Below are 57671 nucleotides of genomic sequence, written 5' to 3' on the forward strand. Positions count from 1 at the left end.
GATGCCGTCAGCCTCATCAACACCATCAACTCTATCGTTTCCGTGGATCTGGACGCAATGGCGCCAGAGCCGACCATCGGTGACAAGGGCACGCATGGCGGCTATTGCGGCCCGGCGGTCAAACCGATCGCGCTGAACATGGTTGCGGAAATTGCCCGCTGCCCGCAGACCCATGGTTTGCCGATCTCTGCCATTGGTGGTGTCACCACCTGGCGTGACGCGGCCGAGTTCATGACCATGGGTGCTGGCAACGTGCAGGTTTGCACTGCGGCGATGACCTATGGCTTCAATGTGGTCAAGGAGATGATCTCTGGCCTGAACCAGTGGATGGATGACAAAGGCTACAAGACGCTGGACGATTTCGTTGGCAAGGCCGTGCCGAATGTCACTGACTGGCAGTATCTGAACCTGAACTACGTTGCCAAAGCCAAGATCAGCCAGGACGACTGCATCAAATGTGGCCGGTGTTTTGCAGCCTGCGAGGACACCTCGCACCAGGCCATCGCCATGAGCGAAGATCGTGTCTTCACCGTCAAGGACGATGAATGCGTGGCCTGTAATCTCTGCGTCAATGTCTGCCCGGTCGAAGGCTGCATCACGATGGAGCAGGTGCCAGCGGGTCAGATCGATGAACGCACGGGCAAGGTTGTGTCCGACGAATACGCCAACTGGACAACCCACCCCAACAACCCATCCGCTACAGCCGCGGAGTGATCCCTCGCGCCCCTTCGGGGGCGCGTCTTTTCACACTGTGCAGACCTGTTTGGAAAAACCCATGCGACGCGCCTTTGCCGAGGCGCGTCGTTTGCATTTGAACGCGGTGTTTTGGGGGATCGAAGGGTGCTGATTTCAGATCTTGGGCGCTGGTGTCAGCATGCGGCGAAACATCTGCTCCAGATGCGCAGGGGCGGCATCAAAGGGGTCTTCATCCCCCATCAGCGTGCGCACCTGAACATCAAAATCCGCATAGTGCTGGGTGAGAGACCAGACCGAAAACAGCAGGTGTTTCGGGTGGGTTCTGTTTAGCTTTCCATCTGCCATCCACCCCTCGATCAAATCTGCCTTTTCCTCAAGCAAGGGTTTGAGATCCTTGGATAAGGTTTCCAACATTCGAGGTGCGCCCTGCACGATTTCATTGGCAAAGAGACGGCTTTCACGGGGGAAATCGCGGCTCATCTGCAGCTTGCGCTGAACATAGGCGAGAAACTCTTCCAGCGGATCGCCCTGCGGATCAATGGCGCGCAGCGGATCCAGCCAGGTGTCAAGAAGGCCTGACAGAAGCTCCGTGAAAATCGCCTCCTTCGACGGGAAGTAATAAAGCAGGTTGGGTTTGCTCAAACCGGCTGCGCGGGCGATTTGGTCGACGGTAGCACCGCGAAATCCGCTGGTGGAAAACACCTCAAGCGCGGCCTCCAAAATGGTGGCGCGATTCTTTTTCTGGATGCGGGTCGGGTTGCGGTCTTTGGGCATCGGTCTCTTGCGGCAGTGTCAGGGGCCATCGCGAGCACGGCACGCCTGAATTTCGGTCAACCTTTGAACAGGTTGGGGGTTTTCTTGTTCAGTTAGACGCAATTTCTTGACTGAATGTCCACCCGTGATAGCGTGAGTTTGACCAGTTGGTCAAATCATGACCAGCGTTTCAAAGCCACCGATAAGGCGCAAAGCCAAGATGACCCGACAAAAAGCCGGGCAACAGGGAAGGAAGCTGAGATGACGTCGCTTGGACAGAATCTGAAAATCAATGGCGACAGGCTGTGGGACAGTCTCATGGACATGGCAAAGATCGGCCCCGGTGTCGCTGGTGGGAACAACCGCCAGACCCTCACCGATGAGGATGCCGAAGGCCGTGCCCTGTTCCAAAGCTGGTGCGAAGCCGCAGGCTGTACCATGGGTGTTGATACCATGGGCAACATGTTTGCCACCCGGCCGGGCGAAGACCCCGACGCGTTGCCGGTCTATATGGGTTCGCATCTCGACACCCAACCAACCGGCGGTAAATACGACGGCGTCCTGGGTGTCCTTGGCGGGCTGGAAGTGGTGCGCACACTCAATGATCTTGGCATCAAGACAAAACACCCAATTGTTGTGACCAACTGGACCAACGAAGAAGGCACGCGATTTGCGCCTGCCATGCTGGCCTCTGGTGTTTTTGCAGGCAAGCACAGTCAGGATTGGGCCTATGCCCGCGAGGATGCAGAGGGCAAGTTCTTTGGCGATGAGCTGAAGCGCATCGGCTGGGTCGGTGATGAAGAGGTTGGCGCGCGCAAGATGCACGCGATGTTCGAGCTGCACATCGAACAGGGCCCGATCCTGGAGGCTGAGGGCAAGGACATTGGCGTTGTGACCCACGGGCAGGGCCTGTGGTGGTTGCAGTGCACCGTGACCGGCAAGGATGCGCACACCGGCTCCACCCCGATGAACATGCGGGTCAACGCAGGCCTTGGCATGGCGCGGATGACCGAAGCGGCCCATCAGATCGCAATGGCACATCAGCCCCATGCGGTGGGGGCGGTCGGCCATTGTGACGTTTATCCGAACTCTCGCAATGTGATCCCCGGCAAGGTGGTGTTTACGGTCGATTTCCGTTCGCCGGATCTGGAAAAACTGACTTCCATGCGAAGCCAGTATGAGGCGAAAGCCAAGGAAATTGCAGACGAATTGGGCCTTGGGCTTGAGATCGAGCCGGTTGGCCATTTCGATCCCGTCACCTTTGACAAAGGGTGCGTCTCGGCGGTGCGCTCGGCAGCAGAGCGGTTGGGTTACAGCCATATGGACATCGTCTCTGGGGCGGGGCACGACGCCTGCTGGATCAATGATCTGGCGCCCACGGCCATGATCATGTGCCCCTGCGTTGATGGTCTCAGCCACAACGAGGCCGAAGATATTTCCAAGGAATGGGCTGCCGCAGGCACCGATGTCATGCTGCATGCGGTTCTGGAGACAGCGGAAATCGTGGAATAGGGGCATCGCCTCGGTCGCCTTTGGCGGCTCCCCCGGCAAACACGGACCAAAAGAGTTCCGGGCCGGGGGATACTCATAAAAATGCGGCAATGACCGCGCTCTCACAGGGAGAAGAGACATGACGAAAGTCATCAAGAACGGCACGATTGTGACCGCTGATCTGACTTATAAGGCAGATGTACTGATCGAAAACGGTGTCATCACGCAGATCGGTCAGGGGCTGCGGGGCGACGAAGAGCTGGATGCGACCGGGTGCTATGTGATGCCGGGCGGGATCGACCCGCACACCCATCTTGAGATGCCTTTCATGGGGACCTACAGCTCGGATGATTTTGAATCCGGCACCCGCGCGGGTCTGGCTGGCGGGACCACGATGGTTGTCGACTTTGCGCTGCCCAACCCGGGCGAGAGCCTTCTGGACGCGCTCAAGCGTTGGGACAACAAATCCACCCGTGCCAACTGCGACTACTCTTTCCATATGGCCGTGACCTGGTGGGGAGAGCAGGTCTTTGACGACATGAAAACCGTCATCGAGACGCGCGGCATCAACACCTTCAAGCATTTCATGGCCTACAAGGGCGCTTTGATGGTCAACGATGACGAACTTTATGCGTCGTTCCAACGTCTTGCAGAGCTGGGTGGCATTGCGATGGTCCACGCCGAAAACGGCGATGTCGTGGCAGAGCTGTCGGCCAAGCTGCTTGCAGAGGGCAATACCGGCCCCGAAGCACATGCCTATTCGCGCCCACCGCAGGTAGAGGGCGAGGCGACAAACCGCGCGATCATGATTGCCGATATGGCTGGCGTCCCGCTTTATGTCGTGCACACCTCATGCGAAGAAAGTCACGAGGCCATACGCCGGGCACGTATGCAGGGCAAACGCGTCTGGGGGGAGCCGCTGATCCAGCATCTCACCCTGGATGAAAGCGAGTATTTCAACCAGGACTGGGATCACGCCGCCCGCCGGGTGATGTCACCGCCGTTCCGCAACAAGCAGCACCAGAACAGCCTCTGGAACGGCCTGCAGTCCGGCTCTCTGTCTGTTGTGGCGACAGATCACTGCGCCTTTACGACTGATCAAAAGCGCTATGGCGTGGGTGATTTCACCAAAATCCCCAACGGGACCGGCGGTCTCGAGGATCGGATGCCGATGCTGTGGACACATGGTGTGAACACCGGTCGCCTGACGCCCAACGAATTTGTGGCGGTCACCTCCACCAATATCGCCAAGATCCTGAACTGTTATCCCAAGAAAGGCGCCGTCTTGGTTGGCGCTGATGCGGACCTGGTGGTTTGGGATCCGGAAAAAACAAAGGTCATCTCTGCCGAGAGCCAGCAGTCCTCTATCGACTACAACGTCTTTGAGGGACACGAGGTCAAAGGTCTGCCGCGCTTTACCCTGACGCGGGGCCATGTTGCGGTGCATGACGGTGAAATCCGCACCCAGGAAGGTCACGGTAAATTTGTTGAGCGCGAGGCCAACACCACCGTGAACAAGGCGCTGAGCACCTGGAAAGAGCTGACCGCGCCGCGTCCCGTAGAGCGGACCGGCATTCCGGCAACAGGTGTGTGAGACTTCGAACGGGCTACCAGGGATGGTGGCCCGTTTTTTCATCACACTTGTGCGAATTTAAGGCGAAGACATGAATATGGAAACGACACCCCAGGCTCTTGAGACCCAGGCCGGCGATTCCGGGATCTCTGCTCAGGCATCCGTCATCGAGGCCAAGAACCTCGACCTGACCTTTCAAACCAACGACGGGCCGGTTCACGCCCTCAAGGATGTGAGCCTCAACATCAATCGTGGCGATTTTGTTTCGTTCATCGGCCCATCCGGTTGTGGCAAGACGACATTCTTGCGCTGTATCGCCGCGCTTGAGCAGCCGACCGGTGGGACATTGACCGTGAACGGCATGACCCCGGATGAGGCCCGCAGGCAGCGTGCCTATGGCTATGTATTTCAGGCTGCCGGGCTTTATCCGTGGCGCACGATTGCCAAGAACATCAAGCTGCCTCTGGAAATCATGGGCTATTCGAAGGCGGAGCAGGACAAGCGGGTTGAGCAGGTTCTGGATCTGGTCGAATTGTCTGGCTTTGGGGGTAAATTTCCCTGGCAGCTGTCCGGCGGCATGCAGCAGCGGGCCTCGATTGCGCGCGCACTGGCCTTTGATGCCGACATTCTCCTGATGGATGAACCGTTTGGCGCGCTTGATGAAATTGTGCGCGATCACCTGAATGAACAGCTGTTGAAGCTGTGGGCGCGCACAAACAAGACGATCGGCTTTGTGACCCATTCCATTCCGGAGGCGGTGTATCTGTCGACCAAGATTGTCGTGATGTCCCCGCGGCCGGGGCGGATCCATGACGTGATTGACAGCACATTGCCCAAAGAGCGCCCGCTCGACATCCGTGACAGTCCGGAGTTCATCGAAATCGCCCATCGCGTGCGCGACGGCCTGCGGGCGGGGCATGGCTATGACTAGGGCAAGACACAAATTCTGTCATCCCACCAAGGGGAGGCCGCTGTCATGAAGAGCCTGACTGCAATCCTGACAGTTGTCGCCGCCATCATTGGGCTTTGGTATGCGGCCTGTGTTCCCATGAACATCAAGGGCGTTCTGGATGCGGCCGAACGGGCAGGGGCCGAGGTAACCCCCGCCACCGCACGAGAGCGGCGCGACATGGGAGAGTTCGGACTGGTCGCTGGCAACAGTTTTGCCATTGCAGACACGTGGGTCCAGGATCGGCCCCGCCTGCCAGCGCCTCATCAGGTGGCCGTTGAGCTATGGAACACCACGGTCGAGAAGAAAATCACGTCAAAACGCAGCCTGATCTACCACGGCCAGGTAACCCTTTCGGCAACCCTTCTTGGGTTTGCTATCGGTACTGGTCTTGGCATTCTGCTGGCAGTGGGGATTGTGCATTCCAAGGTGATGGACATGTCGGTGATGCCCTGGGCGATCGTCAGTCAGACCATCCCGATCATTGCACTGGCTCCCATGATTATCGTCGTGCTCTATTCCATCGGAGTGCAGGGCCTTTTGCCAAAGGCAATCATCTCGGCCTATCTCAGCTTCTTTCCCGTTGTTGTAGGTATGGTGAAGGGGCTGCGCAGCCCGGATCACATGCAGCTTGATCTGCTCAAGACCTATAACGCCTCGACGGCTCAGGGGTTTTGGAAACTGCGTTTGCCGTCCTCCATGCCATATCTGTTTGCCTCCCTCAAAATTGGCATTGCCGCCTCTCTGGTGGGGGCCATCGTTGGTGAGCTGCCAACCGGTGCGGTTGCAGGCCTTGGCGCGCGTCTTCTGGCGGGCAGCTACTATGGGCAGACGGTCCAGATCTGGTCCGCGCTCTTTGCGGCGGCACTGCTGGCGGCGGCGCTGGTCGCATTGCTGGGGGTGATTGAACGTGTCCTTCTCGGGCGCATGGGGGTGCGGTCATGATGTTGGTTTTGCTTGCCGTCATCGTGTGGTGCGCGGGCTGGTGGGTGAATTCCCGCCTTGCCAATAGCCCACAATCGCAAACCCGCCTCGTGCAGCTGTTGGTGCCCGGAATTTTCGGCCTCACCATCCTGCTGGTTTGGGAGCTGCTGGTGCGCGGTCTGGATGTGTCGCTGGTGATCTTGCCCGCACCATCCGTGATCGCCGCGCGGTTTGCCGAAAGCCTGCCGATCCTTTGGGCGGATTTCATGCAGACCATCGTCAAGGGGGCATTGTCCGGCTATGTGATCGGCTGCGGTGCTGCCTTGCTCACCGCCGTTGCCGTGGATCGAAGCGACTTTCTGCGTCGGGGGCTGTTGCCGGTCGGGAACTTTGTTGCAGCGCTCCCGATTGTCGGCACCGCACCGATCCTCGTGATGTGGTTCGGTTTCGATTGGCAGTCCAAAGCGGCGGTTGTTGTGGTGATGGTGTTCTTTCCTGTGCTGGTAAACACCGTCGCAGGCTTGCGTGAAACCGACCAGATGCAGCGCGACCTGATGCAGACCTATGCCGCAAGCTACTGGCAGAGCTTTTTCAAGCTGCGCCTGCCTGCGGCCCTGCCGTTCATTTTCAACGGTCTGAAGATCGCCACGACGCTTGCACTTGTTGGGGCGATCGTTGCGGAGTTCTTCGGCTCACCCACCGTGGGAATGGGGTTCCGGATCTCGACCTCCGTGGGGCAGTTGGCACTGGATATGGTCTGGGCAGAGATCCTCGTCGCCGCCCTTGCCGGCTCTGCCTTTTACGGGGGGATGGTGCTGATCGAAAAGACACTGACCTTCTGGCACCCGTCGCAAAGAGGATAAAAACACCGCCCGCCCGATTGGTTTCGGGCGGGTTAACTTGTTGGTCTATGTGGCTGAATAAGATGGAAAAACCATAAGGACACATCGCCCAATTCATAAGCAAGCGCCACGGCCGCATGACAGAAAAGACAGAAAGATCTTTGTTTGCAGGCGGCCTTGGCGCAGAGTTTTCAACATAAGGACAACAGGGAGTCTGACAATGAAGAATGTGCTCACAGCCGCCGCCATGGCACTGACAACAGCAGGTGCCGCGCAGGCCGCGGATGAGGTGAAGCTGCAACTGAAATGGGTCACGCAAGCGCAGTTTGCGGGCTACTACGTCGCGCTGGATCAGGGCTTTTACGAGGCCGAAGATCTGGATGTGACGATCCTGCCCGGTGGCCCCGATATCGCCCCCACCCAGGTGATTGCAGGCGGTGGCGCCGATGTCACGGTAGAGTGGATGCCCGCCGCGCTGGCCGCGCGTGAAAAAGGTCTGCCGCTGGTCAATATCGCGCAGCCCTATAAATCCTCGGGCATGATGCTGACTTGCTGGAAAGACACCGGCATTTCTGCGCCTGAGGATCTCGCCAACCGCACGTTGGGGGTCTGGTTCTTTGGCAATGAATTCCCCTTCATGAGCTGGATGAGCCAGCTGGGCATTTCCACCGAAGGCAAAGGCGAGAGCGGTGTGGAGGTCCTCAAGCAGGGCTTTAACGTCGATCCGCTGTTGCAGCGTCAGGCAGACTGCATCTCGACCATGACCTACAATGAATACTGGCAGGTCATCGATGCAGGCGTCAGCCCGGACGAGCTTATCACCTTCAAATATGAAGACCAAGGTGTCGCAACGCTTGAGGATGGTCTCTATGTTCTGGAGGACAATCTGAAGGATCCGGAGTTCGTCAACAAGATGGAGCGCTTTGTGCACGCCTCTATGAAGGGCTGGAAATGGGCCGAGGAAAACCCGGACGCCGCGGCTGAAATCGTGCTGGACAATGATGCCTCTGGTGCACAAACCGAAGAGCATCAAAAACGCATGATGTCCGAAGTGGCCAAGCTGACCGCAGGCAGCAATGGCGCGCTGAGCGAGGCGGACTATCAGCGCACTGTCAAAACGCTTCTGGATGGCGGGTCGAGCCCGGTCATCACCAAGGAACCGGTTGGCGCCTGGACCCACATCATCACCGATGCTGCCCTGAAGTAACCATTTGGTTTCATAACAATCGCCAGAGCGTTCTTGCTCTGGCTGGCCCCGTCCGCAGCAGTGCAGGCGGGGTTTTTCGTTGCAGCGCGAGGGGCGCAAAACAGAAAGGCAAACTGGTTAACCTTCAGTTAAAAGTTGATGCACTTTGGTTTTCACCCCTTTAAATTGAAAATCCTGTGCTAACTTCTCTTCATAAGACGATGGGGTGTCTCGATTTTGTTTCGGTTCTCGACCAGAGGGAGGGAGCATGGCTGTGTGGGAAGACACTCAACTGTTGCTGCGTGGGCAGGACCTGCGTCAGATGCTGGCACTGGGGCATCGGGTTGACCGGGTGTCCCATCCGGGCGGGGCATACCGCCGCTTCGACCCAGACAGCCAGACGTGCTGGCCGCTTGCCGATCTTGCTGCGGCAGCGCAGGTCAGACGCCAAGCCAGCCGCAGCAAGGCAGAGCAGGTCTTGATCCTCTATGATGCGTCAGAACGTGCGGGCATCATTGAGCTGCGCAAACGGCTCTTGTTGGAACACGCCCATGTTACGGCGGTCGCGGTGGATGTTCTGGGCGATCTCGGGCATGCGGATCTGGTGCAGGCCATTGCGTCTGGGTTCGATTGGGTTTTGATTGGCGCGCAGAAGGAGCGGGAGAACAAGCAGGCCCAGTTGTCAGAGCTCGCCCTTGCACGCTGTTTCGGGATCGAGGACAGGGCGGAGCTGTTCCGCTCGACGACCCATCTTGAACATATTCTTTTGCGGGTGGTCGGCACGCGCGCGCCCCTGTTTCGCAATGTCGGTGCGACCGTTGCGCCGGGAAGCGGGACAAGGCGACATGACGGGTTGCGACAGTTTGCAGGCAAGATGGGGCTGGAGGCCGACCAGATCCCACTGCCAGACAACGCCCCTTACGGCACGCTCAAACTGGATGCGACCCGCTGTGAGCATTGCAAGGCCTGTACCTGGATCTGCCCGACCCAAGCGCTGAAACTGGAAGATGCGGATGTCGGTCTGGTGCTGGCAGAGCCGGACTGCGTGCAATGCGGTCTTTGCGTATCCATCTGCGAAAGCGATGCATTGTCCCTGTCACCACGCTTGCGATTGGTGGGGGCGGATACTCCGCAACAACTGGAGGAGGGAGGCCTCGCAGCGGCGACCGCGTTCACAGCGGGGCTTGGCTGGCTGGCGGGTGACGATCGCGGACAAGAAGACGACGATGACGGGGACAGTGATGGGGGCGCAGACGCCGAGGCCAGCCCACAATGGATTAGGGATGGTCCGCATAGCCGATCAGGTCACGCTGGGTTTGTCGGTGTGGGCCGCATTGTGCAGCATATCCTGCAGGAGGCGGTTATCCGGCTGGGGCTGCCATCTGCGGCAATTGCAGGTCGGGCGGTCCGGCGGTCAGCCAGATTTTGCGCTCTGTTCACGCTTTAGGGGCCTGACACTGGCGTCGCAGTGGGCACCTGTCACTTTTCCAGAAAGCCGCCGTATTGGCCACGTTTGAAGATGAGGCCCATGCCGGGGCGGGCTGTGACCGCTTCGACGTGGCCCACAAGAATGCTGTGGTCGCCGCCATCGTGACAGGCGTGGTGACGGCAATCAAATCGGGCAACGGTGCCGGGAAGGACAGGAATGTCGTGATCGGTGCGTTGGTCCGCAACGATGGAAAAATCCTCTCCGTTGCGGGCAAAATGCATGGCCAGATCCAGCTGTTCCTCTGCCATCACATGAATAGAGAAATGCCCAGCCTGAACAAAGGGATCATGCCGTTTGGACTGGCGGGCAGGACACCACAAAAGAAGCGGGGGATCCATCGAGACAGAGGTGAAACTGTTTGCCGTAATCGCCAGAGGGCCGCGGTCAGTCACGGTGGTGACAACGGTGACACCGGTGCCGAAACATCCCAGCGCGTCGCGATAGGCGCGCAGGCTATCGGGGCCGGGAATAAAGGTTGTTTCGGACATGTCGCGTCCCTTTGATCTGTCACGTTCTGCGCGGCTGGGTGCCATAAAACCAGTCGCACTGTCTACCGCTTTGAAATGTGGGCCAAAGGGCAGCGAATGCCACCCCTGAATGACATCAGGCCCGCATTTTTCTGCGGGCCTGATCGGAGACAGGACGCTTTTGATCCGGGCAGTGCCGTGTTTGGCTCTGCGCTGCGCGCCTAGTCTGTTGCGGCCTGTACGACCTGCTGCATGGCGCTCGCAATCGCGTCGATCTCGCCCATCGCGTCGATTCGCTTCAGAACGGATTTTCCGTCGTAGTAATCGATCAGCGGTGCGGTTTGCGCATGATAGGCCGCAAGACGGCTGCCGACGGTTTCGGCATTGTCGTCGGCGCGGCGCGACATTTCGGTGCTGCCGCAGTTGTCACAGGTGCCTGCAACACTGGGCTGTTTGAAATCGTCGTGATACCCCTCGCCGCATTTGGCGCAGGTGTAGCGCCCGGCGACGCGCGCGACCATCGCAGCGTCATCCACCTCCAGGCTGATTGCCGCATTGATGCGTTGGCCGGTCTCGGCCAGCAGCGCATCCAGCGCCTCGGCCTGAACCGTTGTACGGGGAAAGCCGTCCAGGATAACGCCCTTGGCACAGTCCGGCTCTGCCAGGCGGTCGCGCAGGATGTTGATGACGATCTCGTCGCTGACCAGCCCGCCGGCCGCCATCACCGCCTTGGCGGCCTTGCCTGCCTCGGTCCCTGCCGCCACCGCTGCGCGCAGCAGGTCGCCAGTGGACAGTTGAACAAAGCCAAAATGGCTCTCGAGTTTGCGGGCCTGCGTGCCCTTGCCGGCCCCCGGAGGGCCCAGCAGGATCAATACGGCAGGGCGGGTGAGAACTGTGGTGTCCATTTCGGTGCTCATCCCTTGTTGGCCCGGTTTTCGATCAGGTCATCCACAACCGACGGATCCGCCAGGGTGGAGGTGTCGCCAAGAGAGCCGAAATCGTTCTCGGCGATCTTGCGCAGGATGCGGCGCATGATCTTGCCGGACCGGGTTTTCGGCAGGCCCGGCGCCCATTGGATCACGTCAGGAGAGGCAATCGGGCCGATCTCGGTGCGCACCCACGTGCGCAGCTCCTTCATCAACTCGTCCGAGGGCTCGCGGTCGTTCATCAGGGTCACGTAGCAATAGATGCCCTGTCCCTTGATTTCGTGCGGGTAGCCGACAACCGCGGCCTCGGCCACGGCGGCATGGGCCACCAGTGCGCTTTCGACCTCGGCTGTGCCCATGCGGTGACCAGAGACGTTGATCACGTCATCAACACGGCCGGTGATCCAATAATCACCATCCTCATCGCGGCGGCAGCCGTCACCGGTGAAGTAATAGCCCTTGTAGTCAGAGAAATAGGTCTTCTCGAAACGCTCATGGTCGCCCCAGACAGTGCGCATCTGGCCGGGCCAGCTGTCCTTGATGCACAGGACGCCCTCAACCCCGTTGCCTTCGATTTCCACACCGGTCTGTGGATCCAGAACCACCGGCGCAATACCAAAGAACGGTTTCATCGCAGCCCCTGGTTTGGTTGCATGGGCACCGGGCAGCGGGGTCATCAGATGACCGCCAGTTTCAGTCTGCCACCAGGTGTCGACGATCGGGCATTTGCCCTTGCCGACAACGTCGTTGTACCAGTTCCAGGCCTCAGGGTTGATCGGCTCGCCCACAGTTCCGAGGGTGCGCAGATCGCTCAGGTCGTGCTTTTCCACCCATTCCGGACCCTGACCCATCAAGGCGCGGATTGCGGTGGGGGCGGTGTAGAACTGGTTCACCTTATGCTTGGCGCAGACCTCCCAGAAACGGCCAGCATCGGGATAGGTCGGCACGCCTTCAAACATCAGTGTGGTGGCACCATTGGCCAGCGGGCCATAAACGATATAGCTGTGGCCCGTGACCCAGCCCACATCGGCCGTACACCAGTAGATATCGCCATCGTGATAATCAAACGTGATCTCATGCGTCATCGCCGCATAGGTCAGATAGCCGCCGGTGGTATGCACAACCCCTTTGGGCTGGCCGGTAGAGCCGGAGGTATAAAGGATGAACAGCGGATCTTCTGCATTCATTTCCGCAGGCTCAAATCTGTCTGATGCCTCGGCGGCCAGCGCGTTATAGTCGTGGTCACGCCCGTCGATCCAGGTGGTCTGCCCGCCTGTGCGCTTTACCACCAGGCATTTCACTGTGTCTTTGGTATGCAGCAGAGCGGCGTCTGCGTTGGACTTCAGCGGTGTTTTGCGGCCACCACGGGGGGCCTCGTCCGCGGTGATGATGACCTTGGCATCACAGCCATTGATCCGCGCCGCCAATGCGTCGGGGGAGAAGCCTGCAAACACGATCGAATGGATCGCACCGATGCGGGCACAGGCCAGCATGGCATAGGCGGCTTCCGGGATCATCGGAAGGTAGATGACGACACGGTCGCCTTTGCCCACACCCATCGACTGCAGAACATTTGCCATGCGGCAGACGCTGCCATGCAGTTCCGAGTAGGTGATGTGTTGCGCGGCATCCTGTGGATCGTCCGGCTCCCAGATGATGGCGGTCTGATCGCCACGGGTTGCCAGGTGGCGGTCGATACAGTTGGCCGCAACATTCAAGGAGCCGTCAGCGAACCATTTGATCGAGACATTGCCAAAATCATAGTTGACGTCTTTCACTTGGGAAAACGGCTTGATCCAGTCGATCCGCTCTGCCTGTTTGGCCCAGAATCCTTCGGGATCCTGCATGGAGGCGGCATACATCTCGTCATATTGTGCGGCTGTCACATGCGCGCGGGCGACGGTCTCTGCCGACGGCGCATAGGTGGTGCTGTCCCTCTCTTGGGTCATGCTGGTTCCCTCCCTAAAAGTCTTCTTTGACCTGCACACCACAGCGACAGGCTGTGGGTGTCAAATCTTTTCCATCCTCGGATGCGATAATACCCGAGGCTGAAAATAAGGAAATAAGTGACTAAGGAATAAGGATTTACCTGTAAACCTATTTCCGATTTCCGCCGCAATCCGTAAACAAAACGTCCTGGTACCCGTAAATATGTATGTTTGGCAATGGCTTGTCTGTAAACGTATCGGGCGACAGGCAACCGTCGTGGCGCGAGTGCATCGCAAAGGTGGCGCTATCAAGCTGGGCGGACTGGCGTCATCGCCTGCGGCATCTTGTGCCTCTCTGCGACCAAAGTCGCCCTGGTTTGCCCCAACCGGGCCCGCAAGTTCAGGAAGAGCAACGCGCAGGTGAGGGCCGTCTGGATGGCTTAAAATGTGCGCAGTGCGACCGGATTGTCCGCTTCTGTGCGCGGGCGCGACAGGCTGTCCGACTCCCCGGTACGCCTTGGGGTTGGCAGGTGGCGCCCTTGGCGCTAGCTTCAACGAAGATGCCCGCCTTGCGGCCTGTCAGACCCTGTCGGGGTAGAGCGGGATCGTCGGCGAAGGGCACAAATTGGGAGGATACCATGAAGACTTATCTCACCGCCGCAACTGCGGCGATCGCTGGCTTGTCGATTGCAGGCAGCGCTGCTGCGACCGAATGGAATGTTTCGGTCTGGGGCAAGCGCCGCGCCTTTACGGAGCATGTGGAAAAGCTGGCAGAGCTGGTGTCAGAAAAAACCGATGGCGCGTTCACCATGAACATCAGCTACGGCGGTTTGTCCAAGAACAAGGAAAACCTGGACGGCATTTCTATCGGCGCCTTTGAGATGGCACAGTTCTGCGCGGGCTACCATCGCGACAAGAACCCGTCCATCACCGTTCTGGAACTGCCGTTCCTTGGGGTTGCCAATCTCGAAGAGGAAGTGGCAGTCAGCCATGCGGTCTATGCCCACCCTGCCGTCCAGAAGGATCTGGCGCGCTGGAACGCCAAGCTGCTGATGACGTCGCCGATGCCTCAGTACAATATCGTGGGCACAGGTGAGCCGCGGGACGAACTGGCAGAGTTCAAGGACATGCGGGTGCGTGCGACCGGTGGCATCGGCAAGGCTTTCTCTGCCGTCGGAGCCGTGCCCACATCGGTGACCGCAACAGAGGCCTATAACGCGATGGAATCCGGTGTTGTCGACACCGTTGCCTTTGCCCAGCACGCGCATCTCAGCTTTGGCACCATCAACAAAGCTGACTGGTGGACGGCCAACCTCAACCCCGGCACGGTGAACTGCCCGGTTGTCGTCAACACCGACGCCTATGACGCCCTCAGCGATGAGGAACGCGCAGCGCTTGACAGTTCCATTGACGAAGCCATCGCACATTACCTGGCAAATTACGGCGAACTGCTGACGAAATGGGACAGCGTGCTGGAAGAAAAAGGCGTGCAGAAGGTCGAAATCTCTGACGACCAGCTGGCCGAGTTCCGCAAGGTTGCAGCGGATCCGATCCGCGAGCAGTGGATCGCGGACATGACCGCACAGGGCCTGCCAGCGCAGGAGCTTTATGATCTGGTTCAGAAAACCCTCGCCGACGTGCGCGCGGGCAGCTGATCTGACGCAGACCACAGAAAGGGCCGGGCATATCGTTCCGGCCCTTTTTGCATCAATGCAAATAAGTAAGGGGGGCAGAGCATGGCAAGCAGTGCAGCAGTGCTGGAAGATGGCAGCCTGATCAGCCGGATAGACCGGAAATTGCTGACAGTGGAGCGCGCCTTGGCGTTGGTCAGTGGTTTGGCGGTGTTTTCGTTGATGCTGCTGGCAGTGGTATCAGTCGGCGGGCGCAACGCCTTTAACGCGCCTTTGCCGGGCTATGTCGATTGGATCGAACAGGTTATGCCGCTGATCGCTTTCATGGGGATTTCCTTTGTGCAGCGCGATGGCAGTCATATCCGGATGGATTTGGTGATCTCGGCGCTGCGCGGTCGCGCCCTTTGGCTGTTTGAGCTGTTCTCAGTGGTTCTGATCCTTGCGCTTGTGCTGGCGTTGCTGTGGGGCAGCTGGTCCCATTTTCTGCGCTCTTTTGATTTTGCCGCCCCTCTGTGGAGCCGCGACAGTTCCATTGATATCGGCTTGCCGATCTGGCCTGCTAAGCTGTTGGCGCCAGTGGCCTTTGCGGTTCTGGTCCTGCGCCTTTTGCTGCAGGTCTGGGGATATGGTCGCGCCTTTGTTCTGGGGCTGGAACAGCCGGTTGCTGTGCCGCTTGTGCTTAGCGCTGCAGAGCAGGCCGCAGCCGAAGCTGAACATCTCGGTGGCGTCTCCGCCTCCGGCAACGACACTTAAGGCGGAGGACAGACAATGGAACCGATCGAGATTGGCCTCTGGGTCAGCGGTTTTCTTCTGGTCACGGTTGTTCTGGGAATGCGGGTGGCCTTTGCGGCGGGTCTTGCAGGGCTGATTGGCCTTGTTTGGATCTTCTGGGCCAAATTCGGCTATGATCCAGCACGCTTTACCAAGGCACTGACCATTGCGGTCAAAACGGCAGGGCAGGTGCCTCACTCCAAGGTGTCCAGCCAGGCGCTGAGCCTCATTCCGACCTTCATCCTGATTGGCTATCTAGCTTACTATGCCGGGCTTACCAAGGCACTGTTCGAGGCAGCAAAGCGTTGGCTTGCCTGGGTGCCGGGCGGTTTGGCGGTATCGACCGTCTTTGCCACGGCAGGGTTTGCCGCCGTGTCCGGGGCATCAGTTGCGACCTCGGCCGTGTTTGCCCGCATCGCTATCCCCGAGATGCTGAAAATCGGCTATGACAAACGCTTTGCGGCTGGGGTCGTGGCTGCGGGGGGCACGCTGGCCTCGCTCATCCCGCCCTCTGCCATCTTGGTGATCTATGCCATCATCGTTGAACAGGATGTGGGCAAACTGCTGCTGGCAGGCTTTATTCCTGGCGCGTTTTCGGCGTTGATCTACGGGCTTTTGATCATCGGCATGGCCATGACGATCAAGGGCTTTGGGCCTGCGGTCACCGGTTTTACCTGGCGCGAGCGCTTTGTCTCCTTGCCCCCGGCGCTGCCGATCCTGTTCGTGGTCGCGACGATTATTCTGTTTGTCTACAACCCCTTCGGTGGAGACGCCTGGGGCACGCCGACCGAGGGGGGCGCAATTGGCGCCTTTGTGGTCTTTTTGATGGCGCTGTATCGCGGCATGCGGTGGGCCGAACTGAAGGATGCTCTGCTGGAAACGGCAAAGCTGTCGGTGATGATCTTTACCATCATCTGGGGCGTGCTGATCTACGTGCGCTTTCTGGGCTTTGCCGAACTGCCGGCGGCCTTTTCCGATTGGATCACCTCGCTGACCCTCTCGCCGATGCTGATTCTGATCTGCATCCTGCTGGCCTATGCGGTGCTGGGTATGTTCATGGATGCCATCGGTATGTTGCTGCTGACGCTGCCCGTCGTTTACCCAGCGGTCATGGCGCTTAATGGCGGCGAATATGTCTCAGCGGCTGACAGCACCTTTGGCATGTCCGGGCCGATGTGTGCGATCTGGTTTGGCATTCTGGTTGTAAAAATGGCCGAGTTCTGTCTCATCACACCGCCCATTGGGCTCAACTGTTTTGTTGTTGCGGGGGTTCGGGACGATCTGACCGTGCAGGACGTGTTCAAAGGCGTCACACCGTTTTTCATCGCAGACGGCATCACCATCGCGCTGCTGGTCGCTTTCCCCTCCATTGTGCTTTGGCTTCCCAGCCTCGCCTAGCGCGGCTGCCCACAGGAGGACACAGACAATGGGCCACGGCAAAACCTGCCGTGGCCCAAAAAATATCTTCCTTACAGAATTGTAAGGTCCAGGCGGAGACCTTGTAAGACTGGCCCCGCATATTCGTCTCATCAGCCAGACACGGCGTCCACCGCCCTGGCGCAACGGATGAGAGGAATGACCCATGATTACCAAGACAATGACCGGCATCGTAATGACCGCCACCCTGATCGCGGGCGGCTTTGCCGCGCAAAGCCTGCAGGCCCAGAGCGCGCCTGTGGTGCCTGCAGTCGAAGCGGAAAAGCCTGAGCTGACCTATGCCGACATGCTGGCCGTGCCTGTCACCTTCGATCAGGTCATGCGCACCGCTCTGGAAAATGCCGAGGGCCGCCTGGTCGAGATCAGCCTTGATGATTTCAATGACCTCCCGGTCTTTGTTGCGGTCGTCGCAAGCCCGACCAGCGTCAGCGAACTCACTGTTTCTGCAATGGACGGCACGATCCTGAACACCGCAACCCAGACAGCCGCAACGCCAGAGATGATGCAGCAGCTGCTCGACGAGGAACTCGAAGACGCCTTGGAATTCGCAAGCCTGGTTGATGAGCTGGACGAGGACGACTGCGATTGCGACGACGATGACGAGGATGACGATCACAAAGGCTGATCCCCTTGTCCCTTGTCACAACGGTCGGGGCATTTGCCCCGGCCTGACCCCTTTCCAAATATCACCCAAACTCATGTCGCCACAGGACAATCGCAAAGCGGCGACACTCAGGAGATCATTCATGACTAAAGTAATTCTTGGCTGCCTTGCCGCTGTGGCCCTTGGTGCGTGCAGCAACAGTTTTGACGAGCCCCTGCTGACAGATGGCCCACAGCAGATCGGGTTTCAGGCAGATCTTGGAGCCTGCCGGGCGTTGGCAGAACAACACACTGAAAAAACTGTGCAATCTGGCGCTGTTCAAGGGGCCGTCATCGGTGGCATCATCGGTGTTGCGGACAGCAAGGATGGGGATCGCGTAGATGATGCATTGGTCGGCGCCGTTATCGGCAGCGGTATCGGTGCGCTGGAAGGCGCAAGCGAAGCTGATGAAGCGCGCCGCGAAATCCTCATTCGCTGCATGCAGGGGCGGGGCCATAAGGTCCTGGCCTGAGACTGAAACGATCAGGAGCGTCTGATGAGGATCCTTTTGCTGGAAGATGATGCCGACATCGGTGCCTGGACCTCCAAGGGCCTGGGCGCGGCAGGTCATGTTGTCGACTGGATCGAAAACGGACGCGAGGCGCTGATTGCGGCCAGCACGCGCGACTATGACGTGTTGGTTTTTGACCGCATGGTGCCGGATCTGGATGGACTGTCGGCGCTGCGCACTCTGCGCGGCGCCCGCATCAATACTCCCATGATCCTGTTGACTGCCCTTGGCGCCGTGGAAGACCGGGTTGAGGGGCTGGAGGCTGGCGCAGATGACTACCTGAGCAAACCCTTCGCCATGAGCGAGCTGCTGGCGCGGATCACGGCCCTGTCCCGCCGCGGGCGCGGCGAAGGGGACGCGCCTGCAACCAAATTGTCCCATCGCGGGCTAGAGCTGGATCTGCTCAGCCAGACCTGTACCTGCCACGGAACGGCTGTTCCCCTGAACCCCAAGGAGTTTCGCCTGCTAGAGGTGTTGATGCGCTCAAAAGGACGCATCCAGACCCGCGCAATGCTGCTGGAGCGGGTCTGGGACATCAATTTCGAACCTTCGACCAGCGTGGTCGAAACGCACATGAGCCGCCTGCGCAACAAGATCGAAAAACCCTTTGATGCAGAGTACATCCGCACCATCCGGGGCTCGGGGTATATGTTCATTGATTAAACGGCTGATCCGCATGAGCGCGCTGCGCCAGGCCATGGCGCTGTCGCTGGCATTCCTTGTCCTGCTGAGCATTGGCGGGTTGGTCCTTGATGACATCGTGACCGAGGAGTTCCGCGCAGAAACAGAGGCGGATCTGCGCGAAGAGTTCCAGCAGATCAGCGCAGGGTTTCGCCGCGATGGCGCCTTTCCAAGAGAGATCGACACCGCGCATGTGTTTTCGGATCGCGGCATCGGCTATGCGGTTTTGCTGGCGGACGGTACGGTGCTGGGGCCAGTGCAGCCAGAGGCGTTTGACCTGCGCGGTTTCGATATTCTTGAGGGCGAGGCGCTGTTCGAGCCAGAGGCCTACGAGGCGCTGGAGCGGATTTTTGAGCTGCTGGACGAGGACGACAGCGACAGTGACGGCCAGCCGATCGCGCCGCAGCAGGAGCTCTTTGATGTCGAATTCGAAGCCGAGGCCGATTTGGGCTGGCGCATTTATGCGGGGCCTGTCCTGGACGGCGTGCTGATCGTCTATGCGCCTGGGATCTCTGCGTTTGGCTCTGACCTTACCACCGTCATCTTGTTCTTTGTGATCCTGCTGTCCCTTCCGGCAATCGTGGTCGGGTTGATTTTCGGGCTGCGCGCGCAGCGTCGCCTCAACCACATCGGTGCCGGGTTCGATCGGATTGCCGATGGTGATCTGTCCGTGCGGCTGGCACCGGCACGGGTGCGGGATGATATCGACGAACTGACGGTCCGCATCGATGGCGCGACTGAAAAGCTGGCGGCATCGATCCGGCAGATGTCTGATTTTTCAGCCAATATCGCGCATGACCTGCGCACGCCTCTGACACGGCTGCGCCTGCATCTTGAAGAAAGCGAACAGGCCGAAGATCCGCAGGCCCATAGTGCCGCCGCAATCGAGCAGATGGACAATATCATTGCGATTTTTGCCGCCATTCAGCGTATTGCGCGCCTCAAGGGGCATGATCGGCGTGATGGCTTTCGCACCTTCTCTCTCGCGGCGGTCGCGGTGCAGGCCCATGACATCTACGAGGCGGTGGCGCAGGACGCAGGGCAGGATCTCTCGCTTAGGGTGGAAGAGGATGCAACGATCCAGGGCGATCAGAGTCTGGTGATGCAGCTGCTTGCCAATCTCATCGAAAACGCCATCCGCCATGCGGGAGAGGGCGCCGTGATCACGCTGAAAGTGGTCGGCAACGTCCTCAGCCTGTCGGACACCGGCCCCGGCATCCCCGAGGACGAGCGCGACCGTGTGCTGGATCCGCTTTATCGGTTGGACCGCAGCCGAACCACCGCGGGCGCAGGCCTGGGGTTGGCTATGGTCAAGGCGATTGCCGATCTGCATGAGGCCGATCTGCAGCTTATGTTCGGCCCCGGTGGTGTCGGCCTGACGGTACAGGTCTCTTTTCCGCCGGGCGCGGCGCCGTCGAAATCCTGAGCGCCGGGACCTGCAGGCGCGCTCAATCCTCTTCCCGGTCCTGCTGTGTTTCCAAATCCCCGCTCACCCACCGCACTCTCGTGATCCCAGGGGATCAGCTGGCGGATGCATAGGCTCTGGCCTTTCACCAGATCCCGGCCGTTTGGCTGACCTGTTCAAGACTGCGCCACAACGCCTGAACCAAGGGGCGTTCAGGCAGGGTGACGGTGATGTGGGCACTGCTTGTCGCCCCGGCATAGGCTGTTTCTGCGCTTTTGGAGGCGAGAAAAGCCTCGCTTTCAGCGCTGAGGCTGACATCGACAAGATGCTGGGCAGGTGTCCCGTCTCCGGTGTCGGCAAAGGGGCGCAGCGTGCGAATTTCACCGTCCAGCAATTGTGAGTGCAGGCCAATCCCGCTCAGCGTGATGGTGATGGGATCGCCGGGTTTCAAATAGGGGAGGGCATCCTCTGACGCGGTAAACACCGCGCGATGCAGATCGCTGGCGCCTAGCTGCAAGGTCGCAAAGACGACATCCTGTTGAAAGGTGCCGCTTTCAGGCAGGGGACGGGTGCGCAGGATGGTCCCCGATTGCGGCGCATAAAGCCGGGGCGTCGCGGCGTAGGACATCAGGATTTCCAGCTCACCAATCTGGCGCTGTGCATCCTGTTCCAGTTGCTGGACACGCCGCAGGTTGGCGCGCGTCTGTTCTGTCGCCAATGCGCTCAGCTGCAGTTCCATTTGGGCGATGGATTTGCTGGTCTGCTCCCGATCCAGCGCGAGCGAAATCAACCGGAGCCTCTGACTGCGCAAATCCTCGTCCGCGGTTGGCGGAGTGGCCGCACGCAGCGCAAGACGACGCGATTTGGCCCGCAAATCTTCAAGCGCATTCAACAGTTTGCGTTGATGTAGCGCGGCTTCGTTATGCGTGTTCTTGCAGGTCTCAGCAGTGCGCTGGAGTTGCAATGACAGCTCTTGCTGGTTGAGCGGCAGATCGGAACCGACGGCGTGACGCGCCCCGCTTTCAGGCAAGGGGCTTGCGGTCTCGGCGGTGGGTGCACTTTGTTCTTCCCGGATCTGTTGCAGCAGAACGTCTGCATGGCCCGCATCCATGAGACAGGCGCGAAGCGCCGCATTTACCCTGATGTGACGGCGCAGCATATCCGCCCGGGCGGTGATTTTCGGCAAGTCGAGAAGGGCAATGGTTTCTCCGGCACTCACCTCTTGTCCGGCAGAGGTAAGAACCGCCGTCAGCGGAACGCCTGCGGGCAGTCGCAGGTCTATCTGATGGGTGCCTGGGCTCAATGTTCCGTCGAAGCGGCGCTGGCCCGGTGCCTTTGCCTCGACCAGCCATTGTGCGGCAGGAGCAATGAGCAGGGCCATCATTGCGCAGGCTGCCATCAACCACAGCCATCGCCCCCATCCGCCGCGTTCCCGGGGGGGCAGGTTGCCAAGCTGTCCGGTCATCCCGCCTGTTCCCCTTGGCTGCGGGGCTTGCGGGGATCGTAAGTCGCAATCTTGACCTCAATCACACGATGAGCGGCCTCTCCGTCGTCCTCTGTTGCGCGGTCCTGACGCTCCCGGCACGCCTCAACCGACAGGGCATCCCGCATGACCGCGGCCAATGGCGCAAGCCGTTGTACCCCATCGCCCTGTTCGGCCTGCGACTGCATTTTTTCCAGATACCCGCTGGAGACAGGCTGGCCGCTATCCAGCATCCGAACCATGCAATAGGATTCAAAGTGCTTGAATTCAAAGGTGACTTTTCCACCTGTTTCGCCCGGCGCGAGATCCTGACAGGAAAATGCAAGCAGCTCGCTGGCGATCACACAGACGTTCCTGCGATTGCCGTCATCGCCATCACGGCGAAACTGCGACCTGAGCCAACTGTCCAGGGCTTCTTCGCTTTCCAATGACCGCGCAGCCCGCAGCCGTCGCCAGCCGATGTCTTTTTGGGTGCGGATATCCTCAGCCGTGCCCACATCGATGATGCGCCCGCCTTGCATCACGACGACCTGATCGCACAGGTCCATGATTTCGCGGTTGTCGCTGGCAATAAGGAAAATGGCGCCCATCCTGCATTCCTGCTGGATCCGACGGGCAAGCGCGGCTGTCAACGCAGGCGTTGCACCGTCTTCTGGCCGATCCATGAGATAAACCCGTGGTCGCAGGTAGAAACCGCGCGCAAGGCTCAGCGCCTTCTGCTCAGAGGTGGAGAGCATGGCGACTGCCGTGCCTGCGGAAACCCGATCCACCGTGTCGGTCGTGTAGACGAGTTGTTTCAGCGCCTGCATGGCCTGCTGGAGGTCAAGATCATCCCCAAAGCAGCACAGGTTGTCCGCAGCCGTTCCCGGCAGCCAAAGCGGCGAGGGCGGGATCAGGACCACAGGAACCTGTCTGTCCCGTCCGCTGCGCTGCCAGGGAGACTGTCCTCCGATGGTGACCGCGCCGCGCACGTCCAGATCGGTCAGATCGAATGGCGCGGCAATCGCCCGCAGGAGCAGGGACTTTCCTGCGAAATTTCCACCCGTCAGTCCGACGATCTGGCCCGGCGCAATGTCAAGATTGACATCCGAGAGCACCGCCCGGCCATCCCGGTCAAAGGCCGATAGCCGTGCGATAGTTAGCCCATCATTGTCGCCCTGGTCCTGCGCAAGCGGCAGTTCGGCAACGCTGATGGCTGAGGTTGCTTGTTCGTCAGAAGGGGCAAAGAGCTGATCGAAAAAGCCCGAAAATGCGTGCGCCGCCCAGTAACACAGCAAACCCGCCGAGGCGACGGCTGCGCCGTTCATGACCCCTGTCGCCGTCAGCCAGCTGGCGGTGGCAAATCCGGACGCAAGGGCAAAAAGGGCGGTCACGCGGCCCGCGCTTTCAGCAATTGTGGAGCGTCCGGGCGTCGTCGTTGCAAGGCGCCAGCCGGTTGCATCCCGACCGGCGAGAACGCTCACGGCCTCTTGGGGGAGCGTATCCCACCCCGGTTCGCGCGCCACAAGGCGGTTTGCGCCCCACGACAGCATCAGACCCATCAAAGCGGCCAACGTAAAGGGACCTGCAAGGATCGGGTGCATTGCGGTCAGCGCAAGGGCAACCACAACGGCAAGTGCCGCGCGTACAATGGCGGCGGCCCGCGTTCGGGCCTGCCTGAACCCGCCAAACGCCCGCGCGTAGCCGAAATCAAACACAAGGATCCCCACAAGCGGCACGACCGCCAGAAACAGCAACAAGGGCGCAAGCAGGGTCTCACCGCCGACCGCGACAAGCGAGTGGAAGAATATCGGCAAGATTGCGATTGCCGCCGCGCAGCCCTCGCTGGCGAGGGTAAACAGGACAGACAGGGGCATCAGCCAGGCCGGAGCCGTTCTGTCGCGCGCCTGTGGTCCGGGAAGAATACGCACCTTGGCCGCCTCTTCCCGATTGGGGGTGGTCGGATCCGTCGTGACCGACACGTCTCTCGCATGCTGCATGGCCGCTCCGCAAAAATAGCGATAATCATACTTTTTATCAGTCTGCCTTGGATTGTATAATTTAGCGTTAATGACTGATTTACCGGATATAAACTCATTGCACGTAAAAGTAGCGTTGAATTGATTTGAGGTGGTCTAGATGCCGGAAAAGAACAGACCGAAACGAAAATCAGCGCTCTTTGGTGCATTGCTTCTCTCTGGGTTGACCCTGCTTCTTGGCGGTGCGGCCTATTCTGTCAGCGTGACTGCGCGCTCTATTTTTCTCGCGCAAGAGGATGAAATCATTCCGATTTTCGCGGGTGGCGATCTGGATGATATTCCTGCGCTGATGCGGGGGAATCTCCCTGTTGCCACCACCAGTCTGATCCGGGGAGAGGCTGCACGCACCAAACCGCCCCGGATGTGCGAGATGCCGGAAGACTATTTTGACACGCTCAATGATCTAACGGATCGCCCCCAGGGCTATGATGCACGCGGTGCCTACGTGCGCCGTTACGCGCCACGGCGCGGGTTTTTGAGCGAACGCGAGTTGCGGGCTGCGCGGGTGGCCTGGCATTATTTCGAAAAATTTACACAAGAAACCACAGGGCTGGCGAATTCGGTCGGGAATTATCCCTCTACCACGCTGTGGGACACCGCATCTTACATCGCCGGCGCGGTGGCAGCATATGAATTGTGCCTGATCGAAAAGCCGGAGTTTGACCGCCGGATGACCCAGTTGTTGACAACGGTCAAGGGGCTGGAGCTGTTTCGGAAAGAGCTGCCGAACAAGGTGTATCACACCAAGACCGGTGCTAAGGTCGACTATACCAACAAACCCGGGGAAATCGGCTTTTCCGCACTGGATATCGGCCGGTTTCTGGTTTGGATGCGGATCATCAAGAACCGCTATCCCTACCTGGGAAATACCGTCGACTCCGTCCTTCTGAAATGGGACTTCAGCAATGTGATCGACAGCGAGGGCCTTTTGATGGGCTCTTACGTCGATAAGGAAACGGGTGAAACAGTTTACGTCCAGGAGGGGCGGCTGGGGTATGAGGAATATGCTGCAAAGGGTTTTGCGTTGTGGGGGTTTCGTCCGCTTCTGGCGCATCGGGCAGAGCCGTTTCTGACGGCCTCCATCTACGGGGTGCAGGTGCCGTATGACGGGCGGGATCCGCGGATTTTCCATTCACAAAACTATGTGGTGACGGAATCCTATCTGCAGGATGGGCTGGAGTTGGGCTTTGACATGCCCCATGATGACAGCTCTCCCGACTGGCTCCATAGCGACGGCTGGCGGGCGGAATTTGCAGACCGGATCTATCAGGTTCAGGAAAACCGTTGGCGCCACACTGGGTTCATGACCGCGCGTTCAGAACACAACGTCAAGGGGCCGCCGTATTTCACCTATGACACGATTTTCTCGGATGGCTATCCGTGGAACACGGTCACCCCGCGCGGCGACTATGTGCCAGACCATGCGGCGGTTGCCTCCAAGGCGGCGCTTGGTCTCTGGGCCTTGTGGGATACCGATTACACCGACGTTCTGTATGACGCGATCATTGAACTTTACGATCCGGAAAACGGAATGTTTGAAGGGCTTTATGAACGCGGGCAAGGGCGGGTTGCGATCTTTACTGCCAACAACAACGGGATCATTCTGACCTCTCTTCTGCACAAGGTGCAGGGGAAGATCCTGACGCCGTTCGCCGGTGACACAGAGGTCTGGTACACGGCCTTTCGCGATCAGGATATCCGCGAGCGCCGCAATTATCCCGACCCCCCGCAGGAGGAAGACTGGCTTCCGGCCCTGCGCCATTCTGTTCAACTGAGGGAAGATTTCTGATGCGACCGATTGCAATCTTTGCCACCATTCTGGCGACCCAATTGCTGAGCCAGCCCGCGTCTGCACAGGTTCAGGCTCCGCCACGGGGGCCCGAGGTCTTTGCCTCCGAAAATGCAATCTTGGACACCTCGCTGCCCTTTGCGATCGGGGCACGTGAGGCACAGCAGGCGCTGCGCGGCTCTTTTGGCTGGCCAACCTTTCAAGAAGGGTTGGTGGAAGGGGTCTACTTTCGCTTTGACCCGGACGGCTATGCGCGGTTTTCACCGTCTCCGCGGCTCGACACCGATGTGTTCGAGGTCATCTGCCGACCCCGCACTTATGCCTGTGAGGGGCGAAAGGACAGCATGACGATGATGCTGACCAACCGGGGGCAACTGCAACTGAAGTTCGAAGATGTCGCCGAGGGGGACGCCTTCTATGTCTCTGAAGGCGTATCAGAAATTCAGGTGCCGCCCCGCATTCTGCAGCCTCTTGATCACCAGCTGGAAGCGTTGCTGTCCACGGGTGGAGAGCTGATGGTGCGGCGCGGCGATCAAACCATTGCCAATGTTTCGCTGCGCGGGTTCAGCGCCGTGTCGACCTATCTGCGGTGGGTGCTGGCGCGGCAGGACTATACCGTTATGCCACGCGGCTGGCCCGTGCCGAATTCCAAGAACAGCCAGGGGCAGGGGGACATGACCCGCCCGGCCAGCTGGCAATCTCCGATGCCGCAGCCCCAGGTGATTGCCGGGGGCGGTTTTGCTGCGCAGAATCCGCCGGTGTATTCGCCAAATTCCCCCCAATCGACCGCCTCCTATCCCACGGTTGATAGCCGCGTGAACGAGGAAGTTGCCGAAGTCCGGGGGGAGCTGAAGCTGATGCGCGAACTGTTGCTGCAACGCGAGCAGCAGATTGCAGGGATGACCGGAAACACCGACGATTGGCCCACATCTGCGGCGCCGTCATCAGACCCGGCACTGGCTGCGCGGTTACAGAACCTTCAGACTGTCGCAGAAGAAATCCGGGCAGAAATCGAGGCGCTGCAACAGGCGGGGGGCGCGGCCGCCTATAGTCCGCCAGCTGTTGGGGTCTTTTCGGAAACCGGAACAGCCCCCACTGGCGGAGAGGCGCAGAGCTGGGTGCAGCCGGGTCAGGCAGGCCAATCTGGGCAGCTGCAGCTTGCACGTTTGCCTGCAAGCGGATCTGATACAAGCCCGCAAGGTGCTGATTTTGCGCGGCAACTTGCCTATCTCATCGGAGAGATTGGCTTGGCCCCCGAAACCGCCCTGGCCGTTTTGCGCGAGCGAGATGAAAGCCCTGCTGCCGCTCCGACAGTGTCGCCACCGGCGCCGCCTGCGCAAGGGGCGGCAGGTGTCGGTGCGGGGCTTTACCAGGGGGATGTCGTGTCCGAGATCCTGCGAGAGTTGGAAGCAGAACTGGGGGTGACCCCGGCGGCAGAGCCAGGCACGGCCCCCATGCCCGCTGCAACGGAGCAGGAATATCAGCTGCTGTCAGACTATTTCAAATCGGCCGTCTTGCCGGACCTTGTTCCGCCGCAATAATCTGAGAACAGGACAGGCTCTGACAGGAAAAGGCGCGGAGCCTGGCGTGCCTTTTCTCGTTCGGGTCTTTTGATTGGCAAATCTGTCTGGTCGCCTGGTGGCCAACTGGGCCGTTTTTGACCTGTGAATGGCCCGTGAATGGCCTGTGTCTGAAACGAAAACCACCTTCATTTGCGGGTCGCAGCCCTTTCACACGGCCCCTTCGCAGGACGCAGGCAACTGCGTCCATGTGGTAGCGCCCCCCAGCAGGGCGGAGCCCGCTGTCTGTACTGTGACCTGTGTCATGTATCCGGGTTGTTGCCCGCGGGGTAAAATCGGGCTGAAGCGGCAAAATGCGCCTTGTCAATTGTTAAGCCTGACACAAACGCGGCCAGGCAAGGGGGCTGATCTTTTGCAGGAAGTCTGACAATTAAGGTTAATGGGGATTAACCTTAATTGGGGTGAGCCGTGGCAAACGGTGGGGTAAAGGGGCCGTGTCTGAGCCCGGTACAACGCGGCTCGCTGCAGTGCTGGCTGGGTGAGGTCGGGCGGGGCTGTGCCGCTCTTTTTCTGGTCGCCGCCATCCCGATTGTGAGCGCAGTGCAGCAGGCCTGGGCGCAGACATCACCGCTTGTCGATCCAGAAAAAGGGCGCATCGTGACGGGAAAACTGCCTGATACCGGGGAGACGCAGCATGGGTTTTCTCAGGTGTTTGGCTCCGGCTTTCACCCGAGCAAATTGGGCTGGTCTGTTGCGCACTACGATTTTTCCCACCCAAAATTTGATACCGACTGGCGCCGCGATCAGATCAGCGCGAGCGCATTTGGCCTGCAGCTGACTTTATCCCCCAAGGGAGGAGGCGCGAACCGTTTTGACGGGGCTTCCATGCGGCGGCCTGAGCCAAGCCATTATGGTCGCTATGAAATCACTCTCCAACCGGCCAGGGGCGCTGGTGTGGTGACTGGATTTTTTACCTATAGCGGCCCCTATTACGGCACGCGCCACGATGAGATCGATATTGAATTTCTGGGAAAAGACACGACAAAACTGCATCTGGCCTGGTTCGTGGATGGTGCCATGCGCAATCGGTTCATCGATCTTGGCTTTGATGCTGCAGATCGTCCGCGCCGCTACGCGTTTGAATGGTGGCCTGACCGGCTGCGTTGGTTTGTCGAGGGCAAACTGATTTTTGAAACAACCGCGCAGGATGGTCCGCTGCCAAAAGTTCCGGGGTATCTGTTTGCCAATATTTGGGCCGCCGATCCGGTACTGGAGGGCTGGGCCGGTCTGGCCGATCCTGGAGTGGCGCGCAAGGCTTTGTTGTCAGAAATACGCTATCGTCCCTTTAGTGATGCGCAGATACATGCCCATGCCGCTCAAACTGCCCCTTCAGCCAGGCAGGGCGCAGCAGGGAAGAACGGATCCAGGGGATCTGCTGGCCCTGCGTTGACTGCACCACACGCAGACGCACCCGGCGCAGGATTTCCTCCACTGGATGATCTGGCTGCTCCAGCTCATGCAAAACCGCGGCCGTAAAGGGGCTGTGCAGCCCTGCTCCGTCATAGGAGGGCGCACCCGGGCCTGCCGCAAAGGCAATGAGAAGCCCCGCAGGCATGGAGCCATATGACGGCTTTTGCGGGTGGGGCAGCAGGCCCGTCAGGGGCAGATCTCTGCAGGCGTCAAAGAAGATGATTTTTTGGCGCGGCTGGTCAGAGATTGCAGTGGCAAAGATGCCCAATGGCAGTGCCTTGCCCGGAGCCATGTCAGCCGTGCGCGCAGGGGCATCAGCGGCAAGGAAATAGGCTGCGCCGCCCGACTGGAGCCCGTGCCCTGCGAGGTAAATCACCACCTGAGAGGCATCGCGCGCCGCCAGTCTGAGACCCGCCAATCCGCGCAAAATGTCCTGCCCGGTTGCATCCTGAAGCGCGATCACACGATACCCCAGCGCCGAAAGCCGCGCGGCCACGGCCCTTGCATCAGCTGCGGCATTGGCCAGATCGGGCAGTTGATCATAGGCGCTGATGCCGATGACAAGGGCCACATGGCTGTCTTTGCGCGTGTCGGACATGGTGACGTCTGTGCCTGCGCTGATAGGCAGGCTTGTCACCAGCCAGAGAAGGCAGGCGACAAACAATTGCCCAAACGACAGCTGGCCCGGTTGGTTCATTTGCACCCTTTGCCAGTGTTGTGGCGCGCCAGGATTTCGACCCGCCGATTGAGCGGGTGTGGGCCGGGCAACCCCTTGATGAGGTGCTTTTCGCCAAGCGAGGCCGTCTGAATACGCTCCATCGCGACGCCGCCTTCAAGGGCAAGATAGGCGGCCACCCGTTGCGCCCGTGTTTTCGACAGCCGCATGTTGAATTGATCAGATCCGATGCTGTCCGTGTGCCCGACCAGTTTCACACAGCTGTTTTGCAGCTGCGCCGATGACAAGACGGCAGCGAGCCGGGCCAGATGGGCCTCGTATTCCGGGGTTAGAGCGTTGGAATTGAACGGAAAGCGGATGAAGTAACCTTGCTCGGCTGGGGCACTGTCCAACGGTGCTGCTGCCACATCAAATCCCGAGGGTGGCAATCGGCGGGCTGCACCCAGATCCGTTCTTGGGTGGCCCCCGCAACCCGGTATATGTCGCCCGGTCAGGGCCAGCGAAATGGCGCAGCGATCGGCTGAAATCGGCAGCTCAGCCAAGCCGCCAGGCGACACAACCGGCGCCGCGCGGACAGGGGCCAGTGCGAAGGTGAAGACGATAGCCACAGCTGCGGCCCATGCCCCAGTCCAACATGAGGCGTTCCGGCGTATGAGGCGCATAACTGGTCCTCTCAACAATTACCTACCACCAAGGAAGTGTAGTTCATATTTGTTAACGAGGCGCTGCAACCAAGAGGTGAAAAACATAAAAATCAATTCAGTTAATAAGCCAAGTTAACCCAATGTAATCGTATCAATGGTTGTATCTGCGTATAGATATGCAGGTATAGGTGTTGTTAGGGTGCCCATGCGGGGATGTTCATTGGTCGTTGGAAGTCTTGTACTTGCGCTTACGCTTGCGGGCTGTGGCGCACGGTATCCTGCGCTGACCCCGGCGATTGCCCAGCCAAATGCCCGCGCCGCGCGCAACTTGACCTCTTTTTCTGAACCCCTGCGCTGCATGGATGGGTTGTTTGCGCAATTGCCGCGGCGGAGCTATCTGGTGTCATCCTCCGATATCCCGGATGAAACCCGCCGGGTTTCTGTCGGGGCCGACGACATGCTGATCAATGCGATGAATCAGATGAACCGGCGCAGTCAGAGGTATGTGTTTCTGGATCAGGCCCGTATATCCGGGTTTGGCCAGCTGGAGCTGACGACCACCCGCAAGAAGGGGGAGGTCAAGCCGCAGCTCTATATCCGTGGCTCAATCTCGCAGCTGGATTCCGACACGGTCGATGCCGAGGTTGGCGCGGTGCATTCGACAGAGGGGTCATCAGGTCTGACCAAATCGCTTTACAAGGGGTTTCGAAAACTGTCGGTGGTCTCGGTTGATCTGCATCTGGTCGAGTACCCAAGCCGGCGGGTTGTGCCGGGGGCATCGGTGGCAAATTCGATGGTGGTGGTGCGCCGGGGCCTGAATGGCACCGTGACGGGCATCATCGACAGCGTGACCGGCGGCGTGCCGATTTCGGTGGAACGGATAGAAAGCCAGGGGCAGGCGGTGCGTAACCTGATTGAGCTGGGTTTGATCGAACTGCTGGGCAAGCATGCAGGTGTGCCCTATTGGCAGTGTCTGGAGGCGCCATCCGTGGATGCCCGCGCTGCGGAGCGGCGCGAGAGGCGCCATGTTCTTGGCCGCGAGGATATCGCGGAGGTACAGACGCAATTGACGGCGCTTGGATATCTGAATGCCCCCGCAAGCGGCACGCTGGATGCGGCGACCCGCCGGGCCATCAGCCGTTTTCAGGCAGATCAGAATCTGGTGCCAAGTGGTGAGGTGGATTTTGATCTGATCGAACGTCTTGGCGAAAAGACGGCAACCCGGCAGGAGACTGCCCCCGCTGGTGCAAATCCCGCGGTTGCCCCTGCGAAGACGCCATCCGGAATGCGCAGAGCCCTCGTGCCGAAGCCACAGACAGCAACACCAGCACCTGTGACCTCTCCAACTGGGCCACGCACGCCAGAAATTGCGCCTGCTCAGTCGCCACGCTGCCAAGACGGGCAGGCGCAAGGCGGGCAGGAATGTGAGGGGATTTACAAAAACCTCTATGATTTCATCAAGGAAGATGTGGGGTTCTGAGCATCGCTGGCTGCGAACCGCACCCTTGGCCTGCGCAGGGCAAAACAAATCAGTCTGAGTTTTGGCGGATGCGAAAGCCAAGTGAGCCGGGATGGCGCCGCCCGATAGGTTGGGTCGCCCGCCCGGTGCCTGTGGGCTCTGGCTTGTCTGGGCGATCTGCGCCCAACCGGTCAGTTTTCAGCCGTGTCAGCGCAGCGACCAGAGCGGCCCGTGGGCGATGAAATGGATTGCTTCCAGCACCACGGCATTTGTATTTGCTGTCACGACATCATTGATCCGGCCATCGATCTCGTAGCGGCCAGAGGCCCAGCCGCCATCTGTTTCAAGATCTGCAAGGCTGCTGCGGGCAAGGGCGGTATAGTCCGTCGCAAACAGAGCATCCCAGGCAAACGCCGCCTTAAGGCTCACTGTGCGCAGCTCGGGGTAGAGACCTCCGTCTTCGGAGACCACGGCCCAGGGGCTGCCGTTGCTGTAGACAGAGGAATAGAGAAAAAACGGCTCTTGGTTCACATTGTCTTCTGACACCATGGTGATCTGGCCTGTGTCCCGGTGCCGCCGTTCCTGCGCGGCATAAACCCGCTTTGCCAATGTGGCCCCCTCGCGGTCAAAGCCAAGCTCAAGCCCTTGCAGGAAAAATGGCTCACTCAGCGTTGGGGTGATGGCGCGAAAGGCGCTGGCGCGGCGCAGGTCGACGGGCACGTCTATGCCTGAAACCTCATACCACTCCATGATATTGCGCGCGCTGCCCGCGGCCAGCGTGTCCAGCCCCCACATGGCTGCAGCGCGTGCGCCATATTGTTCATATCCGATCCGCCCCTCCTGTCGGTAAAGCACATCGGATCCATCGCGCTGGGCGCCTTGCAGGCGACCTTCATCTGCCATGGCCGCCAGATCCCAGTCCCGCAGCAACGCGCGGATGCGGGGGCCGTGATCGGGGCGGCGGTGTTCGAGAACACGCAGCGCCGTCAACATGCGGGCATTGTCGAGCGCAGACCAGCCAACCCCGTCCGGAACAGGATCGTTTTTGTAGTTCACCATCGCAAGGCTGCGTGAATCATACACCTTGTTGGGTAGGCGGTCGTCAAACAGCGGCATACGTTCGAGGGCCGTCAGCAGATGGTCGACACGCACCCCAAAATGCCCAGGATCAATGATGCCCAGCCCCTCAGCCGCAAGAAGCGCAAAGAGATACGAGCCCTGATCCCAAAGGGTGCCGGACGGGAAACCAGCAACGGCATCGACAAAGCCGCTTTCTGATCTGTAGTTCGTTTCAAAATAGCGCCAGGCCACTTTGGCTGCGTGAATGTCCTGTGGTGTCAGGCTTCGCTCTTGCTGGCGCTGATAGGCACTGTCGAGATCGATGGCGACACCGCCACGTGACAGCAGATAGTGCTGCAATCCGTCGCCAGAAACGGCGATCCCGGCCGCGAGGGCCAGCCCAGCGAGGAAGACGAGGCTGCTTCGGTTACCGGTAGAGCGAGAAGTCGTGGACATTGGCTGTCTCCTCAGTTGGGGCGGGGGAAGGGGCGGTGTCAGGTGACCAGCTGGCTGCCAGGGCGATGCGTCCGACCGCAGCCATGTTCCAGACGAGCCAGAACAGATTGGTGATGAGCAGCGCCATGTCGTGGCTCTCGGCGCCGCGCAGAGTTTGCACGGTGCCGTAGATCCCGGCACCAGCCATCACGAACATCAGGCAAAGATTGGGCAGGATGTGATGGCGGCCTTGACCGAAAACTGGCGTCTTCGGGGTGGGTGGAAAACGGGGGCGTTTGCCCTGCAGAACCAACCACAATGCGCGCAGCTGGATCGGAAGCGTGGACAGGGCAAGGGCGCGGCCGGGTTGGATTGCATACCCCTTGCATGCCAGCACCATCGCGATTTCGCTCAGAAAGATCACCGGCAGGAAATGAAGAAAAAACTCCGCTGAATAGGCCTCGACCGGGGCGATGCCCGTCACGAGCGATATGACCGGTGCAAGCAACAGAACCGGCAACCACAGGGTCGTGAGGTAGGACCAGAACGTCGCACCGTAATGGAGCTTGTGCCGCCAGGGCAGGCCGCGGCGAAACAGGGGGTTGTCGCGCAGCATGATGTCAAAGGTGCCACCTGCGTATTTCAGCCGTTGGGTTGCCCAGGCCTCCATCGTCCAGGGGGACAACATGCGGGCTTCGACCTTTGGATGGTAGACCGATGTCCAGCCTTCCTCCCGGTCCTCCTGCAACAGGATAGAGGTATAGATGTCCTCGCTCACATGAAACCGGAAGGGTTGCAGCGGGATGTTGTTGATCCAGATGGGGCTGGCAGGGCCGGGGGGGTGACCATGAGCCTTGTCTACCGCCGCGCTCTTGCGTTTCAGCGCGGTTGCAAAGATGGCCTCGCGCCGGTGGACGGACCCGGCACCACAGCAGAAAGAAGCGCCATTGCGATTGCGTCTGCGTTGGATGATGTCAAAGAACACCGTTGGTTCGGACAGAAACGGGTCCGCTCCGACGCGGTCGCGACCGGTCAGCCACTGCAGGGATGTCGCCAATGCGGGCAAAATGGGCTGCGCCATCTGGCCCAGACGTGTCTTTAACCAGCTTTCCCAAGCCTGACCTTCGGGGATGTCATAGAACCAATGAGGGGTCTGAACCCATGCCACCTTTGGATTGCGGAAATATCCAAGTGTGTTTTGCAGGAACGTCGGCTCCAGGCGGGTATCAGCATCGCAGATCACGATGAAATCACCGGCCGTCTGCATCAGCGCGTTGCGCAGGTTGCCGGCCTTGAAACCTTCGTTGGAGCTGCGCGCGAGATAGCTAATTCCGCTCCGGTGGGCGAGCGCTGCGATATGGGGGCGGTTGCCATCATCCAGCAGATAAATCTGGGGAGAGACATTGGGGGGGCACATCACCTGTTGGGCGGCTGCAATGGTCGGGATCAGAACCTCAGGATCTTCGTCGTAGGTGGTGATATAGAGGTCAACGCCGATAGGGCCCGACCCGTCCAGATGCGCGCCGTCCCGTGTGAGCGGCGGCGGTTTTTGCGGGGTGTCCTGTTCTGCCCAGATATCGAAGTAGAACAGAAGCGTGCCGAGAAACAAAAGGGTTTCAGCGCTGACAACGGCAACGGAAAAAAACAGCGCGTCCGGGTTCAGTGATTGCAACCAGCGCCATTGCAGATACCATGCACCCACGCCAATCGTCAGACCGGCCATGAAATGCCAGGCCAACGTGCGCCGCTGCGACATCGCCGGAAAACGCGGTGGGCGGCGCTGGGCGAATTTCTGGAAATAGGGTTCGGGCATGGCGAGGTGGATCCCTGCAGGTGGTCTAATTGACCCGGTTGATGTCTTTGATGAGCGCGGCGGCGACGGAACGTATGGCGGCGGCTTCGTCCCCTGCGGCAAAGGAGGTCGAGTTCGTCGAATAGGACCACACGCCAGCATCCACCTTGACCCGGATGTCGCGCGACAGCAGTACGGTCTGTGTCAGACTGGCGAAGACAGAGAAGCTGTAGTCGCAGCGGTCATTTCCTCCGGTATGGGAAAAGAACACCTTGAGCACGGGCTCTCCCGGGAGGTCGCGAGCCTCACGCGGGTGAACAATGCGGATCCCGGCCTGCTGAAAAAGCGCAGTCATTTCCGCCTGCAGCGTGGGTCCGAAGGTATCAGACGACCCAGGGGGAGGCTTCAGATTGCGCAAATCCATGCCAAAGGCGCGCAGCCCGTGCAGAACGTCCAACTTTTCCCCCCTTGCCAGCCGCTCAGGATTGAAGCCAAGCGCGACCTCGGCTGCGTTATGCTGACAGATGCGCGGCGCATCGGGATGTTCGGCCAGTTGGCCTCTGCCCAGTGCGTTGCCATCAAGCATCCCGAAGAGGCGGTAGATCTGCTGCCGGTTCTCTGGCGAAAAGAGACGGCTGGTGTAGTTGCTGGTCCGGATGCAGCGCGGGCCGTTCGGGCAGTTCTCGCCGCTGACATCCGTTCGTTCCCACAAAATCCAGAACCGATCGATTGATGTGCGCCGCTCCTGCGCGCCAAGCGGGCCGTGCATGGGCAGGAATAGCCCCGTAATCAGGACCAAGCCTAGGCTCCACAGCGACGCACGGGCGCGCGGGAGCCGTGATGCTGGGGTGTGGCTGTCACCTTTCATGACACGCCCCTGACCAGATGGCGCCAGACGGTTGTTGCGGGTTGTGGGCTGCTCAGGGGCCTGACGGCATCAAGAGGTTCGCATCCTTCGCTGCGCCCGTCCGCAATCGCTGTTTCAACGGCCCAGAACGGGCTGGCCAGTTGGCCTGTCAGCTCACTTCCTTCGACCACGTGGCTCTTGGGCATGATGATACTGCCATCGATCTGCGCGCCTGCACCCACATAGCTGTCTGCGCCAATAATCGTGCCGCCGCTGAGGGTTGCATGCGCGCCTATGATGCTGTTCCTCCCGACAAAACAGGGCGCACGCAGTTTGGCTGTGCGCGAAACTTCTGCGCCCTTGGCGATCCATTTGCCTGGTTCTACCTCCTGCGCATCTGGGGTCAGCCCTGCGATTTCGTCGCGCAGCACCGCCTGTAGCACTGCGGCATAGTCCCGCCCCGCACGGATCCGGTGGCGCCGTTCGCATTCAAAAATCTGGATCGCGGCCCGATTGGCCAGCAGGGAAGGCAGCAGATCCCGCTCCAAATCCTGGGCCGGTCTATCGGCAACCATGCGGATGGCGCTGGGCGAAAGGATGTATATTCCCCCCAGGGCAAGCGCCTTTGATGTGGCGATGACGGTGTCAGGACTGCCAAGTCCCAGCACCAGGCCGGTTGGTGATGACCGCACCCAGCCGTGGTGGGCATGATCGCTTTGCTCTGTCAGGAATGCGGCCACAGTGGCAAGCGCACCGGATCGGCGATGGTGTTCCATCATCGCGGGGAGATCGATGTCACCGACCGTATCGCCGTGCAGAACAATCAGATCATCCTGACAATAGCTGATTTCCCGCTGCAGGTGGGCCAAGGTGCTGGCTGTTCCAAGCGGTGCCGCCTCCCAGCCGTCGGTGCCTTCCTTGCCCTGTTTGCTGAGGATCACGCGGCTGTCGGGGTCTGCGTCCAAGTGGTGACTGATGTCCTGCGCATTGTGTCCTGCCGCGATGCAGACATCCCGGAGACCAAACTGGCGCAGTCCGCCAGTCAGATGCGACAGGACCGGCTGCCCAAGCAGATCCAGCATGGTGGTTGCATGGTCCCAGCTGAGCGGGGCGAGATCACGTGGTGCATCGGCCGCAAGGATCACTGCACGGCTCCCCGCGAGGAGATGGCGGCGAAACACGTTAGCCTCCAGCGCGTCGGTGAGGGTTGCATAGATCGGTAGCTGCTGGCCCAGACCGAATTTGTTTATCCGTGCCAGAACCTTGGGAGTGATACCAAAAAATCCCAAGGTGATTGCGCCGCCGTTCTGCCCGTAACATTCCACCAGCGCAGCGAGCCCGCAATGGGTGAGCCTGCTGACCCCGCTCATGTCGATCAGCATCGCAGCACGGCCAGCGTCGCGGGTTTCGCGGACGGCCTTGTGCAGCGCCTGCGCCGCCTGCGCGTTCAGGCGGTCGCAGTTCAGGTGCAGGACTGGAATGTTATCAGGGCAGGAGAAACCGTAATTCATGCCGCATACCTCATGAGGGTCGGGAGGAAAGTTGGGGAAGTGCAGTGGGTTGCCACGGCAGGGGGGCAAGCCCGACACTCCAGCCAAGATGGCGGCTGCGGGCCAGCCCAAGGGTAAGAAGACAGGCGCAGGGCAGGGCGATCGCCACTTTGGTCAGGACGATAATGGCAGGGGTCCATGTGCTGCCTGCCAAAAGGATCTCCGCAAGGTCGAGAAAGATCGGATGGCACAGGTAGATCCCAAAGGAATAGCGCGCATATCTGCCAATTCGGGGCGCCCATCCTTGCCGGGCAAGACACATGCACAATGCAAAAAGCAGCACAGGCATCAGAAAATCGGCCCAGTAGCCCGCAGTGTGGTCATAGGGCCAGCGTCCCGTTTCGATCGTCTGCCAGGTGGCATCCCACTTTGCCTGCAGAAGAACAATCGCAACGGCCCCCAGCGCAAAATACCAAGGTGCAATCAGGCGCGGCGCATCTCGCTGCCAAAGCGCCAGGCAAGTGGCCGCTACCATGCCATAGCCCGTGTAGCTCGCAATCTTGATGGCCCGCACCAGGTAGGGCAGCGCGTCATCCCCCCAGAACTGCGCATAGACAAAGAGATCTGCCTGTCGTTTGAACATCAGGCAAATCAGGATCAGCGCGCCCAGCACAGGCCAGCGATAGGCGGCGCGATAAAGGGGGAACAGCAGCACCAGCGCAAACAGCGTCGGGATAAAGTGCATGTGATATTTCACGTCCCCCAAAAGGAGGAAGCCAACCCATTTCACCGGGGTGCCAAGCTCTGCCAGAACAGCATCTAGATAGCCAAAGTACCCAGCCTTGATCAGATTGAAGCCTGCATAAAACACCGTCCAGAACAGGAAGGGGAGCAAGAGCCGCCGCGCTTGCAGTGCAATTGTCGCCGCATAGCCCCGCCCGCTGCGGTGTTGGGCCATCAGCAGCAGAAAGATCGAGATGATCAGGAACAGTTCTGTCCGGGCGATATACAGAACCGCACGAAGCATCATCGGAATGACCCGCTCCTCGGGGAGGGCGGTGACAAACGGCTGGCCGGTCGCATCGGCCGTTGCATGAAGCCCAACCATCGAAAGCCCGGCGACGAGACGCAACGCATCTATCCACTCCAGCCTTGCCCTGACAGTTTCACTCATCACGCGACCTCTTATTGCACGCTAAGAGGGTATAATCGTAAATGGAAATAAATGGTGAAAATGAATTATGAATATTTTTACGGATAACAGAGAGGCGCGTTATCGAATTTTTATAACGTCGTTAATAGGCTTGCATCCGGAGGTTGCGTCTATGTTGAGATGTTTTGTTTTTTTTGCAGTTTTTGCGATGGGCATCTGGGCCCTGGCCCGCGAGAGCCACGCACAGGAGATGCAGGATGCCGAACTTTGTGAGGCTGTCTTTCGGGAATATGGCGTCCGATCAGAGGTCTGTAATGCACCGCAGCCCAAGCCGCAGCCGGCCAGGGAGCTGACCGCACAGGACAGAGAAAGCCATATCTTTTTCCTGTCAGGTGGCAGCCGGCTAAGCCCTCAGATGGAGCGGCAGGTTGTTCTGCTGGCCGGTGTGCTGAACACCGCACCGATGAAGGACGCCTGTCTGCGGTTGACCGGCCATTCGGATGCCAGCGGGGGGCGCGATGTGAACCGTCGACTGTCTGAACAGCGTGCCGAGGTGGTTGCCGCAGCCCTGCGTCGCAGGCTTGATGGGGGCGACCGTGTGGAAGAGGTCCGTGGCGTGGGAGAAGAAACACCGCTTGAGGGCTGGCCATCCACCGCCCGCGAAAATCGCCGGGTCTCGATCGAAGCACGCCGCTGCCAGTAGCGCGCGTTTCCGTAGAATACAAAAAAGCCCTCAGACCAATCTGGTCAGAGGGCTTTTTATGGCTCCGGCGGTAGGGATCGAACCTACGACCAATTGATTAACAGTCAACTGCTCTACCGCTGAGCTACGCCGGAACATGTGGGGTCGTATAACGGTGCCGAACGGTGGCGTCCAGAGCCGTTTTGCGATTTTTTGGAAAAAAGTTCACGGGCTTTCGCGGGCGTCAGGATTGAGTTGAAACTGCGCGTCAACAGAGAGCTGGCCGACAGGCTGAACGCGGGATTGCGATGTAAGATCAACGAGGTGGGCAAAAACATTGCGCTCTGCAGCGGGCAGCAAAGCGGCTGGGGTTTCTGTGTAGATTGTCCGTGCCAATGTCGCGGCAGTGGCGGCTTTCTTGCGCAGGATATCCATGATGGCCGCCTCGCGCATCAGCCGGTGAGCGATGAGCCAGTCAAGCCGTCCTGCCGGGTCATCAATCGCGGCCCCGTGGCCTGGGTAGAACACGCGCCAGGACCGTGCAGCGAGGCGACGACAAGAGGCCATGAAATCGGTCAGGTCGCCATCTGGCGGCGACACAAGAGAGCTGGCCCAGCCCATGACGTGATCGGCAGTGAAACAGATATCTCCCCACCCAAAGGCAAGATGGTTGCCAAGGTGGCCGGGGGTGTGAATTGCCTCCAGCTCCCAGTTGCTGCCGCGCAGGATATCCCCATCTGCAAGGCAGATATCGGGGGCGAAGCCCTGATCAATGCCTTCCCCACCACCTGCAAGCCCGGCCTCTGCCAATTGGGCCATGACGGCGCTGCGGCCAGCCACGGGTCCGCCAAACGCGTAGATCGGCGCGCCGGTTGCATCAGAAAGGTCGCGCGCGAGGGGGGAGTGGTCAAGATGGCTGTGGCTGACCAGGATGTGGCTGATGCTCTGGTCGGGGGCGACGGCATCCAGGATGGCTTGCAAATGGTGCGCATCCTTGGGGCCGGGGTCTATCACCGCCAGGTCCTGGGTGCCGATCAGATAGGTGTTTGTTCCCCGATACGTCATCGGGGAAGGGTTCGGCGCCAGGATGCGGCGCAGGCCGGGTTCCAGCACCTCAGGCACGCCAGTTTGCGGATTGAAATCATCGGGTGCCTGCATCTGCCTGTCCTTTTTGTCTCTGCTTGCCGACCGCGTTGTGCGTTTTGCTTTTCAGCGAGCGGGGCGCAGGGTAGGTGTAGCCCATGTTCTTTCAATGGCTCAAACAGTATATGCCGCGCAGTCTATATGCACGGGCGGCTTTGATCCTGCTGGTTCCGATCGTGACCCTGCAGCTGGTTGTCTCTGTCGTGTTCATCAAGCGTGATCTGGAGGATCTGACGGTTCAGATGACGCTCACCATTCTGCGTGAACTGCGATTGATCGAGCAGACAATCGCCCCGGCAACGACACAAGAGATGGCCATGGAGCGCCTGATGCCGCTGCTGGAGCCACTGCAGGTCGAGGCGCGGTTCTTGGATAACACTCAGCCGCTGCCGCAGGACCGGATGGGGCTGCTGGAGTTTTCCGGACGGGTGGTGCGTGACACGCTGGAAAATAACCTGCCGTCCTTTGTCTCTGTGCAATTCCCTGACACGCGCCAGTTTCAGTTGGTGATGCAAACCGACCTGGGACCGCTCGCATTGGTGCAGGACCGGCGCCGTGTCACGGCTGCCGCACCGCATCAGCTGATTGTGACGGTGATTGTTTTTGGCTTTCTGATGACGGTCATCGCCTTCGTCTACATGCGCAATCAGCTGCGTCCGATCAAACAGCTGGCCGATGCCGCTCAGGCCTTTGGTCGGGGTCGCACGGTGGCCTATGCCCCCCGTGGGGCAAATGAGGTCCGCGCCGCGGGTCATGCGTTTCTGGACATGCGCGCCCGTATCGAACGCCAGATCGAGCAGCGCACGCTCATGCTCTCTGGTGTCAGCCATGACCTGCGGACCCCGCTGACCAGAATGAAGCTGGGCCTTTCCATGCTGGAGGATGAAGAGGCTGAACCGTTGCGCCAGGACGTCGACGAGATGCAGGCGCTTCTTGATGCGTTTTTGGATTTCTCCCGCGGGGTGTCCACCAGCGAGCCGGAAGCGGTGGATCCGCATGTGTTGGTCACAGTGGCGGTGGATGGCTGGCGTCGGCAGGGCAAGGACGTGATGCTGGGAGAGATGAGCGGAGAGGGTGAGGTCATGCTGCGCAAGGCGGCGCTGCGCCGCGCAATCGAAAACCTGATCTCAAACGCCGTGCGCTACGGCTCGCGGGCACGGGTGTCGGTGGCTTTGACAGAGCGTTTCTTGCGGATCCGTGTGGAAGACGATGGGCCTGGCATCCCGGAGGCGGATCGAGCAGAGGCAATGCGCCCATTCACCCGGCTCGATCCGGCCCGCAATCAGGATCTGGGCAGCGGTGTTGGCCTTGGCCTTGCGATTGTCACAGACATTGCGCGGGCCCACGGCGGGATGCTGCGCCTTGGCAAGAGCGAAGATCTGGGCGGGTTGCAGGCGGATATCGTGATCGGCATCTGAGACCCGCCCCGATCAGGGCGTGACACAGAGATCAGAGCAGTTCCGACATCTCCACGACCCTGTGTTCCTTGATCGAGATCTGAGCAGCCAGCCCCATCAGCACAGCCATACGACCGTCTTTAAGGGTGACCTCCGGGGTTGGGCGCGTGCCACGCACCAGTTCAAGAAACTTGCGGTGTTGATAAAAGGTCGAGCCGTTGTGATCGCCAGCCTCCAGAAGGTCAGGGTCGACCGGTACCTCGATCTCAACAGGGCCGCGTGGCTCTCGCAGGGATGTCACAACCTTGGGCACAGGGGCAGCCCCCAGATGTTCGGGCCAAAACCGCCCGGGACCGGGCACAAACGCCTCGATCTTTCCTCTTGGGCCAATTGCCGTCACCTCTTCCTGATATTCTGCGCCTTCGGCAAACATGCAGAGTTCCAGCATGGCACGGGCGCCGCAGCTGAAGTCGACAATCACATATCCGTTGTCCAGGATGTCCGGCACGCCATCGCTATAGCGTTCATCCAGATGGTTGGCATCCTGTCCGCCGCTGGCCATCACGCGCACGGGTTCCGATCCAAGCGTCAACCGCATGAGATCGAAGAAATGGCAGCATTTCTCTACGAAGGTGCCGCCGGATTTGGCGTCAAACCGGTTCCAGTCATCGACCTTCTCCAGAAACGGAAAGCGGTGTTCGCGCACGGTGAGCATCTTGATGCCGCCAGTTGCGTCAACAGCGTCACGCAAAAACGTCGCGATTGGCGGCATGTAGCGATATTCCATCGCAACCCAGACGGGCGCCGGATATGTGGCCTCAAACGCGGAGAGACGGGCACGGTCGTCGAGGCTGGTGAATAGCGGTTTTTCCACCAGAACGGGCAGTGGCCGGGTTCGGGCCAGCAGCTCCAGCTGTTCAAGATGCCGGAAATTGGGGCTGGCAATGAGGAGACAATCCAGATCCCCGATCTTCATCAGGTCTTCGATACTGTCGGTAAAGATGGCATCCGGCGCAAACTGCGCTGAAATCTCACGCATTGCGGGATTGGGCTCGTAGATCGCGCCGACACGTGTGTTGTCGAGCAGGGCGATATTTCGCAGATGCTCTTGGCCCATCATGCCGCAGCCGATGATCCCGTAGGTGATGGGGTCTGACATGTTTCCTCCTAAGTCAGGCGCTGCACATAGAGTGCTTTGTCGGGGTCAAACCAGGTGCGCGAAAATTCCACCGGGGCAGAGACCTGCGCCCAGCTGAGCCGTTCGATATAGCCCACGGTGGTTCCGGCTGGTTTGGAAAAATGCGCTGGCGCCCAGTCCGGGACCGGGCCAAGCGATACCCTGTCTTCGGCACGGGTGATCCAGAAGCCGAGAGCCATGCGGTAATATCTATAGAGAGAATCGGACAGCTGATCGGCCTTTACCTGACCTGCGTCGCGGTCCAGCCAGATTTCCTCTACCGCGATTATGACATCGTCAAGATAGCGCAAGCGACGGATTCTGGTGCCGGTCTCGGCTGTGCCAAAGGCCGGTAGATCCGCCGGTTTTGGGCATTCTTCTACAGAAAGGATATCCGCGGTCGGCAGTCCGCCTCCGCTGTGTAGTTCAAGGCGGAACATGGAATAGATGCTTTGGGCGCTTTGGGTCGAGCGGATGTAGTTTCCTGACCCTTGGATGCGTTCCAGCATCCCCTGTTTTTCCATTTCTGCCAGTGACTTGCGCAGCGTTCTTACGGTTGTTCCATACTGTTGCGCCAGCTGTCGTTCCGGCGCAAGGCGTTCGCCGTCAGCCAGGCGGCCAGAGGCGATTTCCCGGGTCAGGGCCTCGCTGATTTGGAGATAGAGAGGCAGGGCAGAGCCGGTGGCGCGGGTGTTTGGCATAGGGCTTATGGTCGCTGACGTCAAAAAATTGATACACCATTGATCTACATCAAGGCGCGGGCTATGCAAGAGTTAAGTTGCGAAACGCGAGGGAGAGGTTGATGAGCGTTGTTCCCATTACGTCGGCAGATCTTGACGCTGTGGAGGTGTCGTGGTTCGCGGCGCTTTGCTCGGACGATTATCAGTTTCTCGGCGTGCCCGATGGGGATCTGCGGTCATCCTGGGCTCATTGCTCTGACATCGTGAAAGAGGCAGAGGCGCAGGGGTTTCGCAACATCCTGTGTCCGTCGTCTTATCAGGTGGGGCAGGATACGCTCAGCTTTGTTGCGGGCTGCGCGCCGATCACCAGCAAGATCAACATGTTGGCAGCGGTTCGCTGTGGTGAAATGCAGCCCATCATGCTTGCGCGCACGCTGGCGACGCTGGATCACATGCTGGAGGGGCGTCTGACCGTCAATATCATCTCCTCTGATTTTCCGGGCGAGAAGGCCGACAGCGCGTTTCGCTATCAGCGGTCGCGCGAGGTTGTGGAAATTCTCAAGCAGGCCTGGACGCAGGATGAAATCAACCACGAGGGTGAAGTCTATTCCTTCAACGGGCTGACGACGGATCCGGCAAAACCCTATCAGACCGGTGGCCCGCTTTTGTATTTCGGTGGCTATTCCCCTTCGGCGCTGGATCTGTGCGGAGAGCATTGCGACGTCTACCTGATGTGGCCGGAAAAGATGGAAGAGCTGGAAGGCCGGATGAAAGCGGTCCATGCCGTTGCAGAGCAATATGGACGAACGCTGGATTACGGTCTGCGGGTTCATATGATTGTGCGTGACACAGAGGCAGAGGCGAACGAATACGCTGAGTATATCGTCTCCAAACTGGACGAGGCACAGGGCAAGGCGATCCGTGACCGTGCCCTTGATGCCACCTCGCTTGGCGTTGCTCATCAGGCCAAGAACCGCGAAGTCGCGGATGAATATGGCTACATCGAACCACACCTCTGGACCGGGGTTGGCCGGGCGCGTTCTGGCTGTGGGGCGGCACTGGTCGGGTCAACGGATCAGGTTATGTCAAAACTGGATGCATATCAGAAAATGGGGATCCGGGCCTTTGTGCTGTCAGGCTACCCGCATCTGGAAGAGGCGCGACATTTCGGGACACGGGTCATGCCGCATCTGAAAACCTGTTCGCTGCCGCATGAATATGGCCGGGTGCCTGCAACGGTTCCGGCCACACCTCTCGGGAATGGAGTACGTCGTTGATGGAACGGATCGAAATCGCACCGGGCCTGAGCCTGAGCCGTTTGGTTTACGGAATGTGGCGTCTGGGAGCCGATAGCGACACCTCGACCGCGCATGTCGAAGCCAAGATCAACGCCTGTCTTGAGCAGGGGATCACCACCTTTGATCAGGCTGACATCTATGGTGGCTACGCTGCAGAAGGCATTCTGGGACAGGCAATCAAGGCCAATCCGGCCCTGCGGGCGCAAATGGAAATCGTTACCAAATGCGACATCGTTGCGCCGATGGGACGCTATGCAGATAAGCGGGTCAAATACTACGACACCAGCCGGGCTCATATTCTGTCGTCAGTTGATACATCGCTTCAGGAAATGGCGGTGGACCATATTGACCTTTTGTTGATCCACCGGCCGGATCCATTGATGGATCACCGCGAAACCGGCGCGGCGCTGGACGAGGTTGTTGCCTCGGGCAAGGTGCGGGCGGTTGGTGTGTCGAATTTCCGCCCCTGGGACTGGGAATTGCTGCAGTCAGCAATGAAAACGCCACTTGCGACCAACCAGATTGAGATTTCGCTCTCTGAAATCCGCCCGTTCACCAATGGAGATCTGGCATTCCATCAGCGCCAGGATCACCCCCTGATGGCCTGGTCACCGCTTGGTGGTGGTGGGCTTATGACCAGCAGCGGTGGCGTTGCCGATCGCCTTGACGCGATTGCCTCGCGGCAGGGGGTGGATCGAGCTGCGGTTGCGATTGCCTTTCTCCTGCGCCATCCGGCTCATATCCTGCCGGTTCTTGGGACGAACAACCTCGACCGGATCAAGCGGGCGTCGGATGCGCTGAAAGTCGATCTGGACCGCGAAACTTGGTTCAGCCTCTACGAGGCTGCGCTTGGTCAGGAGGTTCCATGATGGCTGCGAACACGGGTGCGGGCAAACAGAGCTTTGTCCCGGCGCCTGATAACACGCGACTGCTGCGCAATGCGTTTGGTCGCTTCGCGACAGGGGTGACCATCGTCACCGCCGCCTGTGACAAGGGGACGGTGGCCATCACCGCGAATAGTTTTTCCTCGGTCTCGCTGTCACCGCCATTGGTTTTGTGGTCGCCAGACAAGACATCGCGGCGTTTCCCGTATTTTGAAACGGCCCAGCATTTTGCAATCCATGTGCTGGCTGCGGATCAGGATGACCTGTGTTGGCAGGTGGCAAAAGATGCCTTTGGGCTGAACCAATTGGTTCTGGAGCGCAACACCGATGGCGTGCCGTTGCTGGACAACTGCCTGGCACGGTTCGAATGCACGCGATCTGCGCTGCATGACGCCGGCGATCACATGATTGTTCTGGGCCATGTCGATCGCGCGACCATGCGCGAAGGTGGCGATGCGCTGACATTCTACAACGGTCAAATGGGCCAGATCGCCGCCGAATGACCCGCAGCCCGGCGGGGCAAAGTAGGACGCACCTGCGCCGCGCCGGGGAGGGCGGGGCCAGCAAGACAAAAGAGCCTAAAGGCCGATGATCCAGACGCCGCAGGGCGAAATGTCAGAAGGGAGATGACATTGGGAGGAAACAATAGGGGGGCGCCGGGATGACGGCGATCCTGTCTGTGCTGAACTTTCTGCGCCCGCTCAACACCGGCCTGCTTGCAGTCGGCCGTTGGGTGGGCGTTTTTGCCATTGGTCTCATGGTGGCGGCAATCCTGATCCAGGTGTTTTTCAGATATGTTCTGGGCAGTGCATTGCCCTGGCCGGATGAGGCGGCGCGGTTCTGCATGTTGTGGATGACGGGCCTGATGGCGCCCACCGCTTTTCGCAGCGGCGGGTTTGTTGCGATCGACTTGATGGACAACGTGTTGCGCGGGGCGGCCTTTCACCTGCTGCAGCTGGTTCTTTTGGCGATCTGCCTGGCGGTTCTGATCGTCGGGGTTCAGATCGGCTACAAGGAGGTGATGGGCCTTGGCGGGCGCTTTGCAACCGCCTCACTTTATGTGCCGACGTCGCTTGGTTTTGACGAATGGTACCGTGTTCCGCGCAGCTGGATGATGCTGTCGCTGTTGGTTGGTGTTGCGCTGTTGATCCTCGTCAATGTGGAGCTGATCCTGGAACGCATCGTGCGGCTGTTCGGGCAGGGGGATCGCATCCCGCCGCGACCCGGGCTGAGCATGGGGGGCGCAGAATAATGCTGATCTGGTTCCTGCCGCTGTTCCTGTTTCTCTTGATGGTTGGCCTGCCGGTGTTCTTTTGCCTGTTGGCAGCCCCCGGAGCCCTGTTGTGGCTAAACGGTCAGGAACGGGATCTGACCCTGCTGTATCGCAATCTTTACAACGGGATGGACAGTTTTCCGCTCATGGCGATCCCGTTTTTCATGTTGGCGGGTGAATTGATGAACCGCGGTGGTATCACCGTGCGCCTGGTTGAGTTTTCGCAGGCGCTGATGGGCCACCTGCGCGGGGGCCTGGCACAGGTGAACATCCTGTCGTCGATCCTGTTTGCAGGGCTGTCAGGTTCTGCTGTGGCGGATACCTCTGCCCTTGGCTCCATGCTGATCCCAGCGATGGAGAAGGAAGGCTACAGCCGTAAATTCGCCGCAGCGGTCACAGCGGCCAGTTCGGTGATCGGGCCGATCATCCCGCCTTCTGGCATCATGATTATCTACGCCTATGTCATGGGCGAGAGTGTCGCTGCGCTGTTTCTTGCGGGGATCGTGCCGGGTATTCTGGTGGGCATCGGCCTGATGGTGATGGTGCGGATGATGGCGGATCGGTATGAGCTGCCTGCCGCCCGGCGTGTGGTGTTTGACAAGGTGGAGATCGGCGCGGTTGAAGCGTGGTTCTCCTTTGCACTGGTGCGGCTGAACCTTGGTCTGTTGTTTTCCCAGTTTGTCCCACTGAGCGACAGCGCCGGTGCGCAGGGGGCATGGCTCAGCTTTCTGGGGGGGGTGCTGTTGGCACATGGTTTGATGCTGGGTTTGCGCCGTGTGGTCAGCGCAGACTTCCGCGTCGTGTGCAAGCGGGCGGTGGTGCCTTTGCAGACGCCTGTGTTGATCCTTGGTGGCATCTTGGCGGGCGTGTTCACCCCGACAGAGGCGGCCGCAGTTGCCGTGGCGTATGCGCTGTTGATCAGCTTTGGCATTCTTGGCTCCATGCGGCTGTCGGACCTGCCGGAGGTCTTTTCTCGGGCGGGGATCACCTCGGCTGTGGTCCTGCTGCTGGTTGGGGCCGCGATGTCGTTCAAAACCGTCGTGAGCCTCAGCCACGCGCCAGAGCAGCTGGCAGGGTTCATCCTGACCCTGTCTGAAAACCCGCTGATCCTGCTGTTTCTGATCAATCTGCTGTTGTTTGTGGTCGGGATGTTTCTGGATGCAGGGCCCGCAATCATCATCCTCGGCCCGATCCTTGGCCCGGTTTTCGAAGGGCTCGGAGTTGAGCCCGTGCATTTCGCCATCATCATGTGCGTGAACCTGACTGTGGGGCTCGCGACACCGCCGATGGGGCTGGTGTTGTTCGTTGCGGCAGCTGTGTCGCAAGAGCGCGTGACGACCATCGCCAAGGCCATCCTGCCGTTCCTTGCCATCGAAATCGCCGTGATCTTCCTGATCACCTTTGTGCCCGCGATTTCGCTGACGGTGCCGAAATTGACCGGGTTCCTGAACTAGGGGCCTGACAGATCAAGCGAATAATCCAGAATAAAAGAGCAACAGGAGGAGAAACGATGCTCAGGAATTTGGTAAAGACGGTGGCCCTGTCGGCCCTGATGGCAGGAACTGCTCTGTCGGCATACGCCGCTGACTACACCATCCGTGCGACTGCAAACTCGAACGAAAACGACGAGGATTATGACGGTCTGGTCGTGTTCAAGAACTATGTCGAAGCCGCGTCAAACGGTGCGATCGAGGTTGAGCTGTTCATCGGCACGCAGCTTTGCTCCAACGGGGCGGAATGCCTTCAGGGCGTGGCAGATGGATCCATTGACGTCTATATCTCCACATCTGGCGGCGCCTCTGGCCTGTTCCCATATGTGCAGGTTCTCGATCTGCCTTATCTGATGGCGGATGACCGGATTGCAGAACATGTTCTGTCGGGCGATTTCACCCGTCAGATGCGCAAGATGGCGTTGGAGGATTCCGGTGACGCCATCCGCCTGATGACGATTGGCAACACCGGTGGCTGGCGCAACTTTGCCAACACGAAACGCCGCGTCGCAGAGCCGTCTGACATGAAAGGCCTGAAAATCCGGACCGTTGTCGCCGATCTTCCGCAGGAACTGGTGAAGGCCCTTGGTGCGTCGCCCACGCCGATCCCGTGGCCAGAGCTGTTCACCTCCTTCCAGACCGGTGTGGTTGAGGGCTCCAAAAACGGAATTACCGATATCATGGGGATGAAGTTCCCGGATGCGGGTCTGCAATATGTGACCCTTGATGGGCACGCTTACATGGGTGCGCTGTGGTGGATGTCGAACCAGACATTCGTGAACATGCCCGAAGACATGCGCCAGGTTGTTGTTGACGGCTTCTATGCCCTGCAGCAGGCCACCTTTGCCTCGCCCAAGCGCAAGTCGATCCAGGCCTATGAGGATTTTGTTGCCGGAGGTGGCGATCTCTATGTTCCGACACCCGAACAGAAGGCGGCCTTCAAAACCGCAGCAGAGCCGGTCTATGACTGGTTCAAGTCGAACGTGACCCGCGGGGATGAGATCTTTACCGCACTGACCAACGCGGTCGCAGAAGCTGAGGCAGACGTCAGCGCAGCCCGCGCAGCGGACCTGAACTGAGCCAAACCAAAAGAAACGGCGCGGGGATCACCTCGCTCCGTTTTCTCTTTTGGTTTCCAGCAGCATGTGTCCGACCAATGCTGAGCGCTCAGCGGAACGGGTACATCCAGACCTTGTAATCTTCGACAAGAACATGCGCTTTTTCAATCTCGTCCTGCGTCATTTTCTTCACCACTTCCTCAAGGCTGATGGCGGCATCGGGGTCTCCTCCGATGGCCGAAAGCGTGTACCACATATACGCACGGACAAGATCAGGGGCAGGCATGCCGCGGCCGATCTCATAGTACCAACCGATGCCAGACTGGGCGCCGGGGTGTCCTTTCATCGCAGACCGAAGATACCACTCAAAGGCGCGCTGGTCGTCTCGCTCAACGCCAAGCCCCATGGCATACATTACACCAATCAGCTCTTCGGCGTCGGCATTTCCGGACCGGGCCGCAGGCCAGAGCGCGGCTCTCGCCTCCTCAAACTGGCCTGCTTCCATCAGATCGCGCGCCGCTTCAATTTCGGCCAGGGCAGGCAGGGGCATACACAGCGACATCATCGCAGCGGTGGCCAGTTTCAGGAGGTGTTGGCGCATCTCATTTCCCTTCGTTGTGCCTTGGCGTCGGGGGCGGTTGCCGCCGGTCTGGCGGCAGGTGCCTCTTTTGCGGACGGCGCAGAACCGGTTGTCACCCGCCCTGGGTTTCCCGCCCCGCTGCGGGTGCGTGATTTTATGCCCACCGATCCAGCCAAGGCCGAGTTGGGGCGGCTGCTATTTTACGACAAGATCCTGTCTGGGAACAGAAACATCAGCTGCGGAACCTGTCATAATCCGAGGTTTGGCACCTCTGATGGTCTCTCGCTGGGCCTCGGTGAGGGGGCATCTGGGCTGGGGCAGGATCGGCGCTCGGGTGAGGGCGTCGACCGGATACAGAAACGCATTCCGCGAAACGCTCCGGCGCTTTGGAACCTTGGCGCGACGTCGATTGCCGTCTTGATGCACGATGGCCGCATCAGCCGCGATCCGATCTATGGCAACGGCTTTAACACCCCGGCCGAGGAATGGTTGCCGCAGGGGCTGCAATCGGTTCTGGCGGCGCAGGCATTGTTTCCGATGACCAGCGGTTTTGAGATGGCGGGCAATGTGGGAGAGAACGAAGTCATCGGAGCCGTAAGGGACCGGATCGATCTTGGCTGGCCAATCATCGCCAAACGTGTGCGTGTAGTACCGGATTATGGACAGGCGTTTGTTGAGGCATTTGACCACGTAACCACAGCAGAGCAGGTGCAGATCACCGACATAGCAGAGGCGCTGGCCCATTTCATGGTGCAGGACTTTACCTCGTTCGACAGCCCGTTTGATGCATTTCTGGCCGGAGATCAGGCCGCGCTCTCACCCTTGCAGCGAAGGGGCGCCGATTTGTTTTTCGGCTCGGCGGGCTGCAGCGGCTGCCATGCGGGGGCTCTGTTGTCGGATCAGAAATTCCATGCACTTGGACTGCCTGCGTTTGGCCCAGGTCGCGCACGCCGGTTTGATCCCTATGCGCGGGATGTGGGTCGCATGGGCGAGAGTGATGATCTCGCAGACGCCTATCGGTTCAGAACCCCGATGCTGCGCAACGTCGAATTGACCGGACCTTATGGTCACAATGGGGCCTATTCCACGCTTGAGCGAATGGTGCGCCATCATCTTGACCCGGAAGAGGGCAGGGCATCCTGGACACCGGCTGATCTGACATTGCCGCAGGTGGGCTGGCTTGCGCCGATTGATTTTGTCATCCAGAGCGACCGTTTGGAAATGGCGCGGCAGGCGCGCGCCCGCGATATCTATCTGCGCAATGACCTGAGCGACGACGACATCGACGCATTGGTCAGCTTTTTGACGTCCCTGACGGGAAAGGCCGCCCAAGAGCAGCGCTCGCGTGTTCCGGACAGCGTGCCCAGCGGCTTGCCCGTTGATCGCTAGTTGTAAAAGACGCGGGACCATCCGAGATGATCCCGCGCGCGTCATTTTGTACCGCTTTGCGCAGATCTCACTTTGCGTCGCGTTCCATGATCCATTCCACCTCAGGTGCTGCCACAAAACGCCATTTGCGCAAGGGGCCAGCCATCACGTTGAGATAGTACATCTCAAACCCGTAAGGCGCGCCGCAGGGGTGATGACCGCGCGGAACAAGGACGACATCGCCATCTGCCACAGCCATGGTTTCATCCAACTGCCCGTCATCGGTGTAGACGCGCTGAATACCAAAGCCATTGGCCGGATTGAGCCGGTGATAATAGGTCTCTTCCAGATAGGTGATCCGGGGGTAGTCATCTTCGTCATGGCGATGGCTGGGAAAGGAGGACCAATGACCTGCGGGGGTAAAGACCTCTGTCACCAGCAGGCTGTCACAATAGTCTTCGGCTTCCATCGCGATATTGTTGATGTACCGCGTATTTGTGCCTTTGCCACGCTCTGTCAGGGTGATGCCGTCAGGGCCGATACGGCGTGCATCGTGCCCGCCCTTGCCCGGGGCTGAACAGACGGCAATGGTGCAGTCCGTCGTCGCCTCAGCGGTCCAGTCACTGCCATTGGGCAGATAGAGACAATGCGGCGGCGTCTTTTCAAAGACGTTCATCCGGTCGCCAAGCTCGCCCCAATCCTGACCTGCGCCAGTGATGTTTGCCTTGCCTTCGACCATAACCAGAATGACCTCACGGTCGCCAGTCACATCGGACGCGGTTTCGCCCGCCCGCAGACGGTGCAGCGCAAAACCGACATAACGCCAACCCGCGCTTTCCGGGGTGATGCGATGCACTTCGCCGTGGGTGCCAAAGGGTTTTCTGAGCAGATCGCTCATGGCATTGCCTCCTGTGTTTTGAGGTGCATCATGCCTCTACGGTCAGGCCGTAGCGGGTGCACAGATCGCGGATCGTTTCATAGCCCAGTTTGGACGCCTCATATGGGGCGACCTTTGCGGGATCCTGTTCAGCCTCAACCACGATCCAGCCAGCATAGTCCATCTTGGCCAGTTTTTCCGTGACAGCCGCAAAGTCAATGGAGCCCTCGGCATCGCCCGGGACGGTAAAGGCACCTGCGATGACGGCATCCAGGAAGGACCAGTTTTCAGCCCGCGCCTGCGAGGCGATATTGGCGCGCAGATCCTTGTAGTGGACGTGGTGAATCCGGTCGCCCCATTTGTCCAGCGTCCCCAACAGATCACCGCCGCCAAAGACCAGATGACCTGTATCATAAAGCAGCGTGACCTCGGGGCTGCTGGCCTCCATCAGCCAGTCGATGTCCTGTTGATCCTCGATAAAGGCGCCCATGTGGTGATGATAGGCAAGCGGCAGGCCCTTGTCCGTCATCCATTTGGCAATCTCCGACAGTTTGGCGGCATAGCCGTGCACGTCGTCACGGCTCAGCTTGGGGCGGTTGTTGACCGGTGTGCCCTGATCGCCTTGAACGGTGTTTGAGCATTCGGCATAGACCAGACAAGGCGCGCCAAGGGCTGCAAATTGCTCCACCTGTTCCTGAATGGCGGCCTTTTCGGTGGCGACATCATTGACCAAAAGATTGCCAGAGCACCAACCGCCACACAGGGCAATGTCATACTCGTTCAAGTATTTGCGCAGGCCTTCGGTGTCTTGCGGCATGCGGCGGCCGCGCTCAACGCCGGTGTAGCCGATGTCGCGCGCCTCGCTAAGGGCCTGTTCCATTGTGTAGGCTGCAGTCAGGTCCGGCAGGTCGTCGTTCTGCCAGGCGATGGGGGAGATACCAATCTTGACGCTCATGGTCGTGGTCTTTCTGTTGTGACGCGGCTCAACGCGCCAATGTCTGTTGTCTTGATACTTCGGTCCCCCGCGTCGCGCAGGTCAGCGACACGGGGGGCGCGCTCAATTCAAGGCGCGGGCTTTGATCTGTTTTTCGTACTCGGCCCGCTTGGCGCGGACCTCTTCGCGCGCCGAGACCTCGGGCACTGCGACGTCCCACCAGAACCCACCATCCGGGGTGGAGGGGTAGGGATCTGTATCGATCACGATCACAAACGGACCTTTTGCCGATTTCGATCGTTGCAGCGCGTCTTCGAGTTCCGTGATCGAAGAGACGTGAACCGACGCAGCCCCCATAGAGGCGGCATGGGCGGCAAAGTCGATATTGGCTGGGTTCACGTGATAGCTGTGATCCAGCAGGTTGTTGAACTCGGCTCCGCCGGTGCCCATTTGCAGCCGGTTGATACAGCCATAACCCCGATTGTCGGTGATCACGACAGTCATATCGATGCCGAGCATGGCTGCGGTGGCCAATTCGGAGTTGGCCATCATGTAGCTGCCATCGCCGATCATGCAGATCACCTCGCGGTCAGGTTGGGCCATCTTGATGCCCATGGCGCCTGCGATTTCATATCCCATGCAGGAATAGCCGTACTCCATGTGGTAGGCACCGGGGCGCGGGGCCTTCCAGAGTTTATGCAGCTCCCCCGGCATGGTGCCCGCGGCGCACATGACCACCGTGTCGGGGCCGGAACTGCGCTGCACTGCGCCGATGACATGCTGGTCGCTTGGCGACTGAATGTCGTCTCGCGGGGCGGCGGTCAGCGGGTCGACGGCCGCGAACCATGCTTCCTTCAGGGCTGAAGACGGCGCTTCTGCGCAATGATCGCCAAGCGCCTCGCTCAGCTGTTCCAACCCGATCTGCGCATCACAGCACAGTGGTTCCGCGCCGTGCTTCATCGCATCATATGCGGCCACATTGAGCGAGATGAGTTTGCGAGCGGGGTTCTGAAACAGGTTCCAGGATCCCGTGGTGAAATCCTGAAAGCGGGTCCCGACGCCCAGCACCACATCCGCATCCGTGCAGATCTCGTTTGCCGACCCGGCGCCGGTTACACCAACGGGGCCCAGGTTCAGAGGATGGTCCCAGGCAAGGGCGGATTTGCCGGCCTGGCTCTCCACCACAGGGATTTGATGCGTTTCGGCAAAGGCGCGCAGTGCATCGCAGGCGCCAGAATAATGCACCCCGCCCCCGGCGACGATCACGGGTTTCTTCGCTGCCCGGATCAGCTCTGCCGCATGTGCAAGTTCTCGGGCATCCGGGAGAGCCCGGCGAATGTACCACGTGCGCGGCTCAAAAAACGCCTCGGGCCAGTCGTAGGCCTCGGCCTGAACGTCCTGACAGAACGCCAGTGTCACCGGGCCACAGTCGGCAGGGTCCGTCATCGTGCGAAAGGCGCGCGGCAGGGCAGTCAGCAGCTGCTCTGGTCGGGTGATCCGGTCGAAATAACGGCTGACCGGTTTAAAGCAGTCATTGGCGCTGATGGTGCCGTCGTTGAAATTCTCGACCTGCTGCAACACGGGGTCCGGGCCGCGCCCTGCAAAGACATCACCGGGGATCAGCAGCAGGGGAAGGCGATTGACATGGGCAAGGGCGGCAGCCGTGACCATGTTGGTCGCGCCGGGCCCGATTGACGAGGTCACAGCCATGGCACGCTTGCGGCCGGATTGTTTGGCATAGGCGATGGCCGCATGGGCCATGGTTTGCTCATTGTGACCACGATAGGTGCGAAAACTCTCGCGTTCAGCATAGAGCGCCTCGCCCAGGCCTGCGACATTGCCATGACCAAAGATGGCCCAGATGCCGTCAAGGAACGGCACGCCATCTTCGTTCAGCTGCGCCGCCAGATAGCGGACCATGGCCTGTGCGGCGGTCAGTCGGATCGTTGTCATCAAACGGCTCCCTGTGCTTTTTGTTTTTGAACGCTATCACGTGCGTCGCCCCAAATGTCGCAGAGGCGTGCGTAGTTCTCTGTCATTCGGCTCACGGCCTCATGATCGTCCAGCTTGCCTGCAAACCAGTCCCGTGCCACCTGGCCAAAGATGGTCCGACCCACGGCAAAGCCTTTGACCAGCGGGAAGCGTGTTGCAAGGGCAAAGCTCTCGCGCAGATCGTCTTCCGGGGCGTCCAGCCCGAGAACCACGATGCCGCGCGTCCGCTTGTCGTTGCGTTCGATTGCCTCACAGCTTGCAGCCCAGGCCGCTTCCGTGCGGAAGGGTTCCAGCTTCCACCAATCGGGATAGATCCCGGCATCATAGATGCGCTGGATCACGGTCGGGGTGGTTGTGTCATCAACCGCACCCACCTTGGAGGGGATGACCTCCAGCAGGAACTCCAGCCCGTTTCGACGACAGGATTGGAACAGGCGACGGACGGTCGAGAGGTGATCCTCCCACATGGCATCATCATCGTCCGGGTGCGGGAAACACAGGCATTTCACAACGTGATTTGCAGGCCATTCCTTCAACCCGCCGCAGTCTTCTCCGACCTGCGGCTCCAACCGCAAGGGGCGCGAGCCCGGCCATTCCACCGGACGTCCGATCCAAAGACCCTTGTCTGCAGCTGCATGGAGCGCGCGGGTGCCGACCCGGCCGTCGCACAGAATGCCGTGGCCACCGCGCCCGGCGGCCTGCGCAACTGCTGCTTCCAGACACAGCTCTTTGAAGGCGCTGATCTTTTCGGGCGTCGCGCCCTCCATCTCTTCCATCTGACTGCGATGATCAAACGCAAAGACGCGGATGTCGTCCCAGTCCAGTTTGCGGGTGGTTGACCAGTGGATCTGCTCCAGTGCCTGGTCTTTGCGCAGGGCCTTTTCCTGGATCCCACGGTCGAGGAAGAACTGCAGTTCCTCCCAGCTTGGATAGGCCGGGGTGCAGCCGTGGCGGCTGACGGCAAACGCACCGCAGGCGTTGGCGTATTTCAGCGACGTGGGCCAGTCTTCGTTGTCGAGCCAACCCTTGAGAAGACCGGACATAAAGCCATCACCAGCGCCGAGGACATTGAACACCTCGATGGGAAAGCCGGGGCCGGTCTGCCCATCATTCAGGCTGTCGGGAATGTCACCAACAAAGGCAGCCGCCCCGTCTGCACCGCGTTTGCAGACCAACACCGCGCCGGATACGGCGCGCACCGCGCGCAGCGCTGCAATTGTGTCTGTGGTTCCGCCTGCGATGTGGAATTCTTCCTCCGTGCCGACGATCAGATCGAACAGATGCAATGTCGACTGGAGCTTTGCTGTCACGGCATCCGAGGCGATGAAACGGTTTTCGCCATCTCCGTGCCCTGACAGCCCCCAAAGGTTGGGGCGAAAATCAATATCAAGCGCGGTTTGTGCGCCGTGTTTGCGCGCGAGTTCGAGCGCTTTGAGAACCGCGGCTTCTGTGCGTGGATTGCTCAGATGGGTGCCGGTTGCCACAACGGCCCGGGCGCGGGCGATGAATGCCTCATCCACGTCGTCAACACTCAGCGCCATATCGGCACAGTTTTCGCGGTAGAAAATCAGCGGAAACTGTTCTTCATCCCGAATGCCCAAAAGAACAAGCGCGGTCAGGCGGTCGGGATCGGTGAGGACGCCCGTGACGTCCACACCTTCCTTGATCAGTTCTTCACGCAGGAAACGGCCCATGTGCTCATCCCCGACCTTGGTCAGCAGGGCAGAGCGCAAGCCGAGCCGAGCCGTCCCTGTGGCCATATTGGTGGGTGAGCCGCCGACATATTTTTCGAACGAGCGCATGTCCTCAAGCCGACCGCCAATCTGTGCACCGTACAGGTCCACAGAGGAGCGACCGATCGTGATGAGATCAAGATCTTTTGTCATCAGACAGTTCCTTCCAGAGAACCTTCAAGCTGGGCCAATTCCTGACCACCTGCCATCAGATCCTGCAGTTCTTCGGGGGTAATATCGCCGCGCGTGGCAGTGCCAAGCGTCTGACCGCGGTTAAGCACGGTGAAACGATCGCCAACTGCCAGCGCGTGGCGGACGTTGTGTGAGATAAAGACGACCCCGACGCCCTGTTTGCGCACCCGGTCGATGGTGGCCAGAACATTGGAGGTCTGGCGCACGCCAAGTGCAGAGGTCGGCTCGTCCAGGATCAGCACTCGCGCGCCAAAGTATACGGCACGTGCGATGGCAACCGTTTGGCGTTCGCCACCGGACAATGTGCCAACCGCCTGGTCGGGGCCACGCAGGTTGATGCCCATCTTGCGCATTTCCTCGACGGCGGTCTCGTTCATCTTTTCGACGTCCATCCGCCGGAAGGGTCTGCGCCCCTTCACCGGCTCGCGGCCCATGAAGAAATTGCGCGTGACGCTCATCAGGGGGATCATTGCAAGATCCTGGAAAACCGTAGCGATCCCGGCCTCCATCGCGTCACGTGGGCTGGTGAAGTTCATCGGCTTGCCGTCGATGGTGATTTCACCCTTGGTTGGTTGATGAACGCCCGACATCGTTTTGATAAATGTCGATTTTCCGGCGCCGTTATCGCCCAGCAGGCAGTGGCATTCTCCGGGCCTTACGTCAAAGCTGACGCCAGCCAGGGCGATGATGTTGCCAAAGTGCTTTTCGATGTTTTTCATCTGGATGATCGGCTTGGCTTCGCGCTGCGGATCACCGTGGTGGAATGTCGTGTCCT

The 57671-nt window shown here is 59.7% G+C and carries 49 protein-coding genes, 1 tRNA gene and 1 pseudogene (2 of these 51 only partly in view); 28 read left to right on the forward strand and 23 right to left on the reverse strand.

Translation table 11 applies throughout. The annotated features are described in order from the left end of the window. Window positions 1-714, forward strand: partial view of an NAD-dependent dihydropyrimidine dehydrogenase subunit PreA gene (preA, locus tag KUV39_RS01890; RefSeq protein WP_008559752.1) — the 3' portion only. Its footprint begins 591 nt before the window's first position; 714 of the gene's 1305 nt are visible here — the last part of the coding sequence; the start codon falls outside the window, past its left edge; its stop codon occupies window positions 712-714. Between the two features lie 135 nt (window positions 715-849). Here preA and KUV39_RS01895 read toward each other — a convergent pair whose 3' ends face one another. Further along, entirely contained in the window at window positions 850-1470 is a 621-nt protein-coding gene (locus tag KUV39_RS01895) for a TetR family transcriptional regulator C-terminal domain-containing protein (RefSeq protein ID WP_008561684.1), read from the reverse strand. A 240-nt stretch (window positions 1471-1710) separates the two neighbouring features. Here KUV39_RS01895 and KUV39_RS01900 point away from each other — a divergent pair, with 240 nt between their 5' ends. The 7 genes from KUV39_RS01900 (at window position 1711) to KUV39_RS01930 (ending at window position 9861) form a co-directional block, all read left to right on the forward strand. After that, window positions 1711-2961, forward strand: coding sequence for a Zn-dependent hydrolase (locus KUV39_RS01900; protein ID WP_222458775.1), 1251 nt, complete (start codon window positions 1711-1713; stop codon window positions 2959-2961). Window positions 2962-3079: 118 nt separating this feature from the next. Continuing rightward, a complete protein-coding gene (gene hydA / locus KUV39_RS01905) occupies window positions 3080-4534 on the forward strand; it encodes a dihydropyrimidinase (protein ID WP_008559888.1) in 1455 nt (484 codons plus the stop codon). A 70-nt stretch (window positions 4535-4604) separates the two neighbouring features. After that, complete coding sequence (locus tag KUV39_RS01910; RefSeq protein ID WP_008562911.1) at window positions 4605-5444, forward strand: ABC transporter ATP-binding protein; 840 nt, start codon at window positions 4605-4607, stop codon at window positions 5442-5444. A 45-nt stretch (window positions 5445-5489) separates the two neighbouring features. Continuing rightward, complete coding sequence (locus KUV39_RS01915; RefSeq protein ID WP_008562375.1) at window positions 5490-6407, forward strand: ABC transporter permease; 918 nt, start codon at window positions 5490-5492, stop codon at window positions 6405-6407. Further along, window positions 6404-7249 carry an ABC transporter permease gene (locus KUV39_RS01920; RefSeq protein WP_050673341.1) on the forward strand — a complete coding sequence of 282 codons (846 nt, stop codon included), beginning with the start codon at window positions 6404-6406 and terminating at the stop codon, window positions 7247-7249. Before KUV39_RS01915 ends, KUV39_RS01920 begins: the two co-directional genes overlap by 4 nt. Before the next feature lie 199 nt (window positions 7250-7448). Continuing rightward, window positions 7449-8435: an ABC transporter substrate-binding protein gene (locus tag KUV39_RS01925; protein ID WP_222458776.1), complete on the forward strand. Its 987-nt coding sequence runs from the start codon at window positions 7449-7451 to the stop codon at window positions 8433-8435. Between the two features lie 247 nt (window positions 8436-8682). Beyond that, the gene (locus tag KUV39_RS01930) at window positions 8683-9861 is read left to right on the forward strand and encodes a 4Fe-4S dicluster domain-containing protein (protein ID WP_222458777.1); all 1179 of its coding nucleotides are present in this window, start codon (window positions 8683-8685) and stop codon (window positions 9859-9861) included. A gap of 32 nt (window positions 9862-9893) precedes the next feature. Here KUV39_RS01930 and KUV39_RS01935 read toward each other — a convergent pair whose 3' ends face one another. The 3 genes from KUV39_RS01935 to acs form a co-directional block, all read right to left on the reverse strand. Beyond that, window positions 9894-10391, reverse strand: coding sequence for a flavin reductase family protein (locus KUV39_RS01935; RefSeq protein WP_222458778.1), 498 nt, complete (start codon window positions 10389-10391; stop codon window positions 9894-9896). Window positions 10392-10591: 200 nt separating this feature from the next. After that, entirely contained in the window at window positions 10592-11275 is a 684-nt protein-coding gene (locus KUV39_RS01940; protein WP_008559347.1) for an adenylate kinase, read from the reverse strand. 8 nt (window positions 11276-11283) lie between these two features. Continuing rightward, the gene (acs, locus tag KUV39_RS01945) at window positions 11284-13245 is read right to left on the reverse strand and encodes an acetate--CoA ligase (RefSeq protein ID WP_222458779.1); all 1962 of its coding nucleotides are present in this window, start codon (window positions 13243-13245) and stop codon (window positions 11284-11286) included. Between the two features lie 617 nt (window positions 13246-13862). Between acs and KUV39_RS01950 the strand changes: the two genes are divergently transcribed. From KUV39_RS01950 to KUV39_RS01980, 7 genes are all read left to right on the forward strand, one after another. After that, a complete protein-coding gene (locus KUV39_RS01950; RefSeq protein WP_008562218.1) occupies window positions 13863-14879 on the forward strand; it encodes a C4-dicarboxylate TRAP transporter substrate-binding protein in 1017 nt (338 codons plus the stop codon). Window positions 14880-14960: 81 nt separating this feature from the next. Then, window positions 14961-15608, forward strand: coding sequence for a TRAP transporter small permease subunit (locus tag KUV39_RS01955; protein WP_008561298.1), 648 nt, complete (start codon window positions 14961-14963; stop codon window positions 15606-15608). 15 nt (window positions 15609-15623) lie between these two features. Then, window positions 15624-17024 (forward strand): TRAP transporter large permease, encoded by a 1401-nt coding sequence (locus tag KUV39_RS01960; RefSeq protein WP_046210125.1) that lies wholly within the window; start codon window positions 15624-15626, stop codon window positions 17022-17024. A gap of 184 nt (window positions 17025-17208) precedes the next feature. After that, on the forward strand, window positions 17209-17688 hold the full coding sequence (locus KUV39_RS01965; RefSeq protein WP_222458780.1) for a hypothetical protein: 480 nt from the start codon (window positions 17209-17211) through the stop codon (window positions 17686-17688). A 121-nt stretch (window positions 17689-17809) separates the two neighbouring features. Then, the gene (locus tag KUV39_RS01970; protein ID WP_008562486.1) at window positions 17810-18178 is read left to right on the forward strand and encodes a glycine zipper domain-containing protein; all 369 of its coding nucleotides are present in this window, start codon (window positions 17810-17812) and stop codon (window positions 18176-18178) included. Window positions 18179-18202: 24 nt separating this feature from the next. After that, a complete protein-coding gene (locus tag KUV39_RS01975; RefSeq protein WP_008562625.1) occupies window positions 18203-18880 on the forward strand; it encodes a response regulator transcription factor in 678 nt (225 codons plus the stop codon). Between the two features lie 13 nt (window positions 18881-18893). After that, window positions 18894-20324: a sensor histidine kinase gene (locus KUV39_RS01980; protein WP_222458781.1), complete on the forward strand. Its 1431-nt coding sequence runs from the start codon at window positions 18894-18896 to the stop codon at window positions 20322-20324. A 124-nt stretch (window positions 20325-20448) separates the two neighbouring features. Here KUV39_RS01980 and KUV39_RS01985 read toward each other — a convergent pair whose 3' ends face one another. Both KUV39_RS01985 and KUV39_RS01990 read right to left on the reverse strand, forming a co-directional pair. Further along, window positions 20449-21768 (reverse strand): coiled-coil domain-containing protein, encoded by a 1320-nt coding sequence (locus KUV39_RS01985; RefSeq protein ID WP_222458782.1) that lies wholly within the window; start codon window positions 21766-21768, stop codon window positions 20449-20451. Next, window positions 21765-23765 (reverse strand): ATP-binding cassette domain-containing protein, encoded by a 2001-nt coding sequence (locus KUV39_RS01990; RefSeq protein ID WP_222458783.1) that lies wholly within the window; start codon window positions 23763-23765, stop codon window positions 21765-21767. Before KUV39_RS01990 ends, KUV39_RS01985 begins: the two co-directional genes overlap by 4 nt. A 139-nt stretch (window positions 23766-23904) precedes the next feature. On the opposite strand from KUV39_RS01990, the gene KUV39_RS01995 reads away from it, so the two are divergent. The 3 genes and pseudogenes from KUV39_RS01995 to KUV39_RS18775 all read left to right on the forward strand — a co-directional run. Then, window positions 23905-25593: a DUF3131 domain-containing protein gene (locus KUV39_RS01995; protein WP_037302453.1), complete on the forward strand. Its 1689-nt coding sequence runs from the start codon at window positions 23905-23907 to the stop codon at window positions 25591-25593. Then, window positions 25593-27134: a hypothetical protein gene (locus KUV39_RS02000; RefSeq protein ID WP_222458784.1), complete on the forward strand. Its 1542-nt coding sequence runs from the start codon at window positions 25593-25595 to the stop codon at window positions 27132-27134. Before KUV39_RS01995 ends, KUV39_RS02000 begins: the two co-directional genes overlap by 1 nt. A 687-nt stretch (window positions 27135-27821) precedes the next feature. Further along, a pseudogene (locus KUV39_RS18775) lies at window positions 27822-28367 on the forward strand (family 16 glycosylhydrolase); the annotation flags it as partial. 91 nt (window positions 28368-28458) lie between these two features. Here the strand turns inward: KUV39_RS18775 and KUV39_RS18695 are convergent. Then, window positions 28459-29280 carry a caspase family protein gene (locus KUV39_RS18695; RefSeq protein WP_244998190.1) on the reverse strand — a complete coding sequence of 274 codons (822 nt, stop codon included), beginning with the start codon at window positions 29278-29280 and terminating at the stop codon, window positions 28459-28461. Continuing rightward, complete coding sequence (locus KUV39_RS02010; protein WP_222458786.1) at window positions 29277-29867, reverse strand: OmpA family protein; 591 nt, start codon at window positions 29865-29867, stop codon at window positions 29277-29279. The genes KUV39_RS18695 and KUV39_RS02010 overlap by 4 nt, the downstream gene beginning before the upstream one ends. Window positions 29868-30123: 256 nt before the next feature. Between KUV39_RS02010 and KUV39_RS02015 the strand changes: the two genes are divergently transcribed. Further along, the gene (locus KUV39_RS02015; protein ID WP_222458787.1) at window positions 30124-31383 is read left to right on the forward strand and encodes a peptidoglycan-binding domain-containing protein; all 1260 of its coding nucleotides are present in this window, start codon (window positions 30124-30126) and stop codon (window positions 31381-31383) included. Between the two features lie 186 nt (window positions 31384-31569). Here KUV39_RS02015 and KUV39_RS02020 read toward each other — a convergent pair whose 3' ends face one another. The 5 genes from KUV39_RS02020 to KUV39_RS02040 all read right to left on the reverse strand — a co-directional run bounded on the left by KUV39_RS02020 (window position 31570) and on the right by KUV39_RS02040 (window position 38159). Further along, window positions 31570-32877, reverse strand: coding sequence for a DUF3131 domain-containing protein (locus KUV39_RS02020; protein WP_222458788.1), 1308 nt, complete (start codon window positions 32875-32877; stop codon window positions 31570-31572). Continuing rightward, window positions 32849-34669, reverse strand: coding sequence for a glycosyltransferase family 2 protein (locus KUV39_RS02025; RefSeq protein WP_222458789.1), 1821 nt, complete (start codon window positions 34667-34669; stop codon window positions 32849-32851). Before KUV39_RS02025 ends, KUV39_RS02020 begins: the two co-directional genes overlap by 29 nt. 25 nt (window positions 34670-34694) lie before the next feature. Beyond that, window positions 34695-35447, reverse strand: coding sequence for a hypothetical protein (locus tag KUV39_RS02030; protein WP_222458790.1), 753 nt, complete (start codon window positions 35445-35447; stop codon window positions 34695-34697). Window positions 35448-35512: 65 nt separating this feature from the next. Continuing rightward, entirely contained in the window at window positions 35513-37006 is a 1494-nt protein-coding gene (locus tag KUV39_RS02035; protein WP_222458791.1) for a sugar phosphate nucleotidyltransferase, read from the reverse strand. A gap of 10 nt (window positions 37007-37016) precedes the next feature. Beyond that, a complete protein-coding gene (locus tag KUV39_RS02040) occupies window positions 37017-38159 on the reverse strand; it encodes an acyltransferase (RefSeq protein ID WP_222458792.1) in 1143 nt (380 codons plus the stop codon). A gap of 187 nt (window positions 38160-38346) precedes the next feature. Between KUV39_RS02040 and KUV39_RS02045 the strand changes: the two genes are divergently transcribed. Further along, a complete protein-coding gene (locus KUV39_RS02045; RefSeq protein ID WP_222458793.1) occupies window positions 38347-38841 on the forward strand; it encodes an OmpA family protein in 495 nt (164 codons plus the stop codon). Between the two features lie 59 nt (window positions 38842-38900). On the opposite strand, the gene KUV39_RS02050 is transcribed toward KUV39_RS02045, so the two are convergent. After that, a tRNA-Asn gene (locus tag KUV39_RS02050) sits at window positions 38901-38975 on the reverse strand. A gap of 70 nt (window positions 38976-39045) precedes the next feature. Continuing rightward, window positions 39046-39978, reverse strand: coding sequence for an MBL fold metallo-hydrolase (locus tag KUV39_RS02055; protein ID WP_222458794.1), 933 nt, complete (start codon window positions 39976-39978; stop codon window positions 39046-39048). A gap of 83 nt (window positions 39979-40061) precedes the next feature. On the opposite strand from KUV39_RS02055, the gene KUV39_RS02060 reads away from it, so the two are divergent. Beyond that, window positions 40062-41381, forward strand: coding sequence for an ATP-binding protein (locus KUV39_RS02060; RefSeq protein WP_222458795.1), 1320 nt, complete (start codon window positions 40062-40064; stop codon window positions 41379-41381). A 31-nt stretch (window positions 41382-41412) separates the two neighbouring features. Here KUV39_RS02060 and KUV39_RS02065 read toward each other — a convergent pair whose 3' ends face one another. After that, window positions 41413-42519, reverse strand: a complete 1107-nt coding sequence (locus KUV39_RS02065) for a Gfo/Idh/MocA family protein (protein WP_222458796.1) — start codon at window positions 42517-42519, stop codon at window positions 41413-41415. Window positions 42520-42527: 8 nt separating this feature from the next. Continuing rightward, entirely contained in the window at window positions 42528-43238 is a 711-nt protein-coding gene (locus KUV39_RS02070; protein ID WP_008560310.1) for a GntR family transcriptional regulator, read from the reverse strand. A 101-nt stretch (window positions 43239-43339) separates the two neighbouring features. On the opposite strand from KUV39_RS02070, the gene KUV39_RS02075 reads away from it, so the two are divergent. The 6 genes from KUV39_RS02075 to KUV39_RS02100 all read left to right on the forward strand — a co-directional run bounded on the left by KUV39_RS02075 (window position 43340) and on the right by KUV39_RS02100 (window position 49241). Then, entirely contained in the window at window positions 43340-44494 is a 1155-nt protein-coding gene (locus KUV39_RS02075; RefSeq protein WP_008559901.1) for an LLM class flavin-dependent oxidoreductase, read from the forward strand. After that, a complete protein-coding gene (locus KUV39_RS02080; RefSeq protein WP_222458797.1) occupies window positions 44494-45384 on the forward strand; it encodes an aldo/keto reductase in 891 nt (296 codons plus the stop codon). Before KUV39_RS02075 ends, KUV39_RS02080 begins: the two co-directional genes overlap by 1 nt. Then, window positions 45384-45902 carry a flavin reductase family protein gene (locus KUV39_RS02085; RefSeq protein WP_222458798.1) on the forward strand — a complete coding sequence of 173 codons (519 nt, stop codon included), beginning with the start codon at window positions 45384-45386 and terminating at the stop codon, window positions 45900-45902. Before KUV39_RS02080 ends, KUV39_RS02085 begins: the two co-directional genes overlap by 1 nt. Before the next feature lie 158 nt (window positions 45903-46060). Then, a complete protein-coding gene (locus KUV39_RS02090) occupies window positions 46061-46651 on the forward strand; it encodes a TRAP transporter small permease (protein ID WP_222458799.1) in 591 nt (196 codons plus the stop codon). Beyond that, on the forward strand, window positions 46651-48126 hold the full coding sequence (locus KUV39_RS02095; protein WP_008559007.1) for a TRAP transporter large permease: 1476 nt from the start codon (window positions 46651-46653) through the stop codon (window positions 48124-48126). Before KUV39_RS02090 ends, KUV39_RS02095 begins: the two co-directional genes overlap by 1 nt. Before the next feature lie 56 nt (window positions 48127-48182). Continuing rightward, window positions 48183-49241: a TRAP transporter substrate-binding protein gene (locus KUV39_RS02100; protein ID WP_222458800.1), complete on the forward strand. Its 1059-nt coding sequence runs from the start codon at window positions 48183-48185 to the stop codon at window positions 49239-49241. Between the two features lie 88 nt (window positions 49242-49329). Here KUV39_RS02100 and KUV39_RS02105 read toward each other — a convergent pair whose 3' ends face one another. Then, on the reverse strand, window positions 49330-49785 hold the full coding sequence (locus KUV39_RS02105; RefSeq protein WP_168577809.1) for a tetratricopeptide repeat protein: 456 nt from the start codon (window positions 49783-49785) through the stop codon (window positions 49330-49332). Between the two features lie 27 nt (window positions 49786-49812). On the opposite strand from KUV39_RS02105, the gene KUV39_RS02110 reads away from it, so the two are divergent. Next, on the forward strand, window positions 49813-51189 hold the full coding sequence (locus tag KUV39_RS02110) for a cytochrome-c peroxidase (RefSeq protein WP_222458801.1): 1377 nt from the start codon (window positions 49813-49815) through the stop codon (window positions 51187-51189). 67 nt (window positions 51190-51256) lie between these two features. Here the strand turns inward: KUV39_RS02110 and iolB are convergent, their stop codons facing one another. The 5 genes from iolB to KUV39_RS02135 all read right to left on the reverse strand — a co-directional run. Continuing rightward, the gene (gene iolB / locus KUV39_RS02115; RefSeq protein ID WP_046210147.1) at window positions 51257-52066 is read right to left on the reverse strand and encodes a 5-deoxy-glucuronate isomerase; all 810 of its coding nucleotides are present in this window, start codon (window positions 52064-52066) and stop codon (window positions 51257-51259) included. 28 nt (window positions 52067-52094) lie between these two features. Then, a complete protein-coding gene (iolE, locus tag KUV39_RS02120) occupies window positions 52095-53000 on the reverse strand; it encodes a myo-inosose-2 dehydratase (protein ID WP_008559975.1) in 906 nt (301 codons plus the stop codon). A 102-nt stretch (window positions 53001-53102) separates the two neighbouring features. Continuing rightward, on the reverse strand, window positions 53103-54932 hold the full coding sequence (gene iolD / locus KUV39_RS02125) for a 3D-(3,5/4)-trihydroxycyclohexane-1,2-dione acylhydrolase (decyclizing) (protein ID WP_222458802.1): 1830 nt from the start codon (window positions 54930-54932) through the stop codon (window positions 53103-53105). After that, window positions 54932-56857, reverse strand: a complete 1926-nt coding sequence (locus KUV39_RS02130; RefSeq protein ID WP_222458803.1) for a bifunctional 5-dehydro-2-deoxygluconokinase/5-dehydro-2-deoxyphosphogluconate aldolase — start codon at window positions 56855-56857, stop codon at window positions 54932-54934. The genes iolD and KUV39_RS02130 overlap by 1 nt, the downstream gene beginning before the upstream one ends. After that, window positions 56857-57671, reverse strand: the 3' portion of a protein-coding gene (locus tag KUV39_RS02135) for an ATP-binding cassette domain-containing protein (RefSeq protein ID WP_008560427.1). Its footprint extends 7 nt past the window's final position; 815 of the gene's 822 nt are visible here — the last part of the coding sequence; its start codon lies beyond the right edge, outside the window; its stop codon occupies window positions 56857-56859. Before KUV39_RS02135 ends, KUV39_RS02130 begins: the two co-directional genes overlap by 1 nt.

Origin of the sequence: Phaeobacter italicus (assembly GCF_019801785.1) — a bacterium.
Classification (GTDB): Bacteria; Pseudomonadota; Alphaproteobacteria; order Rhodobacterales; family Rhodobacteraceae; genus Phaeobacter; species Phaeobacter italicus.

Coding starts and splice junctions, on each gene's coding strand:
- KUV39_RS01895 (WP_008561684.1), bottom strand. CDS start 1,470: ATGCCCAAAGACCGCAACCCGACCCGCATCCAGAAAAAGAATCGCGCC.
- KUV39_RS01900 (WP_222458775.1), top strand. CDS start 1,711: ATGACGTCGCTTGGACAGAATCTGAAAATCAATGGCGACAGGCTGTGG.
- hydA (WP_008559888.1), top strand. CDS start 3,080: ATGACGAAAGTCATCAAGAACGGCACGATTGTGACCGCTGATCTGACT.
- KUV39_RS01910 (WP_008562911.1), top strand. CDS start 4,605: ATGAATATGGAAACGACACCCCAGGCTCTTGAGACCCAGGCCGGCGAT.
- KUV39_RS01915 (WP_008562375.1), top strand. CDS start 5,490: ATGAAGAGCCTGACTGCAATCCTGACAGTTGTCGCCGCCATCATTGGG.
- KUV39_RS01920 (WP_050673341.1), top strand. CDS start 6,404: ATGATGTTGGTTTTGCTTGCCGTCATCGTGTGGTGCGCGGGCTGGTGG.
- KUV39_RS01925 (WP_222458776.1), top strand. CDS start 7,449: ATGAAGAATGTGCTCACAGCCGCCGCCATGGCACTGACAACAGCAGGT.
- KUV39_RS01930 (WP_222458777.1), top strand. CDS start 8,683: ATGGCTGTGTGGGAAGACACTCAACTGTTGCTGCGTGGGCAGGACCTG.
- KUV39_RS01935 (WP_222458778.1), bottom strand. CDS start 10,391: ATGTCCGAAACAACCTTTATTCCCGGCCCCGATAGCCTGCGCGCCTAT.
- KUV39_RS01940 (WP_008559347.1), bottom strand. CDS start 11,275: ATGGACACCACAGTTCTCACCCGCCCTGCCGTATTGATCCTGCTGGGC.
- acs (WP_222458779.1), bottom strand. CDS start 13,245: ATGACCCAAGAGAGGGACAGCACCACCTATGCGCCGTCGGCAGAGACC.
- KUV39_RS01950 (WP_008562218.1), top strand. CDS start 13,863: ATGAAGACTTATCTCACCGCCGCAACTGCGGCGATCGCTGGCTTGTCG.
- KUV39_RS01955 (WP_008561298.1), top strand. CDS start 14,961: ATGGCAAGCAGTGCAGCAGTGCTGGAAGATGGCAGCCTGATCAGCCGG.
- KUV39_RS01960 (WP_046210125.1), top strand. CDS start 15,624: ATGGAACCGATCGAGATTGGCCTCTGGGTCAGCGGTTTTCTTCTGGTC.
- KUV39_RS01965 (WP_222458780.1), top strand. CDS start 17,209: ATGATTACCAAGACAATGACCGGCATCGTAATGACCGCCACCCTGATC.
- KUV39_RS01970 (WP_008562486.1), top strand. CDS start 17,810: ATGACTAAAGTAATTCTTGGCTGCCTTGCCGCTGTGGCCCTTGGTGCG.
- KUV39_RS01975 (WP_008562625.1), top strand. CDS start 18,203: ATGAGGATCCTTTTGCTGGAAGATGATGCCGACATCGGTGCCTGGACC.
- KUV39_RS01980 (WP_222458781.1), top strand. CDS start 18,894: ATGAGCGCGCTGCGCCAGGCCATGGCGCTGTCGCTGGCATTCCTTGTC.
- KUV39_RS01985 (WP_222458782.1), bottom strand. CDS start 21,768: ATGACCGGACAGCTTGGCAACCTGCCCCCCCGGGAACGCGGCGGATGG.
- KUV39_RS01990 (WP_222458783.1), bottom strand. CDS start 23,765: ATGCAGCATGCGAGAGACGTGTCGGTCACGACGGATCCGACCACCCCC.
- KUV39_RS01995 (WP_037302453.1), top strand. CDS start 23,905: ATGCCGGAAAAGAACAGACCGAAACGAAAATCAGCGCTCTTTGGTGCA.
- KUV39_RS02000 (WP_222458784.1), top strand. CDS start 25,593: ATGCGACCGATTGCAATCTTTGCCACCATTCTGGCGACCCAATTGCTG.
- KUV39_RS18695 (WP_244998190.1), bottom strand. CDS start 29,280: ATGAACCAACCGGGCCAGCTGTCGTTTGGGCAATTGTTTGTCGCCTGC.
- KUV39_RS02020 (WP_222458788.1), bottom strand. CDS start 32,877: ATGTCCACGACTTCTCGCTCTACCGGTAACCGAAGCAGCCTCGTCTTC.
- KUV39_RS02025 (WP_222458789.1), bottom strand. CDS start 34,669: ATGCCCGAACCCTATTTCCAGAAATTCGCCCAGCGCCGCCCACCGCGT.
- KUV39_RS02035 (WP_222458791.1), bottom strand. CDS start 37,006: ATGAATTACGGTTTCTCCTGCCCTGATAACATTCCAGTCCTGCACCTG.
- KUV39_RS02040 (WP_222458792.1), bottom strand. CDS start 38,159: ATGAGTGAAACTGTCAGGGCAAGGCTGGAGTGGATAGATGCGTTGCGT.
- KUV39_RS02045 (WP_222458793.1), top strand. CDS start 38,347: ATGGGCATCTGGGCCCTGGCCCGCGAGAGCCACGCACAGGAGATGCAG.
- KUV39_RS02055 (WP_222458794.1), bottom strand. CDS start 39,978: ATGCAGGCACCCGATGATTTCAATCCGCAAACTGGCGTGCCTGAGGTG.
- KUV39_RS02060 (WP_222458795.1), top strand. CDS start 40,062: ATGTTCTTTCAATGGCTCAAACAGTATATGCCGCGCAGTCTATATGCA.
- KUV39_RS02065 (WP_222458796.1), bottom strand. CDS start 42,519: ATGTCAGACCCCATCACCTACGGGATCATCGGCTGCGGCATGATGGGC.
- KUV39_RS02070 (WP_008560310.1), bottom strand. CDS start 43,238: ATGCCAAACACCCGCGCCACCGGCTCTGCCCTGCCTCTCTATCTCCAA.
- KUV39_RS02075 (WP_008559901.1), top strand. CDS start 43,340: ATGAGCGTTGTTCCCATTACGTCGGCAGATCTTGACGCTGTGGAGGTG.
- KUV39_RS02080 (WP_222458797.1), top strand. CDS start 44,494: ATGGAACGGATCGAAATCGCACCGGGCCTGAGCCTGAGCCGTTTGGTT.
- KUV39_RS02085 (WP_222458798.1), top strand. CDS start 45,384: ATGGCTGCGAACACGGGTGCGGGCAAACAGAGCTTTGTCCCGGCGCCT.
- KUV39_RS02090 (WP_222458799.1), top strand. CDS start 46,061: ATGACGGCGATCCTGTCTGTGCTGAACTTTCTGCGCCCGCTCAACACC.
- KUV39_RS02095 (WP_008559007.1), top strand. CDS start 46,651: ATGCTGATCTGGTTCCTGCCGCTGTTCCTGTTTCTCTTGATGGTTGGC.
- KUV39_RS02100 (WP_222458800.1), top strand. CDS start 48,183: ATGCTCAGGAATTTGGTAAAGACGGTGGCCCTGTCGGCCCTGATGGCA.
- KUV39_RS02105 (WP_168577809.1), bottom strand. CDS start 49,785: ATGATGTCGCTGTGTATGCCCCTGCCTGCCCTGGCCGAAATTGAAGCG.
- iolB (WP_046210147.1), bottom strand. CDS start 52,066: ATGAGCGATCTGCTCAGAAAACCCTTTGGCACCCACGGCGAAGTGCAT.
- iolE (WP_008559975.1), bottom strand. CDS start 53,000: ATGAGCGTCAAGATTGGTATCTCCCCCATCGCCTGGCAGAACGACGAC.
- iolD (WP_222458802.1), bottom strand. CDS start 54,932: ATGACAACGATCCGACTGACCGCCGCACAGGCCATGGTCCGCTATCTG.
- KUV39_RS02130 (WP_222458803.1), bottom strand. CDS start 56,857: ATGACAAAAGATCTTGATCTCATCACGATCGGTCGCTCCTCTGTGGAC.